Consider the following 55,917-nt stretch of genomic DNA (forward strand, 5'->3'; position numbering starts at 1 on the left):
GCCCTAGGAAGTACGTCCTGGGTGCCGGTGGAGCTGGTCCGTGCCCCGCCGGCGATGCCAGCCTGCCCGGCCCGGACGTCGGGCGCCGAAAGTTGTCCACAGGCTGGGGGTATTCGTCGTACGAATCAAACGCTCGGTGGTGGATCTACACCGAACCGTCCCAGGGGCGGGACTTCCCGCGTGTGCAGAGGGTAACGTCGTGGCGTGCCCGCCGACCCACTGCACAGCGCCGGAAAACCACAGCGCCGTACGACGAGCCAGCCGCCAAGCGGCTCGGGGGCGAGCGCGATCGAGGTCCGCAGGAGTGCGCGTCGGCGCAGAACGGTCTCCGCGTACCGCGAGGGCGATCGCACCGTCGTGCTCATCCCCGCCCGGATGTCCGAGGCGGAGGAGAAGCGCTGGGTCACCGTCATGCTCGACAAGCTGGCCGCCCAGGAAAGCAAACGCGTGCTCGGTGACACAGAGCTGGCCGAGCGCGCCGAGCGCCTGTCGGCCCAGTACTTCGACGGCCGCGCCCGGCCCACCTCGGTGCGCTGGGTCACCAACCAGAACACGCGCTGGGGCTCCTGCACGCCCTCCGAGGGCAGCATCCGCCTCTCCCACCGGCTGCAGGGGATGCCCGAGTACGTCGTCGACTACGTCCTGCTGCACGAACTCGCGCATCTCCTGGTGCCCGGACACGGTCCGCGTTTCTGGCGCCTCCTGGAGGCCTATCCGCGCACCGAGCGGGCCAAGGGGTACCTCGAAGGGGTGGTCGCGGCCGAGCGGCTGCCCCATCCGCCGAGCACCCGCGACGAGTGACGGCCCTCTGCGGGGGTTTGTGTACCGGGTCTGTACCGACTTCCTCCGGTGTCAGAGATTGCCGTTAGCCTGACGCGACGCACTCGCATCGGGATGGGGGACGGTCGTTACGCATGGCCAGGGAATTCCAACGCGGCCACAAGGCCAAGATCAGTGACCTCACCGCGGGCACCGATCTGTACGTAGGCGTGCAGATCACCGGCCCCGGACTGACGTTCGACATCAGCTGCTTCGGTCTCGACGCCGAGGAGCGGCTCTCGGACGACCGGTACTTCGTGTTCTTCAACCAGCCGAAGTCCCCGGAGGAGTCCATTCAGCTCCTGGGTGCCCAGGCGGGCGACTCGGAGTCCTTCCGGGTCACCCTCGACAGGATCCCGCCGCAGATCCACAAGCTCGCGTTCACGGCCACGCTCGACGGCGCCGGGCAGATGTCGCAGATCGCCCCCGGGTACGTCCGTATCGTCGCGGGCGGCGAGGAGGTGGCCCGCTACTCGTTCAACGGTTCGGAGTTCACCACCGAGCGCGCGGTGATGCTGGGTGACCTGTACCTGAAGGACGTCTGGCGGTTCGCCGCCGTCGGCCAGGGCTTCGACGGCGGCCTCGAAGCGCTCCTGAAGAACTTCGGCGGCGAGGTCATGGAGGAGGAGGCGCCCGCGGCGCCGCAGCCGCAGTCCGGAGCCGTCCCGGGATTCGCCCCGCCCCCGCAGACCTCCGCGCCGCCCGCGTTCGGCGCCCCGTCCGCCCCGGCACCCGTCCCGGCCCCGCAGCCCGCCCCGCAGGGCTTCGTGCCCCCGCCGGCCCCGGCGCCCGCACCCTCCGTGCACGCCGCGCCGACGATCATCGCGCCGATGACCCCGCCCGTCGGCGGAACGGTGCCGCCCCCGGCACCCGCCCCCGCGCCCTACGGCCAGCCGCCGCAGCCGTACGGACAGCAGGCGCCCGGCCAGACCGCGCCGCTGCCGCCGGGCTACGGCCAGCCCCCGGCCCCTCCCGGTTACGGCCAGCCCACCCCGCCCCCGGGCTACGGCCAGCAGCCTCCCGCGCCGCCCGGATACGGGCAGGTCCCGGGCCAGGCGGCCGGCTACGGAGTGCCCTCGGGCGCTCCCCAGGGCGCCGGTGTGTCGGCCGCGCTGGAGAAGTTCAAGGAGACGCCCACCGGGCAGCGCTGGACGCAGCAGAACAAGAAGCTCGTCCGTGTCGACCTCGGGATCGGCGGCCAGCCCGTGCTGGCGCGTCAGGGCAGCATGGTGCTCTACCAGGGCAAGGTCGACTTCGGCTACAAGGGCGCCGGGTTCGCCGGCCGGATCGTCGGCAACGCGACCGGCCAGGAGATGCAGCTGATGCGCTGCACCGGCCAGGGCCAGGTGTTCCTCGCCGAGAACTCCACCAACCTGCACCCCGTCGAGCTCCAGGGGGACGCGATCTGCGTCTCCGCCGAGAACGTCCTCGCCTTCGACGAGAGCCTCCAGCACGAGGTCAGACGCATCGAGGGACACGGCATCCCCGGGGGCGCGCTGTTCACGATGCAGTTCCAGGGGACCGGCACCATCGTCGTGAAGACCCACGGCGAGCCCGTCGTGCTGCCGGTCACGCCGACCACGTTCGCCGACTGCAACGCGGTCGTCGCCTGGTCGGCGGCGGCCCAGGTGATCGTCTCCAGCCAGGTCCGGATGCGCCGCAACGCCTACCCGGGCGACACCGGAGAGAGCGTCAACCTGCAGTTCCGGGCCGCCCCCGGCAATTTCGTCGTCGTCCAGCCGTACGAGGTCTGAGGGAGCCCGTCATGAACCAGCCGCTCGCGGGCTACGCCCCCGCACCCGTCACCGCCCGCATGGAGAACCACGGCAACAACATGCTGAAGGTCGCCATGCAGACCGGAAGCGACCTCTTCGCGCGCGTGGGCTCGATGATCGCCTACGAAGGCTTCATCCAGTACGAGCCCAACCCGCCGGCCGTGCGCCAGATCGCGCGCGACTGGATGACCGGCGAGGGCGCGCCCCTCATGAAGTGCTCCGGGGACGGACTGCTCTACCTCGCCGACTACGGCGCGGACGTCGTGGTGATCAACCTCAACGGCGACGGGATCTCCGTCAACGCCACCAACCTGCTCGCCTTCGACTCCCACCTCACCTGGGGCGTGGAGCGGGTCAAGGGGCTGGCGAAGTTCGCAGGCCAGGGCCTGTGGAACACCAAGATCACCGGCCAGGGCTGGGTCGCGCTGACCTCCCGGGGCAAGCCGATCGTCGTCGACTGCGGAGGCGGCGAGGACGAGACGTACGTCGACCCTGACGCGCTCGTCGCCTGGTCCCCGAACCTCAAGGTGAAGGGCAAGCGCAGCTTCAAGGCGCAGTCGCTGATCGGCCGCGGCAGCGGCGAGGCCTACCAGATGGCCTTCTCCGGGCAGGGCATCGTCGTCGTCCAGCCCAGCGAGGACAGCACCGACCGCATCCGGCTCCGGGGCTGAGGGGAGAACACGACACCATGCAGAGCCCGCTTTTCGCGTTCAACGACTCGCAGTCCCAGGACCGCTACAGCCTCCAGAACAAGCAGATGCTGCGCATCGTCTTGGAGGGCCACGACGACATCCTCGCCCGCAAGGGCACCATGGTCGCCTACCAGGGGCTCGTCGAGTTCGACGCCGAGTACCAGAGCAACCAGCAGGGACGCGCGCGTGCCTACACCGGCGAGGGCCTCAGCCTGATGCGCTGCCACGGGCAGGGCACCCTCTTCCTCGCCAACCTCGCCCAGCACATCCACGTAGTGGATGTGGAACAGGACGGCCTCACCGTCGACAGAAGCTACGTCCTCGCGATGGACTCCTCGCTGCACCATGAGGTCATCGCCGTGGACAGCCTGTACGGAATCTCCGGCTCCGGGAAGTACCAGCTCAACATCACCGGCCGCGGCAAGGTCGCCCTGATGACCTCGGGCGCGCCCCTGATGATGCAGGTCACGCCCGACAAGTACGTCAACTGCGACGCCGACGCGATCGTCGCCTGGTCCACCGGCCTGCGGGTCCAGATGCAGGCCCAGACGCACTCCTCCGGGGTGTGGCGGCGTCGCGGCAACACCGGCGAGGGCTGGGAGCTGAGCTTCATGGGCAGCGGCTACGCGCTCGTCCAGCCCAGCGAACTCCTGCCCCCGCAGAACGCCGCGATCGGCCAGGGCCTCGCCGCGCAGTACGGCATGGGCCAGCACGGCGCGCACGCGCAGAACCAGGGCAACGTCTGGAGCTGAGCGTCCAGTAGCCGAACGTAAGGGGCGTCCGCACTTGCGGGCGCCCCTTACACGTTCACAGCCTGGCGCGCGTCGCCTCCAGCAGCCGCACGACCGACTCGTCGGCTACGGCGGCCACCTCGTCGTAGGGGAACCAGCGCAGGTCGAGGGACTCGTCGCTGATCTCCTGGACGGCGCCGGGGGGCGCCGCGACCGCGTACTGGACGTCGTAGTGGAAGTGGCACGGTGCCGGGATGGGATGGAGGTCGAGGCGGGCAGGGCCGCCCGGCAGCAGGGTGAGTCCGGTGATGCCGGACTCCTCCGTGGCCTCCCGCAGGGCCGCCGACTCCAGGGAGGTGTCCTCCGGCTCGCAGTGGCCGCCCATCTGGAGCCACATCCGCAGCTTCTTGTGCAGGGTCAGGAGAACGCGACCCTGCACAGGGTCGATCACCAGCGCGCTCGCCGTGACATGGCCTGCGTGGCAGGACTTCCACATGCCGTCCGGGTGGGCGGCCAGGTGGTCCAGGTAGGCCTGGCGCAGGTCCGTCTGGTCCTCGTAGCTCTTCAGTACGAGGACCGCGTCGTCGTGCAGGCTCACTCGGTGTCGTCGTCCTTCTTCAGGTCGGGCTTCTCGGCCGCCTCGCCGAGCATCTTGTCCAGCTCGGAGAAGTCCAGCTGCTCGCGGTGCACGAAGCCGTCCGGGTCGTCCAGGTCGGATGCCGTCGGCAGCATGTCCGGGTGGGCCCACAGGCCGTCACGGCCGTCGACACCGCGCGCGTCCGTGAGCGAGGCCCACAGCCGGGAGGCGTCGCGCAGCCGGCGAGGGCGCAGCTCCAGGCCGATCAGCGTGGCGAACGTCTGCTCGGCGGGACCACCCGTCGCGCGGCGGCGCCGCAGGGTCTCGCGGAGCGCGTCGGCGGACGTCAGACGCGGCTTCGCGGCGGCGTGGACCACCGCGTCCACCCAGCCCTCGACAAGTGCCAGAGCCGTCTCCAGACGGGCCAGGGCGGCCTTCTGCTCCGGTGTGTCCTCCGGCTGGAACATCCCCTGCTGAAGGGCGTCCTGCAACTGCTCCGGGTTCTGCGGGTCGAACTGGCCGACCACGTCCTCCAGCTTGGCGGTGTCGACCTTGATCCCGCGCGCGTACCCGTCGACCGCGCCGTACAGGTGCGAGCGCAGCCACGGCACGTGCGCGAACAGGCGCTGGTGGGCGGCCTCGCGCAGGGCGAGGTAGAGCCGCACCTCCTCCTGCGGGATGCCGAGGTCCTTGCCGAAGGCCTCGATGTTCAGCGGCAGCAGCGCGGCCTTGCCGACCGGGCCGATCGGCAGACCGATGTCGGTCGAGCCGACGACCTCGCCCGCGAGCACGCCCACGGCCTGCCCGATCTGCGTGCCGAACATGGCGCCGCCCATGGAGCGCATCATGCCGATCAGCGGGCCCGCCATGGCCTGCATCTCCTCCGGCAGGACGTCACCCATGGCCGCGCCGACACGCTCGGCGACCGGGTCCACGAGTTCCTTCCAGGCCGGAAGGGTCGCCTCGACCCATTCCGCGCGGGACCACGCCACGGCGGAGCCGGCGCCGGACGGCAGCGAGGTCGCGTCGTCCAGCCACAGGTCGGCGAGGCGGACGGCCTCCTCGACCGCGGTGCGGTCGGCGGGGCCGATGCTCGCGTCCTTGACGCCGTCCTGGGTGCCCTGGGACACCGTCTGGCGGGCGATCTGCTTGGCCATGTCCCAGTTCACCGGGCCGCCCTCGTACGAGAGCATCTGGCCCAGCTGCTGGAACGCGGCGCCCAGGTCGGTGGGGTTCAGGGAGCCGAACATGGCTGCGAGCGGATTGTCCGCGCCGGGGCCGCCAAAGCCCCCGGCACCGGGCAGCCCGCCAAAACCGAACGGGTTGGCCGGTCCCTGACCACCACCGCTCTCCTGGTCCTTCTTCTTGCCCTCGTCGCCGTCTTCCGGCTCCTCCGGCGGAAGGCCGAATCCGAATGGGGTGTCACTCACGGGATTCCTCGGCTGCTAAGGCCGCCGGTTTGCTCCGACGGCACGACTGCCCTTCAACACCACCCAGCGTAGACACCGCGGGCCGTTCGGGCCTCGGTGCTTCGCCGAGACCTGGCCTGCGGCAGGATGGATGCCACCTGGTCCGGACGCGTCACGCGCGTCCGTACTGAAGACAACCGCTGGAGACGCCCGGTGAGTTCCCCAGATCCGCAGGTTCGCGCAGCGCGAAACCACTCAACCAGTCCCGCCGTGCGCGGGCCCGTCGTCGCGGTCACCGGCGCCGCGTCCGGGGTCGGGGCGCTGCTGACCGAGCGGCTCGCCGCCTCCGAGGAGATCAAGCAGGTCATCGCCATCGACGAGCGGCGCGGAGAGTGCGCGGCAGCCCAGTGGCACATCCTCGACGTACGGGATCCGGCCATCGCGGAGAAGCTGCGCGGCGCCGACGTCGTCGTCCATCTGGCGCTCGATCTCGACCTGGAGACCGACCCGGCCGCCCGTTCGGCGTACAACGTGCGGGGGACGCAGACCGTGCTGACCGCCGCGGCGGCGGCCGGTGTCCACCGGGTCGTGCTGTGCACCTCCGCGATGGTCTACGGAGCGCTGCCCGACAACGAACTGCCGCTCTCGGAGGACGCCGAACTGCGGGCCACCGCGGAGGCCACCGGTGTGGGCGACCTGCTGGAGGTCGAGCGCCTCGCGCGGCGCGCGCCCCGGGCGCATCCCGGGCTCAATGTCACCGTCGTCCGCCCCGGAGTGCTCGTCGGCGGCACCGACACCGCGCTGACCAGGTACTTCGAGTCACCCCGGCTGCTCGTGGTGGCCGGGTCGCGGCCCGCCTGGCAGTTCTGCCACGTCGAGGACCTGTGCAGCGCTCTGGAGTACGCCGTCCTGGAGAAGGTCGAGGGCGAGCTGGCCGTCGGCTGCGACGGATGGCTGGAGCAGGAGGAGGTCGAGGAACTCAGCGGCATCCGCCGCATGGAACTCCCGTCCGCGGTCGCGCTCGGCGCGGCGGCCCGGCTGCACCGGATCGGGCTCACCCCGTCCCCGGCCGGCGACCTCGCGTACACGATGTACCCCTGGGTGGTGAGTGGCAGCCGGCTCCACGACGCGGGCTGGCGGCCGCAGTGGACCAACGAGGAAGTGCTCGCGGAGCTGCTGGAGGAGGTCGCCGGGCGGCACACGGTCGTCGGACGACGGCTCGGCCGCAAGGACGCGACGGCGGCGGGTGCCGCGGGCGCGACGGTCGCGCTGCTCGGCGCGGCGGCGGTCGTACGGCGGGCACGGAAGGCCCGGCGGCGGATCTGAGAAAGCGGGCTCCCTAGGACGCGGATCTGAGAAAGCGGGCTCCCTAGGACCACGTGCGGGAAACGTGCTCCTGTAGGACGCTCCAAACGGGCACGCACGCGTGCCTGGTGAACGTGCTATTCCGTGCTGTCCGCGGGGTGCGGCACGATGGAGGCATGGCACCCACGATCGACCATCCCGGTGAGCAGGCAGCGCAGGATCCCATCAAGCTGATCGGGATCCGGGAGACGCCGCTCTCCGTGGACGAGGTCCTCAAGGCCGTCGGGGACGACGCGGCCGGTGGGACGGCACTGTTCGTCGGGACGGTGCGGAACCACGACGGCGGCGCCGATGTCGACGCGCTGGGGTACTCCTGCCACCCCAGTGCCGAGGCCGAGATGCGGCGCGTCGCCGAGAAGGTGGTCGCGGAGTATCCGGTGCGGGCGCTGGCCGCCGTCCACCGGGTGGGGGATCTCGGGATCGGGGATCTGGCGGTCGTCGTCGGCGTGTCGTGTCCGCACCGGGGTGAGGCCTTCGAGGCCTGCCGGAAGCTGATCGACGATCTCAAGCACGAGGTGCCGATCTGGAAGCACCAGAAGTTCTCCGACGGCACCGAGGAGTGGGTCGGCGCCTGTTGACGCCCGGCCGGCGCGCCTGCTGACGCCGACGCAGCGCGCTCGCTGGTGCCCGCTCACCGCGTCTGTCCACGGCCGCTCACCGACTTCTCACCCGACCCCGATCGACTTCTCACCGGCCCTCCGGTTGCGTAACCGCCCCCCTGGCATGAGCGTTGTCAGTGGGGCTGGCTAATCTGCTGATCAGTCAGTTGAGGTCACTCATGTGGGGTTGGGAGGTCGGCATGGCGGCACTCGCCTGGTTGTTGATTCCGCTGGTGGCTGCGATAGGTGCCGGTCTGTGGGGCAGTTGGGCCAACAGAACCCGCAAGGTACGCAGCGACGGTCCGGAACTGGACGGCTATGCCCGCTTCCGCGAGGCCATGGAGAAGTCCCACTCCGGCACGTGAACAGAAGCGCGAACAGAAGCGCGAACGGAAGCGCGATCGGAAGGCGGCCCTGACGGTGCGCTGACAGAAGCGTCCCGTACTGTCGTGCCATGCCACGCCGCACCGCGACGATGCTCGCCTCCACCCTGATGCTGATCGCGCTCCTGTGCGCGGGAGTCTTCATCAAAGTCCCGTATTCGGAGATGTCGCCGGGCCCCACGGTGAACACGCTCGGGGACCACGACGGCGAGCCGGTACTGCAGATCACCGGGCGCAAGACCTACCCGACGACCGGTCACCTGAACATGACGACGGTCCGGGTCACCAGCGCCGACTACAACATGAACCTCGTCGAGGCCGTGTACGGCTGGCTCGCCCACGACGACAAGGTCGTCCCGCACGACACGCTGTACCCGGACGGCAAGACGGAGCAGCAGTCGACCCAGGAGAACGCCGAGGAGTTCAGCCAGTCCCAGGAGAGCGCCAAGGTAGCCGCCCTGGAGCAGCTGGGCGTCCCGGTGAAGTCCTGGGTGATCGTCTCGACGGTCGTCAAGGGCTCCCCGGCCGAGGGCAAGCTGCACGCCGGTGATGTGATCAAGGCCGTGGACGGTACGACGGTGAAGCAGCCCGACGACGTCGCGAAGCTGGTCACCAAGCACAAGCCAGGCGAGAACGTCGTGTTCACGATCGTCCCGGCCAAGGACCAGGCCGCCGCCGTGAAGGCGAACAAGACGGCGACCGCGACGAAGAGCATCACGATCACCACCGCGACCTCCGACGACAGCGGCGCCAAGCGCGCCATCGTCGGCATCTCGGCCGGAACCGATCACACGTTCCCGTTCACCATCGACATCAAGCTCGCCGACGTCGGCGGCCCGAGCGCCGGCCTGATGTTCGCGCTCGGCATCTACGACAAGCTCACCCCGGGCGACCTCACCGGCGGCAACTTCGTGGCCGGCACCGGCACGATCGACGACAACGGCAAGGTCGGCCCGATCGGCGGCATCTCGATGAAGACGGTCGGCGCGCGCAGCAAGGGTGCCCGGTACTTCCTGACGCCCTCCGACAACTGTGCGGAGGCCGCCAAGGACACCCCCGGTGGCCTCAGGCTCGTCAAGGTGAACACCATCAAGGACGCGATCAGCTCCCTCAAGCTGATCAGCAGCGGCAAGACCGCCGACCTCCCGAAGTGCACCACCAAGGGCTGAACAAGCCTCTTCTTAAGACCTCGTGTACGACTCCGGGGGCGCCCTGAGACCAAAGGGCGCCCCCGGAGTCGTACGAGAAGAACCGGAGCCGTGGGGGAGGACGTCAGTCCTCGAAGGTCGCCGACAGGGCCTCGGCGAGGCCCGGGACCAGGGCGCCGCCGGTGAGGACCTCCCTGGGGGAGTCCTTCTCGCGCAGGCGCAGGGCGGAGTCGCGGGTGCCGTCGCGCAGGACCGCGACCGTCATGCGGACCTCCTGGCGGTCCGGGTGCTGGGCGACCCACTGGGTGAGCTTCTTCCCGCTCAGCCCCTCCGGGACGGAGGCCTCGGCGGACGGAGGCAGCATCAGGCGCTCGACGGTGAGCGCGCAGCCGGCCACCGCGTCGGGCCAGGCGATCGTGCCGAGGAACTCGTCCAGCGGCTTTCCGGCCGGGATCTCCTCCTGCTCGATCGGGGTGAGACCGGTGGTCTCGGGCTCGTCCCGCAGGCCGAGTTGGGCCGCGAGGCCGGGTTCCTGGGCCCGCAGCCGCGCGGTGTCTACGAGGGCGAAGAGGCGAGCGGGCTGGTCCCAGCCGAGGCCGGAGGCGTACTCGTCGATCTCGAGTACGGCCCGGGTGAGGGGGTTCGCTGCCATGGGAGTGTTGGACATGGTCACAATCCTGCCTCGTTCATGGCCGGAATCGGGAACCGAGTAAACGGTGAGTAAGTTGCATAGGTGTGGGCCCGCGATCACGCGGGGCTACGGAAGGTCCGCGAACCCGGGGACCTGACGCAACGACAGCGACCAACAGCGAACTTCGAGGTGCGCACCTTGGCTTTCCAGATGCCGGACCGCGGCGGAGGCCCGCAAGGGCCGCGGATCAGAGTGGGCCGCCCGTCCCGGCGGGTCCGGACTTTGCTCATGACACTGGGCGTCCTTGCCGTACTCGGCATGGCGTTCACGATGTTCGCGGGCTTCTGGACTGACTGGCTCTGGTACCGGTCGGTGCATTACTCGTCCGTGTTCACCACCACCCTGTCGACCAAAATCGGGCTCTTCTTTGTCTTCGGCCTCCTGATGGCGGCGGCGGTCGGTGTGAACATCTGGCTGGCGCACCGCTTGCGCCCGCCACTGAGCGCCATGTCGATGGAGCAGCAGAGTCTCGACCGCTACCGGATGGGCATCGCGCCGTACAAGAGGTGGCTGCTTCTCGCGATCACGGCTCTCGTCGGGCTGATCGCGGGTGCCTCCGCGTCCAGTCAGTGGCGGGTCTGGCTCATGTGGGTCAACGGCGTGCCCTTCCACCAGAAGGACCCGCAGTTCCACCTCGACGTCTCCTTCTACGCCTTCGACCTGCCCTGGTTCCGCTTCCTGCTCGGCTTCGGCTTCGCCGCAGCGATCCTCTCGCTGCTGGCCGCCGCGCTGACGCACTACCTGTACGGCGGCCTGCGGATCACCAGCCCGGGCGCGCGCGCCACGGCCGCGGCCACCGGGCATCTGTCGGTACTGCTCGGCATCTTCGTCGCGCTCAAGGCGGTCGCCTACTGGCTCGACCGGTACGGACTCGCGGTCAAGTCCAGCGACTTCAAGGCGACGGGCGACTGGACGGGCCTTCGGTACGTCGACGCGAACGCCTATCTGCCGGCCAAGACGATCCTGTTCTGCATCGCCGTCATCTGCGCCCTGCTGTTCTTCGCCACCCTGTGGCGGCGCACCTGGCAGCTGCCCGTCATCGGCTTCGGCCTGATGGTGCTCTCCGCGATCCTCATCGGCGGCCTGTACCCGGCGATCGTCCAGAAGTTCACGGTCCAGCCGAACGAGCAGGCCAAGGAAGCCCCGTACGTCCAGAAGAACCTCAAGGCGACGCGCGAGGCCTACGGCATCGACGACACCAAGGTCACGGAGTACTCGGGGACGAGCACCACCAAGGACAAGACCAAGCTGCGCGCCGACGTCGACTCCACGGCGAGCATCCGCATCGTGGACCCGAACATCGTCTCGCCCACCTTCCAGCAGCTCCAGCAGATCAGGAACTACTACGCGTTCCCGACCAACCTGGATGTCGACCGCTACAGCAAGGACGGCAAGGACCAGGACACGGTCATCGGTCTGCGTGAGCTGAACCTCAACGGCATTCCGAAGAACAACTGGATCAACGACCACTTCCGCTACACCCACGGCTACGGCGTGGTCGCCGCCAAGGGCACCGAGGCCGACTCCGAGGGCCGCCCGGTCTTCACCGAGTCCGATCTGCCGTCCACGGGTGACCTCGGGACGTACGAGCAGCAGATCTACTACGGCGAGAAGACCACCACGTACTCGATCGTCGGCGGTCCCCAGAAGGAGATCGACTACTCCGACGACAGCGGCGAGAAGACCACCAGCTACAAGGGCAAGAGCGGGGTCAGCCTCTCCAACCCGCTCAACCGGGCCGCGTACGCGGTGGCGTTCAACGAGCCGCAGATGCTCTACTCCGGTGCGATCGGCGAGGGTTCGCGGATCCTGTACAACCGCACACCCAAGGAACGCGTCGAGGCGGTGGCGCCCTGGCTGACCATCGACGGCGACGCGTACCCGGCGGTCGTGGACGGCCGTATCCAGTGGATCGTCGACGCGTACACGACGAGCAACGGATACCCGTACGCCTCGCGGACGACCCTCGGGGACACCACGGCCGACTCGCTGACCGCCTCCAACAACAACCGCGCGGTGGTGGCCCAGCAGAACCAGGTCAACTACATCCGCAACTCGGTGAAGGCGACCGTCGACGCGTACACCGGCGAGGTCAAGCTCTACCAGTGGGACACCGAGGACCCGGTCCTGAAGACCTGGATGAAGGCGTTCCCGGGCACGGTCAAGGCCAAGGCCGACATCTCGTCCTCGCTGATGGCCCATCTCCGGTACCCGCAGGACCTGTTCAAGGTCCAGCGGGAGCTGCTCACCCGCTACCACGTGACGGACGCGCAGACGTTCCTCAGCGGCAGCGAGGTGTGGCAGGTGCCGGACGACCCGACCAACAAGTCGGGCAGCGCGGTGCCGCCGTACTACCTGAGCATGAAGATGCCGGACCAGACCGCGCAGGCGTTCTCCCTGACGACGACGTTCACGCCGAACGGGAGAGACAACCTCAGCGCCTTCATGGCCGTCGACTCCGAGGCGGGCACGGCTGACTACGGCAAGATCAGAATCCTGAAGCTGCCGACCAGTACGACCGTCGGCGGACCCAAACAGGTGCAGAGTGCCTTCAACTCCGAACAGGACATCGCCGAGTCCATCAAGCTCCTCAAGGGCGGCGACTCGGACATCGAGTACGGCAACCTGCTGACGGTGCCGCTCGACGGAGGGCTGCTGTACGTGGAGCCCGTCTACGTACGCGGTGGTGGACTCAAGTACCCGCTCCTGCGCAAGGTGTTGGTGGCCTACGGAGGCAAGACCGCCTTCGAGGACACGCTGGACGAGGGGCTCAACAAGGTATTCGGGGCGGAGAGCGGTACGACCACGCCACCGGATACGGGCACCACCAGTCCACCGACATCCAGTAATCCAACGGTCCAACAGGCCCTGACCGACGCCCAGAAGGCCTTCGACGCGGGCCAACAGGCCCTGAAGAAGGGCGACTGGCAGGCCTACGGGCAGGCGCAGAAGGATCTCCAGGCCGCGCTGAAGCGGGCCGAGGCGGCGCAGGCCGCGGCCGGGAAGTCCGGCGGCAGCGGCAAGAGCAGCGCGAGTCCCGGCAGTAGTGCGAGTCCCAGCGCCAGCCCGAGCTCCAGTAGTAGTCCGAGTGCTTCGAGCAGTCCGAGCAGTGCGAGTGGTTAGCGCAGCTCAGGCGGCAGTTGATCACTAGGTCAAAGGCCCACCCCGCACCGTGGTACGGTTGCAACACAACGGCGCGGGGTGGAGCAGCTCGGTAGCTCGCTGGGCTCATAACCCAGAGGTCGCAGGTTCAAATCCTGTCCCCGCTACTGATCGCGAAGGCCCGGATCCTTTCAAGGATCCGGGCCTTCGCGCTGTGCGAACGCATGTGCCGACGAGGGTGACGGCCGTGCCGCCGGGGGGACTTGGTGAAACCGTGTTTCGCTTGTCTCTCTGTGGGCATGTCGACAAAACGCTGTAGAGACCTCACTGGCTGCGGTATACCAGGTGTACCCAGGTTGCAGGTGGTGCGACGATGGACGTTATGGGGGACAAGGCAACTCTGTTGGATACAGGGCGTTTTGTGCAGCCTTCCGACCGGGACGAGACCGGTGAGGCGGAGGCTGTCGACGAGGCACGTACACGGCTCGCCGCACAGGCCGGCGACGTCGAGGCGACGAGTGTCCTCGGAGCGATGCTGCTGCGCCGCGGTGATCTCGACGGAGCCGAGCCGCTGCTGCGTGCCGCCACCGCCGAGGGCGACCGGGCCGCGGCCAACAACCTGGGTGTCCTCCTGCACCAGCGCGGATACACCGACGAGGCCGCCGGATGGTGGCGGATCGCCGCCGTGGCCGGGTCCGCCGCCGCCGCGCACGCGCTGGGCCGGTACCACCGCGAGCGCGGCGACGAGCCCGCCGCCGAGTACTGGCTGCGCCAGTCCGCCGAACAGGGCCACGCGCTGGGCGCCTACGCGCTCGCCGATCTGCTGGAGCACCGGGGGGACGCCCTGGCCGAGCAGTGGATGCGGTCCGCCGCCGAGCGCGGGCACCGCGAGGCCGCGTACCGGCTGGCGCGCGCGCTTGATCGACAGGCGCCGCACGAGGACGAGGGCGGGGCTGACAACGGTGTCGAACCGGCCGCCGGGAGCGAGGCCGAGCAGTGGTACCGGCAGGCCGCCGCGCGCGGGCACCAGCGGGCCGCGCTGCATCTCGGGGCGATCCTGGAGAAGCGGGGCGAGCTCAAGGAGGCCGGGCGCTGGTATCTGACGTCCGCGAAGGACGGGGAGGCCCGCGCCGCCTGCGCGCTCGGGTTCCTGCTGCGCGACGCCGGCGACACCGAGAGCGCCGCCGTGTGGTGGCTCCGGGCCGCCCAGGACGGCGACGGCAACGCGGCCAACGCGCTGGGCGCGCTGCACGCCGAGCGCGGCGAGACGCAGACCGCCGAGCGGTGGTACCGGGCCGCGATGGACGCCGGTGACGTGAACGGCGCGTACAACCTCGGGCTGCTCTGCGCCGAGCAGGCGCGTACCGCGCAGGCCGAGCAGTGGTACCGGCGGGCGGCCTACGCCGGGCACCGCGAGGCGGCGAACGCGCTGGCCGTGCTGCTGCTCCAGGGCGGCGACGCGACCGGGGCCGAGCCGTGGTTCTCCAAGGCCGCGGAGGCCGGGAGCGTGGATGCGGCGTTCAACCTCGGGATCCTCTTCGCCGGGCGTGGCGAGGAGGCCGTAGCGCTGCCCTGGTACGAGCGGGCGGCTGCCGCCGGGCACACCGAGGCGGCGTTGCAGGTCGGGATCGCCCGGCTGCGGGACGGCGACGAGCGGGAGGCCGAGCGGCATCTGCGGTGCGCCGCCGGCGGGGGGAGCGCGGAGGCGGCGTACCGGCTGGCCTCGGTGCTCGACGCGCGGCGACCGCCCGCGCCCGCGCACGAGTTGGGCGAGCAGGTGCACGAGAAGACCGAGTGCGAGGAGTGGTACGAGCGGGCGGCGTCTCAGGGGCATCGGCGGGCGCAGGTGCGGGTGGGGATGCTTGCCGCCGCGCGCGGCGATGTCGTCGAGGCGGCTCGGTGGTATCGGGAGGCGGCCGAGGCCGGGTCCCGCAACGGGGCTTTCAATCTTGGGCTGTTGTTGGCTCGGGAGGGCAGTGAGCCGGAGGCTGCGGTGTGGTGGGCGCGGGCCGCTGACGCGGGGCATGGGCGGGCGGCGTTGCGGCTGGCCCTGGTTTACGCGCGTCGAGGGGAGCTTGCCGAGGGGCAGCGGTGGGCGGATCGGGCCGTGTCCTTGGGGCCGTCGGAGGTGTCCGAGCGGGCGGCTCGGTTGCGGGATGCGTTGCGGCAGGAGCTGACGGCGTAGCGGTGGTGTGTTTCGCCCCCGCCGCCCCTACCCGTCCCGTCCCTGGGGGCTGCCGCCCCCAGACCCCCGCTACGGCCCTGAAGGGGCCTCGTCCTCAAACGCCGGACGGGCTGAGTTGTGGCGGCCTGCGGTGGAAAGCTAGCGCCGGACCGGCTGAGTCGTGCCGGCCTGCGGTGGAAAGCTAGCGCCGGACGGGCTGAGTTGTGTTGGCCTGCGGTGGAGAGCGAGCGCCGGGCGGGTTGGGCTTTGGTGACCTGGGTGAATAAGCGATTTGCTTCTTTCCGCCCGCCTGACGTAACGTTGCATTCATCGACGCGGGGTGGAGCAGCTCGGTAGCTCGCTGGGCTCATAACCCAGAGGTCGCAGGTTCAAATCCTGTCCCCGCTACTGAAGGCCGAGGGCCGGAATCCGAAAGGGTTCCGGCCCTCGGTGTTTCTAGGGCGGCCCCTTTGATACGCCCGCCGCCTGGTACGCCGCTTGCTTCAGGAGTTTCGCGAGGTACGTGACGAAGCTCGGGTCGCTCTTGTATTGTCGTCGACCTTGCGCGAGTCCGGAGCCGCCCGCATCGCGTCGATGTCCCCCTTGGCCGGCAGCGGCAACGTGTCCGGGGGTCGGCAGTACCTTGAGGGTGACGTTCAGCCCCTCTGCCTTGAACTCGCCCTTGTCCAGGGCGACTTCGAGCGGCGCGACGCATTCCGTGCTCAGCGTTCCCGTCGCGATCGTCACCTTGCGCGTCTTGGGGAGGGCTGCGCGGAAAGGGCAAGCGGCCGGCAGCGGGCCGGGACGCGGGTGGGGGTGGGGGTGGCGCACGACGATATGACGGACTGACTGTCAGATTCGGGAAGCCCGTCGACGTCATGAGCCTGTACGCGGCACAGAGCCCCGGCGTCCACCTGATGAGGCGGTGCCGGGGCTCGTGGAGGACTTGCTACGCGCTCGCGCAGTTCGGGCACAGGCCGCGGTACGTCACCTCGACGTCCGAGACCGTGAAGCCGAAGCGCTCCGAGTCGGGGAGGTCGGCGAGGGGATTGCCGCCCGGGTGGACGTCGCGGATCTGGCCGCAGTTGGCGCAGACCAGGTGGTGGTGCGGGCGGTGTGCGTTCGGGTCGTAGCGCTTGGCGCGCTTGTCGGTGGAGACTTCGAGGACCTCGCCGAGTGAGACCAGCTCGCCCAGCGTGTTGTAGACCGTCGCCCGGGAGATCTCGGGCAGCTTGGCCACGGCGCGGGAGTGGACCTCGTCGGCGGTCAGGTGGACGTGGTCGCCGTTGAGCACTTCGGCCACGACGCGCCGCTGTGCGGTCATCCGCCATCCGCGTCCGCGCAGCCGCTCCAGTAGGTCACTCATGCAGGCCAGCTTAACAGCAGGGTGACCAGTTCCCGAATAGGTGTGACTTTGGAGAGGTGCTGGACTTGGACTCAGTCCAACCGCTCCTCAGGCCGGGACCTGCTGTCGTACGGGTGCCCAGCAGCGGATGATGTCGCGGACCGAGACGATGCCGGCGGGTTCGTCGCGGTCCAGGACGATCAGGTGGCGGAAGCCGCCGTGGGCCATGGCGCTGGCCGCCTGCTCCAGGGTCCAGGCCGGGGTGGCGAAGACGACGTCGGTGGTGGTGTGGGCGTGGGCGCGCTCGGTGTCCGGGTTCTGGCCGCGGCCGAGCGAGTTGAGGATGTCGCGTTCGGTGAGGATGCCGATGCCGCCGGCGTCCGGATCGAGGACCACGGCCGCGCCGACATGCCGCGACGACATCAGGGCGGCTGCCTGGCGGAGGGTGTGGGCGGGGCCGATGGTGAGAACCACCGTGCTCATGGCGTCGCGGACCAGCGGGGGATGCGACGTGGGATGCAGCATGGGATGAGCCACCTCCTAGTGGAATCCGCGTGGTTCACGGACCTTGGGTCCGTTAGTTACCGGATTCACAAGTTCACAAGTGGGGGGACTCTCAGAGTCGCAGGTAAAGCACGGGTCAACAAGAGGGCGCGTGCGGCCGGTTGGGGGCGTGTGCGGGCGTCTCGTGCTGCTCAGTAGCGCATGTTGAGATACCCCAGGAACTCGTCGTGCAGGATGCCGTTCGACGCGGCGGCGTTGCCGCTGTGCGGGCCCGGGCGGCCGTCGAGGCCTGTGAAGGTGCCGCCTGCCTCGGTGACGATGATCGCGGTGGCGGCCATGTCCCACAGGGAGAGTTCGGGTTCGGCGCAGATGTCGACCGAGCCCTCGGCGACCATCATGTAGGGCCAGAAGTCGCCGTACGCGCGCGTGCGCCACACCTCTCGGGTCAGGTCCAGGAAGCCGCCGAGACGGCCCTGGTCCTCCCAGCCGGTGAGTGAGGAGTACGCGAAGGACGCGTCCGTCAGCTTGGAGACCTGGGAGACGCGCAGCCGGGACGCGGAGGAGAGGCTGCGGCCGGTGTAGGCGCCGTGGCCCTTTGCTGCCCACCAGCGGCGGCCCAGCGCGGGCGCGGAGACCAGGCCGACGACGGGCTGGAAGCCGCCCTCCGCCGCCTCCATCAGGGAGATCAGCGTGGCCCAGACGGGGACGCCGCGTACGTAGTTCTTGGTGCCGTCGATCGGGTCGATCACCCAGCGGCGGGGACCGGTGCCCTCGATGCCGTACTCCTCGCCGAGGACCGCGTCGCGCGGGCGGGCGCGCTGCAGATGGCCGCGGATCAGTTCCTCGGCGGCCTTGTCCGCCTCGGTCACCGGAGTCATGTCCGGCTTGGTCTCGACCTTGAGATCGAGCGCCTTGAACCGGGCGGTCGTCGCGGCGTCGGCGGCGTCCGCGAGGACGTGGGCGAGGCGCAGGTCATCGTGATAGTCGGCCATGCGTGAACCGTATCTTCAGGGGTCGCGCCGGGGCTACAGGGTCCGGTGGGCGAAACGGGAGGTGGGGCACCGTCGCGTCCCTCCCTGAGCGGAACTCTCCCGTCAACTCCCGCGCGCGATGGCCGAAGTGCGCCCCCCGGCACCGCCGCGAACCCTTGACAGTGCTCGCGTGCGCGTCAAATCTGGGCGCAGAGCCGCTCGTCCCCGGGAGGCGAATGATGCCTGCAGCGCGGGAATCCCTGCTGGACGCCGCCTATACGGCGCTGGCACGCCGGTCGTGGTCCACCGTACGGATGGTGGACGTGGCCGCAGCCGCCGGAGTGTCCCGGCAGACGCTGTACAACGAGTTCGGGAGCAAGGAGGGGCTCGCGCGGGCGCTGGTCAGAAGGGAGGCCGACGGGTATCTCGTCGGCGTCGACCGGGCCCTCGGCGCCCATGCCGACGCCCGTGAGCGGCTGACCGCGACCGCCGAGTGGACCACGTCCGCGGCCCGCGAGAACGCGCTGGTACGGGCGATGCTCACCGGCTGCTGGAGCGAGCGGCTGCCCTCGCCGACCCTGTCCGCGGTGCCGTCCTCCTCCGCCGTACCGGCACAGCGCCGGGCCGACGGACCGCTGCCCTCGCCCGGCGACTTCGTGGCCGTCGTCCGCGACCGTGCCGTGGCCGCGCTCGTCGGTCCCGGGGTGGCCAAGCCGGACACCGCCGACCTGGCCCGCTCCTGCGAACTCGTCGTACGGCTCGCCCTGTCCTGCGTGGCGGCACCGCCGGGCGAAGGGGGCGTCGGTGAACTCGTGCGCAGCGCGCTGGGCCCGGCCAAATAACGTGCTGGGCCCAGCCAAGACATCGCTCGGCCCGGCCAAATGAATTCAGTGCGCGGAACCGGACAGTTGCAGTCCGATCACCCCGACGATGACGAAGCTGATCGACACGAGCTTCAGGGTCGACACCAGGTCGCCCAGGAAGGCCATGCCGTAGATCGCGGTGCCGGCCGCGCCGATGCCGGTCCACACGGCGTACGCGGGGCCCACGTCGAGTTTCTTCAGGGCGAGGGTGAGCAGGCCGAAGCTGCCCAGGGCGAAGGTGCAGAAGGCGACCGTCGGCCACAGGCGCGTGAAGCCGTGGGACAGCTTCAGGCAGACGGCGAACCCGGTCTCCAGAATTCCGGCCACGACAACCAGCAGCCACGCCATGTGCTGTCCTCCCGTTTGTCCGGCTCGGTGCGATTATGCACTTACCGAACTTGAGACCCCACAAACACGCGGTGGTCAGTCGCCGTCGGTTCGCTCACGGGTGGCCAGCAGGCGACGCAGGGAGTAGAGCCGCTGGGGGTCGGCGTGACAGTCGGCCACCCACTGGTCCAGCGCGCAGTCCGGCTCGTCGTGGCTGCACGCGCGCGGGCAGTTCTCCGTACCCGGCTCCAGGTCGGGGAACGCCTTGATCACCCGGGACGGGTCCACGTGGTGCAGGCCGAAGGAACGGACACCCGGGGTGTCGACGACCCAGCCGGAGTCGTCGGGCAGCGGGATCGCGCGTGCCGAGGTCGTGGTGTGCCGGCCGCGTCCGGTGACGGCGTTGACGATGCCGGTGCTGCGCCGCCGCTCCAGCGAGACCAGCGCGTTGACGAGGGTCGTCTTGCCGACACCGGAGTGCCCGACGAACGCGGTGATCTTGCCGTCCAGTTGCTTGCGGACGCGCTCCACCGCCGTGCCGTTCTCCAGCTCCTCGCGGCTCGTCACGACGTACGGGACGCCCAACGCGCCGTACAGCTCCAGGAGTTCCTCGGGTGACGCCAGGTCCGACTTGGTCAGGACGAGCAGCGGGTCGAGGCCGCCGTCGTAGGCCGCGACCAGGCAGCGGTCGATGAGGCGCGGGCGTGGTTCGGGGTCGGCGAGGGCGGTGACGATGGCGAGCTGGTCGGCGTTGGCGACGACCACGCGCTCGTACGGGTCGTCGTCGTCGGCCGTGCGGCGCAGCACCGAGGTGCGCGGCTCGATGCGGACGATACGGGCGAGGGTGTCCTTGTCGCCGGACAGGTCGCCGATGATCGCGACCCGGTCGCCGACGACCGCGGCCTTCCGGCCCAGTTCGCGGGCCTTGATCGCCATCACGACCCGGTCCTCGACCAGGCAGGTCAGGCGGCCCCGGTCGACGGTGAGGACCATGCCCTCGACCGCTTCCTCGTGCTTGGGGCGGATGTTCGTACGCGGCCGGTTGCCCTTGCGGTTCGGGCGCTGGCGGATGTCGTCCTCGTCGGTGTTCTTGCCGTAGCGACGCATGGCGTGAGTCCCCTACGCCCCGTCGCTCCCGAGCATCCCGGCCCACAGGTCGGGGAAGTCCGGCAAGGTCTTCGCGGTCGTCGCCACGTTCTCGATCTGCACGCCCTCGACCGCGAGGCCGATGATCGCGCCTGCGGTGGCCATGCGGTGGTCCTCGTAGGTGTGGAAGATCCCGCCGTGCAGGCGGCGCGGGCGGATGTGCAGACCGTCGGCGGTCTCGGTCACATCGCCGCCCAGCTCGTTGATCTCCTTGGTGAGCGCGGCCAGCCGGTCCGTCTCGTGCAGGCGCAGGTGGGAGACGCCCCGGAGCGTGGACGGGGAGTCCGCGAGGGCGGCGACCGCCGCGATGCCGGGGGTCAGTTCGCCGACCTCGCTCAGGTCCACATCGATACCGTGGATCGCACCCGAACCGGTGAACTCCAGCCCGTACTCGGTCAGTTCGCAGGAACCACCCATCTCGGTGAAGATCTCCCGCAGCCGGTCACCGGGCTGCGTCGTCCGCGCCGGCCAGTCCGGTACGACGACCTTGCCGCCGGCCACCAGCGCCGCCGCGAGGAACGGCTGCGCGTTCGACAGATCCGGCTCGATGGTCAGGTCCCGGCCCAGCAGGGCGCCCGGAGTCACCCGCCAGACGTCGGGCTCGCCGCCCGACTCCGGGGTGTCCACCTGGGCGCCGACCGCGCGCAGCATGTCGACCGTCATCCGGATGTGGGGCATCGAGGGGAGGGAGGAGCCGATGTGGCGGACCTCTACGCCCTGGTTGAAGCGCGGGCCGGAGAGGAGCAGGGCGCTCACGAACTGGGACGACGACGAGGCGTCGATCTCCACCGGGCCGCCGTCCAGCGCGCCCCCGCCCTGCACGGTCAATGGCAGCGCGCCCCGGCCGTCGTCGTCGATCCGGGCGCCGAGGACGCGCAGGGCGTCGATCACGCCGTTCAGGGGGCGTTCGTACGACCTCGGGTCGCCGTCGAAGCGGATGGGGCCGTCGGCCAGGGCGGCGACGGGGGGGAGGAAGCGCATCACGGTGCCCGCGTTGCCGACGTCCACCGTGGCCGGGCCGTGCAGGCCGGACGGGATGACCCGCCAGAACTCTCCGGAGCCCTTCTCTGTGCCTACGCCTTCCTCGATGCCTACGCCCATGGCGCGCAGGGCGGCTGCCATCAGGAGGGTGTCCCGGGAGCGGAGGGGGCGGCGGAGCCAGCCCGGTTCGCTGGCGAGGGAGGCGAGGACGAGGGCGCGGTTGGTGACGGACTTGGACCCCGGGACGTGGACCGTCGCGTCGACGGCTCCGCGCGCGGTGGGGGCGGGCCAAAGGGCGGTTTCGTTCGGGGCCATGGGCCCCACTGTATAAGTACGTCGTCTTTCGGGTGCTGCGCCGTTGGGGCTGGTCGCGCCCGCACGGCGGAGCCGCAAATTAGATACAGCCCCGCGCCCCTGACGCCTGCCCCTTCGGGGCTTGTCACAGCTCCAACAACCACCTGCCGCCGCCTATCAGCGAGCAGAGTGACACCAAGTGGAACAGGAACAGCCACAAGCCTGCCGGTACGTGCGTCAGGCGGGCCAGTTGGTCCGCGTCCGAGTCTCCCGCTCCGCCCCTTGACCTCTTGGCCTGGAGTTCGAACGCGGGGCGTACGCCACCCAGCAACAGGAACCACACCACCGCGTACGCGAACGCCGCCTGTACCTGTGGACCCGTCAGCCAGGACACCAGGAGGAAGGCCGCGCCGCTGAGGATGACCGTGAGGGCGCCGTAGGCGTTGCGGATCATCACCAGCATGGCTATCAGCAGCAGGGTGGACAGCCACAACAAGAGCGTGATGTGGCCGGCGCCCAGGAGGGCGGCGCCGCCGAGGCCCAGGAGTGGGGGAGCGGTGTAGCCGGCCGCCGCGGTGAGGATCATGCCGAGGCCGTGCGGCTTGCCGCGGCTGACGGTGAGGCCGCTGGTGTCGGAGTGCAGGCGGATGCCGGTGAGGGTGCGGCCGGTGAGCAGGGCCACCAGGCCGTGGCCGCCCTCGTGGGCGATGGTGATGGCGTTGCGGGAGACGCGCCACGGGCCGTGCGGGACGACCACGGCCAGCGCGGCGACCATGGTGGCGATCACCACCCACAGATCCGGGTCGGGCTGGCTGCCGAAGACCTCGTCCCAGAGGGCGGGTATCGAGGCGATTGCGGTGCTTTCCATTGGCGGCGGAGGCTCCCGTGGGTGTCGTCGAATCTGGCAGTCTGGCACGTATGTGCGGACGGTATGCAGCGAGTCGTGGGCCCGAGGATCTCGCAGGAGTCTTTGAGATCGAGAAGTGGGAGCCCGAGGAGGTTCTGGCCCCCGACTACAACGTGGCCCCGACCAAAGAGGTCTATGCAGTCCTCGACCGTCCACTTAAGGACGCCGACAGTCCTGCGCCGGTTCGCCAGCTGCGGAAGCTGAAGTGGGGACTGGTGCCGAGCTGGTCGAAGACCCCCGAGGGCGCCGCCCGGATGATCAACGCCCGTGCGGAGACCGTGCACGAGAAACCGTCGTACCGTCGCGCCTTCTCGACCCGGCGCTGCATCATCCCCGCCGACGGCTACTACGAGTGGGTCACCGCCAAGGACGAGCGGGAGCTGGAGGTCGAGGGCAAGAAGAAGCGGCAGCGCAAGCAGCCCTACTTCGTGCTTCCCGCCGACGGGTCGGTCTTCGCGATGGCCGGGCTGTACGAGTTCTGGCGGGACCGGACCCTGCCCGACGACCATCCGCTGGCCTGGTGGGTCACCTGCTCGGTGATCACCACCGAGGCGGAGACGACCCCGCTGGCGGTCGCCCCGGCCGAGGGGCCGCACGCGCTGGCCGACATCCATCCCCGGATGCCCCTGATGCTCACCCCGGACCGCTGGGACTCCTGGCTCGACCCCTCCCGCACCGACCCCGACGACCTGCGCGAGCTGCTCGCCCCGCCGCCCGCCGGGCTGATGCGCGCGTACCCGGTGTCCACGGCCGTCAGCAACGTCCGCAACAACGGACCGGAGCTGCTGAAGGAGCTGGAGGGGCCCGAGGAGGGCACACTCTTCTGATGTGACTTCCAGTGCGACTTCCGATGTGACCTCCAGCGAGATCATCGAGACCGACGCGGGGGACGCCCGCATCACTTGGTGCAAGGCAAAGAAGGCGCGGCTCGTCCTCGCCGTCAGTCATGGCGCCGGCGGTGGTATCGAGGCGCGGGATCTCCAGGCCCTCGCCGCTGTCCTCCCCGCGCACGGCGTCACCGTCGCGCTGGTCGAGCAGCCCTGGCGGGTCGCCGGGAAGAAGGTGGCGCCCGCGCCGAAGACGCTCGACGTGGGGTGGCGGGGGATCTGGGCGGCCGTCGCGAAGCCGGGTCTGCCGGTGGTCTCCGGGGGCCGTAGCGCCGGAGCGCGCGTGGCCTGTCGTACGGCCACGGAGCTGGGCGCCGCCGCCGTCCTCGCCCTGAGTTTCCCGCTGCACCCGCCCGGCAGGCCGGAGAGGTCACGGGCCGACGAGCTGCTCGGGTCCGGGGTGCCCACGCTTGTCGTGCAGGGCGGGAACGACCCCTTCGGGAAACCGGCGGAGTTCCCGGAGGGCGACTTCGAACTGGTCGAGGTGCCGTACGGCGATCATGGGTTCGCGGTGCCGAAGCGGGCGGAGACCGGTCAGGACCGGGCCCTGGAGATCATCACGGGGCACGTGGTGGAGTGGACTCGAACACTCGGGTAAGGGCGGGAATGCCGGGCCCCTTACCACTGTTGTGGCGGGTGTAGACAGTCGTAGAAAGGAAGTCCGCCGCATGGGTTCGACCTTCTGCCCACCCGTCTCCCGCCACCACCCCGTGGACGGGCTGCGCCCGGCAGAGTCTGATGGGGCCCGCAGCAGCCGCTCCGATCTGGAGTGGTCGGTGCTGCATGCGGCCAAGGCCACCCCTATTGGGGCGGCGGGCGGACCGGATCGTCGTCTATCCTCCGATTCTGGTGGTACCGGCTTCGGTGCTGCCCGGAATCTTGAGGAGGTGGGTCCGGTTCCCGGTACCGACGCAGGGACCGAACACGGCCAGGCGGAGCAGCCCGAGGGCCAGGGCACGAGCACGGAGTCCACGGCGGAGCGCAGTGCGCGCTTCGAGCGGGACGCGCTCGAATTCCTCGACCAGATGTACTCGGCCGCGCTGCGCATGACCCGTAATCCGGCCGACGCCGAGGACCTGGTGCAGGAGACGTACGCCAAGGCGTACGCGTCCTTCCACCAGTTCCGTGAGGGCACCAACCTCAAGGCGTGGCTGTACCGGATTCTCACCAACACGTTCATCAACTCGTACCGCAAGAAGCAGCGTGAACCCCAGCGCTCCGCGGCCGAGGAGATCGAGGACTGGCAGCTCGCGCGTGCCGAGTCGCACATGTCGACCGGTCTGCGCTCCGCCGAGTCGCAGGCGCTCGACCACCTGCCCGACTCGGACGTGAAGGAAGCGCTGCAGGCGATCCCCGAGGAATTCCGCATCGCCGTCTATCTCGCGGATGTAGAGGGCTTTGCGTACAAGGAGATCGCGGACATCATGGGGACACCCATCGGTACGGTGATGTCCCGGCTGCACCGGGGCCGCCGTCAACTGCGCGGCATGCTCGAGGACTACGCGCGTGACCGCGGACTGGTCCCGGCCGGTGCCGGAGAGTCGAACGAAGCGAAAGGCTCGGGCTCATGAGCTGCGGAGAGCCGCACGAAACGGACTGCAGTGAGGTCCTCGACCATCTCTACGAGTTCCTCGACAGAGAGATGCCGGACGCGGACTGCACCAAGTTCGAGGTGCACTTCGAGGAGTGCTCGCCCTGCCTGGAGAAGTACGGCCTGGAGCAGGCCGTGAAGAAGCTCGTCAAGCGGTGCTGCGGGCAGGACGACGTGCCCTCCGACCTGCGCTCCAAGGTCATGGGCCGGCTGGAGATGATCCGGTCGGGGCAGATCGTGCCCGAGCATGATGTGACGGCCTCTCCGCAGGAGTCCTGAACGCGGATTCCCTTGGGGGAACGGGCTGTCGTCACTCGAACGTGCTAATCCGCGGGTGATACGCCCGCGTGCCTCCCCTGATCGCCCTAGGCTCCTCGGCCTGGACAGGCATGGTCGGGGGAAGGGCGTCAGCCATGGAGGCGACACCGGCACGGGCACGTGCGTACGTGGTCTGTGCCGTCCTCGGCGCCCTGTTCTGTCTGCGCCCGCTGCCGACCGTCCACGCACCCTGGTGGGCGGTCGCGCTGTTGGCCGCGCTCTACGCCGGCTGCGAGCAGATCGCCCGGCGCCGGTTCGCGGGCACCTTCTACCCGGTGCTGCTCGCCGCCGCCTTCCTCCTGCCACCGCCCGCCGCCGCGCTCGTACCGGTGCCGGGCGCGCTGTTCTCCCGGGTCGAACAGGGCTCGCCCTGGCTGCGGCGGAGCTGGCGGGCCGCGCAGCTCGCGCTGGGCGTCTGGGCGGCGGCACGCGTGCACTGGGCGCTGGGCGGGCGGAACGCCGTCGTCGCCTCCGACTTCCCGTACGCGCTGGTGCCCGCCCTGGCCGCCGTGCTCGCCTTCTGCCTGGTCCTCACCGTGCTCGACGGCGGGATCCTCGCGCTGGCCGAGCGGGTGCCGGTACGACGGGCCTGGCGAGGGCTGTTCCTACGGTCCCTGGCGCCGATCGGTGTGCACGGGCTCGCCGGGCTGATGATGGCCGTCCTGTGGCGCAGCCCCTATGGCCCCGTCGCCGCGCTGCTCGTGCTGTTGCCGATGGGGGTGTCCTGGTGGGTGTTCGCCCAGTACCACCGGGAGCGTGCCGCCCATCAGGCCACCATCCGCGCGCTCGTCCAGGCCGTCGACATCAAGGACGGGTACACCCGCGGGCACAGTGAGCGGGTCGGGCAGGCGTCGATGATGATCGCGCGGGAGCTGGGCATGGACGACTCGCGGGTCGAACTGCTCCGCTTCGCCGGGATCCTGCACGACGTCGGGAAGCTGGGCGTTCCCACGCGGTTGCTGCGCAAGGACGGGCCGCTCACTCCCGAGGAGCGGCGGGTGATCGAACTGCATCCCGAGTACGGGCACGAGATGGTGCGCGGCATCGGTTTTCTGGGGGAGGCCCGTGCGGCTGTCCTGCACCACCACGAACGGTTGGACGGGAGCGGGTATCCGTACGGGCTGTTGGGGAGTCAGATCCCGGAGTCCGCGCGGGTCGTCGCTGTGGCCGATGCCTTCGACGCGATGACGTCCACTCGGTCCTATCGACGGGCTCGGCCTGTGTCAGTGGCGCTGGAGGAACTGTCGCGCTGTGCCGGTACGCAGTTCGACCCCTTGATGGTTCGGGCGTTGGTGCGGGCCCTTGGGCGGTGTGGGTGGCATCCGGCGGTGACGGCTGACGAGGTCCAGTCGTCCATTGTCCTCCCACCCGCTCCGCCCGTTTCCAGTGTGTTGAGGGGTTGACGAAATGCCTTCCCCCCAAACCCCCTTCATCCTCACCCTCATCCACACCTCCGCCGCCCTCCTCGCCACCACCTCCCTCACCCTCACCCTCTGGACCGGCCTCGAAGAACGCGGAGTCGCCCTCGCCTTCGGAGTCCTCGTCGCCGTAGGGGAGTTGAGCCGATGGAACGGGACGACCGGTCTCCGGGAGACCGCGCCGCTCGGCGCCGCCGCAGCCCTCTCCTACGCCCTGCTCGGCGCCGACGCCGGGCAGCCCACCCACCACGGCGCCTTCCAGGTCGTCGCCGTCGTCCTCGCCGCCTCCCTCGTCGGCTGTGTGCCGCACATCGCGCGCGGCCAGAGCGGTACGCCGGACCACATGGCGCGCCGCGTCCTGACCGTCGGCTTCGCGGCCGTCTGCTTCCAACCCCTGTACAACCAGGGGGTGTTCCGGCACTGGGGCGGGCCCGCCTACGCTCTGCTCCTGCTCGCGCTGCTCTCCCTCACCGCGCTCTGCGACGCCGTGCTCGCCGCCGCGCTCGCGCACTCCCGTACGGGCTGGCCGTTCGGGCCGCTGCTGCGGGACGAGCTGCGGGGCATGCCCGGTATCGGGTCCGCGGTGTGCGCGACGGGCGCGGTGATGGCGCTAGCGGTGGCCGTCGTGGGGCTGTGGGCGCTGCCCGTGTTCTCCGTGCCACTGCTGCTGACCCAGCTGTCGTTCCGGCGGTACGCGGCCGTACGGACCACCTACCGGCAGACCATCGCCTCCCTCGCCCGCTCCACCGAGATAGCCGGTTACACCCCGGTCGGGCACGCCCGCCGGGTCGCCGCGCTCTGTCAGGCGGTCGGGCGGGACCTGGGGCTGTCCGAGCCCGACCTGACCGTCCTGGAGTACGCGGCCCTGATGCACGACATCGGCCAGCTCAGCCTCGTCGACCCGGTACCGGCCGGGGCCACCTCCGTACTCCCGGCGGAGGAGCAGCGGCGGATAGCGCTGCTCGGCGGGGCCGTCGTACGGCAGACCGGGGTGAGTCCTCAGGTGGCGGCCGTCGTGGAGCGGCAGGCCGACCCGTGCCGGGAACAGCCGGTTTCCGCGCGGATCGTCCGGGCCGTGAACGCGTACGAGGAGAAAACCCGGGCAGGCGGCCCCGGCGGGCCGCTGCGGGCGCTGGAGGAGCTGCGCCTCGGGACCGCCGGGGACTACGCTCCCGAGGTCGTGGAAGCGCTGGCCCGGGTACTGTCCCGGGACTGTCTGACCTTGCCTTCGGCTGGGTAACCCATGGGTAATGAGCGCCCTCCCAGCCGCACGTGGTTGGATGCGAAGAAGAGGGTGTCCGGGGGCAGAGCCAGCCCACTGAACGGAACTGGCAGGCGGGAATCGTGAGGATCTTCGGCAAGGGACGGCACCGGCCCTCCGCCTCCTGGCGGCAGGCCACAGACCGCGCGTTCACGCTGATCGGCGACGGTCGGTACGAGGACGCGGGCGCGCTGCTGACACGGGCCGCCGATCTGGAGCCCTGGCTGTCCGAGTCCTGGTTCAATCTCGCCCTCCTCCACAAGTTCCGGCACGACTGGGAGCAGGCCCGTGCGGCCGGGCTCCGTGCCGTGGCGCTGCTCGACCGGGAGGCCGGCGCACCTGACTGGTGGAACGTGGGCATCGCGGCCACCGCCCTCCAGGACTGGCCGCTGGCCCGGCGGGCCTGGCAGGCGTACGGGCTGCGGGTGCCCGGCGGGGTCACCGCGGCGGGTGAGCCGGCCGGCATGGACCTCGGCAGCGCGGCCGTGCGGCTGTCGCCGGAGGGCGAGGCCGAGGTGGTGTGGGGGCGGCGGCTGGATCCGGCGCGGATCGAGGTGCTGTCGATTCCGCTTCCCTCGTCCGGGCGACGCTGGGGCGAGGTCGTGCTGCACGACGGGGTGCCGCACGGGGAGCGGACCACGGCGGCCGGGCATTCGTACCCCGTCTTCGACGAGATCGAGTTGTGGGCGCCGTCCCCTGTGCCGACGTGGGTGGTGCTGCTGGAGGCTGCCGCCGAGGCCGACCGGGATGCGCTGGAGCAGTTGGCGGCGGATGCGGGGTTCGCGGCGGAGGACTGGTCTTCCTCGGTACGGTTGCTGTGCCGGATGTGTTCTGAGTCCCGGATGCCTTCCGATGAGGGGGACGGGGAGCATCTTGATCCGCACGATCACAGTGAGCCGGGGCATCCTGGGCCTTTGGGGCATCGGACGGACGGGATGTTGTGGGTGCCGGAGCGGGAGTGTGGGCTTGCGGCGCCGGCGTCGCTGGTGCGGGGGTTGTTGGACGGGTGGGTTGCCGACAGCCCTGATTCCCGGGACTGGCGGGATCTGGAAGAGGTCTGCTGAGGCCGGTGGTCGGGTGCGGGTCCGTCGTGGCTGGTCGCGCAGTTCCCCGCGCCCCTAAAAGCATCCACGTACCCTGTACGTGCAACATCTCCCCCCGTTTTACCTAGGAAGGCTTACGTCCGTCATGGCGCAGCAGGACACCGATCAGCAGCACGTGGGCGTGCTCCCCGTGGATGACGAGGGCTTTGTCGTCGACACCTCGGAGACCGAGGAGCGTGAGGCGGCCTGGCGGGAGCGGGGGGTCTCGCGGGCGATCACGGTCGTGGGGAATCCGGTGCTGCACAAGGAGTGCGCGGACGTCACCGAGTTCGGTGCGGACCTGGAGACGCTGGTGGCGGACATGTTCGCCTCGCAGCGCACCGCCGAGGGGGTCGGCCTCGCCGCCAACCAGATCGGCGTCGGCCTGAAGGTCTTCGTCTACGACTGCCAGGACGACGAGGGCAAGCGGCACGTCGGTGTCGTCTGCAACCCGAAGCCGGTCGACCTGCCCGCCGACAAGCGGCATCTGGACGAGAGCAACGAGGGGTGTCTGTCCGTGCCGACCGCGTACGCGCCGCTCGCCCGGCCCGACTACGCCGAGGTGACCGGGCAGGACGAGCGGGGCAACCCGATCAAGGTGCGCGGCACCGGCTACTTCGCACGGTGTCTTCAGCACGAGACCGACCACCTCTACGGCTACCTCTACATCGACCGGCTCTCCAAGCGCGACCGCAAGGACGCGCTGCGGCAGATGGCGGAGAACGAGCCGCGCTACCCCGTGGTCGCCAACGACTGACCCGGCCGGGGCCGTTCAGGCCGCTTCCGGGCCCCTGAACGTGCGCCGGTAGGCGTTCGGGGTGGTGCCGAGGGCGCGGACGAACTGGTGGCGCAGGGCGGGCGCGGTGCCGAAGCCGGTGCGCCAGGCGATCGCGTCCATCGTCTCGTCCGTCGCCTCCAGCAACTGCTGCGCCAACAGCACCCGTTGACGCAGGATCCAGCGGTACGGCGTGGTCCCGGTCTCCTGCTGGAAGCGGCGGGCGAAGGTGCGCGGTGACATCAGGGCGCGGGCGGCGAGCTGTTCGACGGTGACCTCCTGGTCGAGGTGCTCCGCCATCCACACCAGCACCTCGCCGACCGTGTCGCACTGCGAGCGCGGCAACGGCCGCTCGATGTACTGGGCCTGGCCGCCGTCGCGGTGCGGCGGTACGACCATGCGCCGGGCGATGGCGTTGGCGACCTCCGGCCCCTGCTCCTTGCGCACGATGTGCAGACAGGCGTCGATGCCGGCGGCGGTACCGGCGGAGGTGATCACCGGGTCCGCGTCGACGTACAGCACGTCCGGTTCTACGACGATCTTCGGATACCGGCGGGCCAGCAGCTCCGCGTGATGCCAGTGCACCGCGCACCGCCGCCCGTCCAGCAGCCCGGCGGCGGCCAGCACGAACACGCCCGAGCAGACGCTGAGCACCCGGGCACCCCGGTCGACGGCCCGCCGTAGCGCGTCGAGCAGTTCCTCCGGGTACTCCCGGGCCGCGTAGGTCGCACCGGCCGGTACGGCGATCAGGTCCGCGCTCTCCAGCCGCTCCAGGCCGTGTTCGACGGCCAGCGAGAAGCCCGCGTGGGTGGAGAGCGTCGGCCCCTCCGCCGAGGCGACCGCGAAGTCGTAGACCGGCAGGCCCTCGTCGCTGCGGTCGAGGCCGAACACCTCGCAGACCACACCGAGTTCGAAGGGGTGCACACCGTTGAGCAGGACTACGGCCACGTTCCTGAGCATGCTGCCAGTGTGCGCCACGACTGGCAGGAAATCGAGGGTGTGCGGCAGTACTGCCACTCACGGTAAGGAGCGTAACGCGCGACAGTGGTGTCTATGAACACAGCCATGGACAACCTCATCGCCCTTCTGACCGTCCTCGGCATCTTCGCGGCCGTGGCCTTCCCGTCGCTGCTCGGCATCGCGCACGAGCGGCGCGTCGACCGTCAGATCCGGACCGCCCACCGGGTCATGCCGTCGTCACCACGACGGTGACCGACCACTCCTGAATGCCCTTGCAGGAGATCTTGTGCGGGGCGGTCGCGCACAGCGGCCGGGACGAGGTGAGCTTCACGGTCCCGGCCGATACCGCCTTGAACGCGTTGCTCGCGTCGCCGGGCCGGATCAGGATCCCGCTGTTGGTGGCCTCCAGGCCGCTGCCGGCGGTCTTGACCGGCGTCCAGGGCCGGGTGGCCGTACCGTCCAGCAGGATCCGCACGGTGTTGCCCGTCGTCAGGCAGAACGTGCCGTTGGTGTCGGTGGCGGCGAGGGTCTCCTTCGCCGTGCAGGCCGACCGGCTCTTGCCCGGCGTGGGGGACGAGGACGGCGACACGCTGCCGCTGCCGGTGTCGGACTTCGTGCCGCCGCAGCCCGTGAGGGCGAGCGCCAGGGTGGCGACGGCGAGGGACGGACCGAGAATCGATCGACGCATGAGGGGCCTCCTTTGCCCCTTTGACGTGTCACGGACGCATCCGGATCCCCTGTGAACTGTGAAGTATTCGTGGACATGACAGAGCGGCATGGCAGAGCGGCATGGCAGGGCGACATGACAGAGCCCCGGCCGCTGCGAGACGGCCGGGGCTCAGCTCATGAGGAGGTCAGCTGGTCGTGACGGCGGTGTCGTCGACGACGAAGCTGGTCTGGAGCGAGGAGTCCTCGACTCCGCTGAACTTCAGGGTGACGGTGGTGCCGGCGAAGGCCGACAGGCTGAAGGACTTCGCGACGTAACCGCTCGCCGCGTTGAGGTTGGAGTAGGTGGCCAGGGTGGTGGATCCGGCGGTGACCGTCAGCTTGTCGTAAGCCGTGCTGGTGCTGGTCTCGGCCGTGTCGATGTGCAGGTAGAAGGTGAAGGTCGTGCCCGTGCAGCCGGACGGGATCGTCACCGACTGGGACAGCGTGTCGGTGTGGGTCGAGCCGTAGCCGTCGAGCCAGGCGTAGTACGAGCCCGCGTGCGCCGACTCACTGCTGGAGTTGGTGATGACCCCGCTGCTCGCGGTCCAGGTCGTGTTGCCCGACTCGAAGCCCGCGTTGCCCAGGAGCTGGGACGAGGTGCAGGTGCCGGTGCCGGAGGTGCTGACCGTCCAGGTGAAGGAGGCCGAACCGGAGGCGCCGGTGGAGTCGGTCGCGGTCACCGTGACGGCGTAGGTGCCGGCGGTGGACGCGGTGCCGGAGATCAGACCGGTCGAGCTGCTGATCGACAGGCCGGTCGGCAGCCCGCTCGCGCTGTAGGTGAGGGTCGCGCTCGCGCTGTCGGTGGCCGAGATCTGCAGGCTGGCCGTGGCGCCGGTCACGGTGGACTGGCTGCCCGGGTTGGTGACGGTGACCGTGTTGCCGGTGCTGGTGCTTGAGGCGAAGGCGGTCGTGCCGTCGGGGGTGCCCCAGCCGGTCGGGCCGTCGTAGCCGGTGCCCGCGGTGCAGAAGTACGAGGTCGAGCAGGAGCCGTTGCTGCCGCTGGTGACGTCGTACAGGTTGCTGGTGTGGGAGTAGGGGTACTTCGCCGGGTAGTCGCTGGTGCCCGGGGTGCCCGCGAGGGCGTAGACGCCGGCGATGATCGGGGACGAGGCGCTGGTGCCGCCGTAGACCGCCCAGCCGGAACCGCCGTAGGTGTCGTAGACGGCCACGCCGGTGGCGGGGTCGGCGACGGCGGAGACGTCTGCCTCCATACGCTTGGTGCAGCCGGTGTCGGTCTGCCAGCTGGGCTTGGAGTCGTACGAGGAGCAGCCGGAGCCGGTGCCCTCGGTGCTGCTGGTGTTCCACACGGACTCGGTCCAGCCGCGGGTGCTGGACGACGTCGACAGGGCGGTGCCGCCGACGGCGGTCACGTACTGCGAGGTCGCCGGGTACTCGGCGCCGTAGCCGGAGTCACCCGCGGAGACGGTGATCGCGACACCCGGGTGCTTGAAGTACGAGGTGTCCTCGGAGGTCTGCGAGGAGGACTCGGAGCCGCCCCAGCTGTTGGAGACGAACTTCGCGCCCAGGGCCACGGCCTCGTTCTCGGCGGTGCCGAGGTCCGAGTCGGTCGCCGAACTGGCCTCGACCAGGATGATGTTGCAGTTCGGGCAGACCGCGCTGACCATGTCGATGTCGAGCGCTTCCTCGCCCGCCCAGCCACTGTCGTTCGTCGGCAGGGATGTGGTCGAGCCGGTCTGGCTGACCTGCTTGAAGCAGCCGCTGGCCACGGTGCAGGCCGACAGGCCGAAGTTGGAGCGGTAAGTGGCCAGGTCCGAGGCCGCGTTGGGGTCGTTGTACGCGTCGACCACCGCGACCGTGAGGCCGGAACCGCCGGTCGAGGGAAGCGCGTACGCGCTGTGCAGGTTGGCCGGGCTCAGGCCGGAGACGGCCGCGGCGGCGTCCGGGTGCACGGCGGCGGCCAGCTTCTGCTTGATGTCGGTGCGCCGCTGGGCGAAGCAGGACGCGTGACCGGGAGCCGCGGTCGCGCACAGGTGCTCGGTCGGCACCTTCTGCCCGGCCTTGCCGGTCGAGTGGACGGCCTGGGCCGCGGGGGCGGTCAGGGCCTTCGCGTTCTGGGTGACCTTGGAGACCTGGGCGGACTGGGTGGCGGCGTGGGGGGCCGTCTGCGCACCGGCCGGCGACGCGGCCACCAGGCCGAAGACGCTCAGGGCGAGGGCGGGGATGGCGGCTGTCAGCAGTCTTCGCAGACTCCGTTTTGGCGTTTCACGCATGGGGGTGCTGCCTCCGTCGTAGGAGAGGGGGGTTCCTCGGCGTTGGTGGCAGGCCTGTGACGCGCGTAGCGGCGGCGTTGAACGTCGTCATGGGCATGACACTTTGAACGTTCCGTGACGCTGTTGTGCGTGACATGACACAACGGCCAGAAGCTATCCGGGGCCGACGAGACCGGAACAGGTACGCCTCAAGAACTTTGCCGCTCCATAGGAGGTCCATGGACGGCCCATGGAGGCTCCATGGGCCGTCCGCGAAATAAGCGGCAGATAAAGGGGGCTCGGACGTCTTCCGGGGAGGCCTAGAAGTCCTCGTCGAGGTCGACCGTGCCCTCCACGGCGACCTGGTACGCCGACGGGCGGCGCTCGAAGAAGTTCGTCAGCTCCTGCACGCCCTGCAACTCCATGAAGGAGAAGGGGTTTTCGGAGCCGTAGACCGGGGCGAAGCCCAGCCGCTGGAGGCGCTGGTCCGCGACGCACTCCAGGTACTGGCGCATCGAGTCGGTGTTCATGCCCGGCAGACCCTCACCGCACAGGTCGCGCCCGAACTGCAGCTCCGCCTCCACTGCCTCCTTCAGCATGTCCGTGACCTGCTGCTGGAGTTGGTCGTCGAAGAGTTCCGGCTCCTCCTTGCGGACGGTGTCGACCACCTCGAAGGCGAAGCTCATGTGCATGGTCTCGTCGCGGAACACCCAGTTGGTGCCGGTCGCCAGACCGTGCAGGAGACCCCGGCTGCGGAACCAGTAGACGTACGCGAACGCCCCGTAGAAGAACAGCCCCTCGATGCACGCGGCGAAGCAGATCAGGTTGAGGAGGAAGCGGCGGCGGTCGGCCTGGGTCTGGAGGCTCTCCAGCTTCTCGACCTCGTTGATCCACTTGAAGCAGAACTCGGCCTTCTCGCGGATGGAGGGGATGTTCTCCACCGCGTCGAACGCCGCCGCCCTGTCCTCGGGGTTGGGGAGGTAGGTGTCCAGGAGCGTCAGGTAGAACTGGACGTGCACGGCCTCCTCGAAGAGCTGGCGGCTCAAGTAGAGCCTCGCCTCGGGGGAGTTGATGTGCTTGTACAGCGTCAGCACGAGGTTGTTCGCCACGATCGAGTCGCCCGTCGCGAAGAACGCGACCAGCCGGCCGATCATGTGCTGCTCGCCCGGCGTCAGCTTCGCGAGGTCGGCGACGTCCGAGTGGAGGTCGACCTCCTCGACGGTCCAGGTGTTCTTGATCGCGTCCCGGTAGCGCTCGTAGAAGTCGGGGTAGCGCATGGGGCGGAGGGTCAGCTCGAAACCCGGGTCGAGCAGGTTCTTAGGAGTCACAGCCTTGGCTTCGGTGGTCATTACTGGCAGGCCTCGCAGGACTCGGGGTTTTCCAGGGAGCAGGCGACCGCGTCTTCGTCGGGCGTCAACTGCTGTACGGGGATGGGGGTTTGGGTCTGTGCCTGGGCCGCGCGGGCGATCCTCGTCGCCGGGCGCGAGCGCAGGTAGTACGTCGTCTTCAGGCCCTGCTTCCAGGCGTACGCGTACATCGAGGAGAGCTTGCCGATCGTCGGCGTCTCCAGGAACAGGTTCAGGGACTGGGACTGGTCCAGGAACGGGGTGCGGGCGGCGGCCATGTCGATCAGGCCGCGCTGCGGGATCTCCCACGCGGTGCGGTACAACGCCTTTACGTCGGCCGGGATCCAAGTGAAGGCCTGCACCGAGCCGTTGGCGTCGCGCAGTGCCTCGCGGGTACGGGCGTCCCAGACGCCGAGCTGCTTCAACTCGTCGACCAGGTAGGAGTTGACCTGGAGGAACTCACCGGAGAGCGTCTCACGCTTGAACAGGTTGGAGACCTGCGGCTCGATGCACTCGTACACGCCCGCGATGGACGCGATGGTGGCGGTGGGGGCGATGGCCAGCAACAGGCTGTTGCGCATGCCGACTTGGGCGATACGTTCCCGCAGGGCCGTCCAGCGCTCGGGCCAGGTGAGTTCGACGTCGTAGTGGTCGGGGTGCAGGACGCCCCGGGTGGTACGGGTCTTCTCCCAGGCGGGGAGCGGGCCGTTGCGCTCGGCGAGGTCGGCGGAGGCCTCGTACGCGGCGAGCATGATGCGCTCGGCGATGCGCGTGGAAAGGGCCTTGGCCTGCGGGGAGTCGAAGGGGACGCGGAGTTTGAAGAAGACGTCCTGGAGGCCCATCGCGCCGAGGCCCACCGGGCGCCAGCGGGAGTTGGAGCGGCCCGCCTGCTCGGTCGGGTAGAAGTTGATGTCCACGACACGGTCGAGGAAGGTGACGGCGGTGCGGACCGTCTCGTCCAGCCGCTCCCAGTCGAGGTCACCGGTCGCCGTATTGACGAACGCGCCCAGGTTCACCGAACCCAGGTTGCAGACCGCCGTCTCGCCGTCGTTCGTGACCTCCAGGATCTCTGTGCAGAGGTTCGAGGAGTGGACGGTGTGGCCCGGCTCGGCCGTCTGGTTGGCGGTGCGGTTGGCCGCGTCCTTGAAGGTCATCCAGCCGTTGCCGGTCTGCGCGAGGGTGCGCATCATGCGGCCGTAGAGGTCACGGGCCGGGATGGTCTTCTTGGCCAGGCCCTGCGCCTCCGCCTTGCGGTAGGCCGCGTCGAACTCCGTACCCCACAGGTCGACCAGCTCGGGCACGTCGGCGGGGGAGAAGAGCGACCAGGTGCCGTCCTCGTTCACCCGGCGCATGAACTCGTCCGGGATCCAGTGCGCCAGGTTCAGGTTGTGCGTACGGCGGGCGTCCTCACCGGTGTTGTCCCGCAGCTCCAGGAACTCCTCGATGTCGGAGTGCCAGGTCTCCAGGTAGACCGCGGCGGCACCCTTGCGCCGGCCGCCCTGGTTCACCGCGGCGACCGAGGCGTCCAGCGTCTTCAGGAACGGGACGATGCCGTTGGAGTGCCCGTTCGTGCCGCGGATCAGCGAACCGCGGCTGCGGATGCGGGAGTACGAGAGTCCGATGCCACCGGCGTGCTTCGAGAGGCGGGCGACCTGGTGGTAGCGGTCGTAGATGGAGTCCAGCTCGTCCAGCGGGGAGTCGAGGAGGTAGCAGGACGACATCTGGGGGTGCCGGGTGCCGGAGTTGAAGAGGGTGGGGGAGGAGGGGAGGTAGTCGAGGCGGCTCATCAGGCGGTAGAGCGCGGCTACTTCGCCGAGCGCGCGGGTGCTGTCGTCCTCCGCCAGACCGGACGCCACGCGCAGCATGAAGTGCTGGGGGGTCTCGATCACCTTGCGGGTGATCGGGTGGCGCAGGAGGTAGCGGCTGTGCAGGGTGCGCAGGCCGAAGTAGCCGAAGCGGTCGTCGGCACCCTCATCGAAGGAGGCGGCGATCAGCGCGTCGAGGCGGGCCGCGTGCAGCGTCACGAACTCGGCGGTGCGGTCGGCGACGAGGCCCTCGCGGTGGCCCACGGCGACGGACTCGGTGAACGTCGTGACGCCCTGGGAGGCGGCCTCGGCGGCGATGCTGATCGTCAGCAGGCGGGCGGCGAGGCGGGAGTAGGCGGGGTCCTCGGAGATGAGGCCGGCCGCCGCCTCCGTGGCCAGTTCGCGCAGTTCCGTCACGTCCGCGTGCGCGGACCGGCCGCGCAACGTGGCGGCGGCGACCCGGCCGGGGTCGGCGTCGGGGAGGTCGGCGGTCAGCTCGGTCAGGGTCCGCAGGATCGCGGTACCGGGGCCGTCGGCGTCCTGAACGGCCGTTCCGGGAACGGTGGTTCCGAGAGCGTCGGTTCCGGTCGCGGTGTCCTCGGTCGCCTGGGTCGCTGATGCCGGCTCTGCTGGCGCGATGGTCACGGTGGGGCTCTCCCTCGCTCGGCACGGGGCCTTGCGGAGGGCAGGCGGCAGCTCGCGAGCACGGGGCGTCGCGTCCACCGGCCCACTCCACGAGGCCCGGACGTCATGCGCCCTGGCCGGGTGGCCGGGCGCGCCGTCGGCAGGTCCTCGGACTGGCCAGGCGTGCGTATGCACGCAAGTACACCGTTGCGGGACAGTTCCGGATTCGCACCGGATTCCCCTGCGGCGACAGCGAGCATGAGCATACATCTTGTGCCGGGCTGTCGTGGCACCCCCAGATGTTGTGTCGCGGCTGTTTCAGAGCGTCAACTCATAGGTGAGGAGAGTGATGTCGTCGAGCTCCGGGAGGGGTTTCCAGTCGCGGTCCGGGGTGCGGGTGAAACCGAGGCGTTCGTAGATGCGGTGGGCCGCGTGCATGGTGTGCTGGGTCGACAGGACGATGGCTGTGCAGGCTTCTGTGGCTCGGGCACGGTCGACGCAGGCGCGGACCAGGGCCTCGCCGGCGCCCTTGCCGCGGGCGTCGCGGGCGACCGCCAGCATCCGGATCTCGGCTTCGCCGGGGTGTGCGATGTCGGCCATGGGGCCGCCGGACGGGACGAAGGTCACTCCGCCGAGGAGGTGGTCGTCGTCGATTGCTACGAGGACGTCGGCTGCGGCGGCTCGTTTTGCTACGGCTCTCAACTCGCCGAGGTATTCGTCGCTTTCGCCGAAGTCCAGGAGGCCGTCTTGGAGGTAGGCCTGGGCGGTGATTTCGCCCAGGGGTTCGTATTCGGTGGGGTCTGCTCGGCGGATGAGGATGTTCATGTAGGTGAGTGTGTACGAAAAGCGGGCCGCCGAGGGGGTGCTCTCGGTGGCCCGCTGCGGGTCGTGTGTGGCTGGTCGCGCAGTTCCCCGCGCCCCTTAGGCGGGATCAGTGACCGGCGATCACAGGTGGCTCCTCCTTTACTCCCGGGTCGCCCGCGTCCGCCGTGTAGTCCCCGGGGCTTGTCTCGTCCACGCCCTCCGGGGCCTTGAACGCCTTCAACGCGAACGTGAGCACCACCGTCACCGCGACATTGAGCACGAACGCCGTCAGGCCGATGTAGCCGATCTCGCCGATGCCCGGGATCTCCTTCGCGGAGCCGCCGAAGTGGGACTGGGTCGGGGAGGCCACGCCGTAGGCCGCCAGGGTGCCGTAGATCATGCCGACCGCCCAGCCGGCGAGGAGGGCCCAGCGGTGGAACCAGCGGGTGAAGAGGCCGCCTACCAGGGACGGGAAGGTCTGGAGGATCCAGATGCCGCCGAGCAACTGGAAGTTGATCGCCACCGTCTTGTCCATCGTCAGGACGAAGGCCAGGGCGCCGACCTTCACCAGGAGGGAGACCAGCTTGGAGACCTTGGTCTCCTGGGCCGGGGTCGCGTCCGGGTTGATGAAGTCCTTGTAGATGTTGCGGGTGAAGAGGTTCGCCGCCGCGATGGACATGATCGCCGCCGGGACGAGCGCGCCGATGCCGATCGCCGCGAAGGCCACGCCCGCGAACCAGTCCGGGAACATGTCCTCGAACAGCTGCGGGATCGCCAACTGCCCGTTGGTGACCTTGACTCCGGCCGCGATCGCCATGAAGCCGAGCAGCGCGAGCAGGCCCAGCATCAGTGAATACAGCGGCAGGATCGTGGTGTTGCGGCGGATCACGTTGCGGCTTTTGGAGGAGAGCGTCGCCGTGATCGAGTGGGGGTACATGAAGAGCGCCAGTGCCGAGCCCAACGCCAGTGTGGCGTACGTCCATTGGCCCGCCGGTGCGGGGACGAGTCCGCCTGCCCCGGCCGCCTTGAACTTGGCGCCCGCCGCGCTGAAGATGTCGTCGAAGCCGCCGAGCTTGATCGGGATGTAGATGATCGCCACCGCGATGACGAGGTAGATCAGCCCGTCCTTCACGAACGCGATCAGCGCGGGGGCGCGCAGGCCGGACGAGTAGGTGTACGCGGCCAGCACACCGAACGCGATCAGCAGCGGCAGGTCCTTCACGAACCAGTTGGAGTTCGCGCTGCCGCCCACGCCCATGACGTCCAACACGGCCTGGATGCCCACCAGTTGGAGTGCGATGTAAGGCATGGTCGCCAGGATGCCGGTGACCGCCACCGCCAGCGACAGGCTCTTCGAGCCGAAGCGGCCCCGCACGAAGTCGGACGTGGTCACGTATCCGTGCTTGTGCGACACCGACCAGAGGCGGGGCAGGAACGTGAAGATCAAGGGGTAGACCAGGATCGTGTACGGCACCGCGAAGAAGCCGGCCGCGCCCGCCGCGTAGACCGCCGCCGGGACCGCCACGAACGTATACGCCGTGTAGAGGTCGCCGCCGAGCAGGAACCAGGTGACCCAGGTGCCGAACGACCGTCCGCCCAGGCCCCATTCGTCGAGGCTGTGCTCGTTGTCGGCCCGGCGCCAGCGCGCGGCGAGGAAGCCGAGGACCGTGACGGCCAGGAAGAAGAAGATGAAGACGCCGAGGGCGACGCCGTTCACGCCGTCGTTCACCGGTTACCTCCGTGGCGGGCCCGCTGGTCGCGCTGCCACAGCTTGTAGGCGGTCATCGTCAGTGCCGTGGAGATCAGCACCCACAGCATCTGGTACCAGTAGAAGAACGGGATGCCGATGAACGCCGGGTCCGTCTTGGCGTAGGAGCCGACCCAGAGCATCGCCACGAAGGGTGCGAGCAGGCAGACGGCGATGACGACGCGGACCGGTGTCACCACCGGCGCCGCCGCTTCGGGCGGAACTTCGGGTACCTCTGACATTTCGCGGCTCCGTCCCCTCACTGATCACCTGTGTAACGCGCAGGCAATGTAGGTCACGGAATCATCGCGGCGAAAGACCCCGTCCGCATATCGGTATGTCGATTTAGTGAAGGCCTGACATCGGTGTCAAAAGCAGGGGCAGGCAAGGGGCAGGTAGAGGTCGGGCGAGGGTCAGCAGCAGCGGAAGTCCCGCCTCGGGTCGGCCTCCTGGCGGTCCGTCCGCATCCGTTCGAAGGTGCGGCGGTCCGGGACGTCCGTGTCCGGGTGGTGCCGGCGTACGTGCGCGACATACCGCTCGTACGCCGACTCGTCCGTCAACTCCCGGACATACCAGCGCACTCCACCGGCCACTCCGCTAACCGCCCGTCCGAACGCCGACCACATCGCGCGCCGCCGCCTCCTGTTCCTTCTCCTCCCGGGTCGGGATCAGCCCGGCCGGTGCCACGATCCTCGACTCGACGTACGGCGTCTCGCTCAGCGAGGAGAGCGCCGGGCGGCGGACGTGTCGAACGCAGACGCGGAGGGCGTCCGTGATGACGACCACGACCAGCACGGCGAGAATGGCCGAAAGTACGCCGTCCACCGTGGAGTTGGTGACGACGGTGTGCATGTCGTCCATGCTCTTGGCGGGCGGCAGGACCTTGCCCGCGTCGATCGCGTCCTGGAACACGGACCGTTGCTTGAAGAAGCCGACCTTCGGGTCGCTGGAGAACACCTTCTGCCAGCTCGCGGTCAGGGTGACCGTCGCGTCCCAGACGAGCGGAATCCCCGTGATCCAGGCCCACTTGAGGCGGCCGGACTTCACCAGGAGGGTGGTGCAGACGGCCAGGGCGACGGCGGCCAGCAGCTGGTTGGAGATGCCGAAGATCGGGAAGAGCTGGTTGATCCCGCCGAGGGGTTCGTGGACGCCGACCCAGAGGAAGTAGCCCCACAGGGCGCACACGATCGCGCTCGTCAGTGCCAGGCCCGGCTTCCAACTCACCTTCCTGAAGGGGCGGTAGAGGTTGCCCAGCATGTCCTGGAGCATGAACCGGCCGACGCGCGTGCCCGCGTCCAGCGCGGTCAGGATGAACAGCGCCTCGAACATGATCGCGAAGTGGTACCAGAAGGCGCGCAGACTCCCGCCGGTGACCTTGGAGAAGATCTCCGAGACGCCGACCGCGAGGGTGGGCGCGCCGCCGGTGCGGGACAGCAGGCTGGCCTCGTCGACGTTCTTCGCGGCCTGCGCGAGGTCGGCGGGGGAGACGTGGTAACCCCAACTGCTCACCACCTGCGAGGCGTTCTGCACGGTCGTGCCGATCGCGCCCGAGGGGGCGTTCATCGCGAAGTACAGACCCGGGTCGATGATGCTCGCGGCGACCAGTGCCATGACGGCGACGGACGACTCCATCAGCATCGCGCCGTAGCCGATCACGCGGATCTGGGTTTCCTTCTGGATCATCTTCGGTGTCGTACCGCTGGAGATGAGCGAGTGGAAGCCGGACAGGGCGCCGCAGGCGATCGTGATGAAGACGAACGGGAAGAGGGAGCCGGCGAACACCGGGCCGTTGCCGTGCTTCGCGAAGTCGGTGACGGCTGGCATCTTCAGGGCGGGCAGGGCGACCACGACACCGATCGCGAGCAGGGCGATGGTGCCGATCTTCATGAAGGTGGAGAGGTAGTCGCGCGGGGCGAGCAGGGTCCAGACGGGGAGGATCGAGGCGACGAAGCCGTACGCCACCAGCCACACGACCAGGGTCGAGGGCGCGAGCGTGAACGCGCCGGCCCAGGACGACTCGGCGACCCAGCGGCCCGCGACCAGGGCGAGCAGCAGCAGGGCCACGCCGATGAGGGAGACCTCGGAGACGCGGCCGGGGCGGAGTACCCGTAGATAGAAGCCCATCAGCAGGGCGATCGGGATGGTCATGCCGATGGAGAAGGTGCCCCAGGGGGAGGAGGCCAGCGCGTTCACGACGACCAGGGCCAGCACGCCGAGCAGGATGATCATGATGGCGAAGGTGGCGAGGAGCGCGGCGGCGCCGCCGAAGGGGCCGATCTCCTCGCGGGCCATCTGGCCAAGTGACCTGCCGTCGCGCCGGGTTGAGAAGAACAGCACCACCATGTCCTGGACCGCGCCCGCGAAGACGACGCCCGCGATGATCCAGATCGTGCCGGGCAAGTAGCCCATCTGCGCGGCCAGTACGGGTCCGACGAGCGGTCCGGCGCCGGCGATCGCGGCGAAGTGGTGGCCCAGCAGGACGCGGCGGTCGGTGGGGTGGAAGTCGATGCCGTTGTCGAGGCGTTCGGCCGGGGTGGCCCGGGTGCCGTCGACCTTCAGAACCTTGTACGCGATGAACTTGGCGTAGAAGCGGTAGGCGATGGCGTACGAGCCGAGCGCGGCGGCGACCATCCAGGCCGCCGACACGTTCTCGCCCCGCGCCAGCGCGAGGACGGACCAGCCCGCCGCGGCGACGAGCGCGACGAGGGTCCAGACGACGATGGTTCGGACGTTCGCGGTACGCACCGGGGAGTCCTCCCGTCCATGCGGCGACGGGAGGAACGTAGAGCAACCCCGGTAACTCCGTAAGTCCCCTAGTCCTGTGGGCGCTTGAGTCGCGCCACGAACTTGTACCGGTCCCCCCGGTACACCGACCGCACCCACTCCACCGGCTTGCCCTCCTTGTCGAGGGAGTGGCGGGAGAGCATCAGCATGGGCAGGCCGACGTCGGTGCTGAGGAGGCCGGCCTCGCGCGGGGTGGCCAGGGAGGTCTCGATGGTCTCCTCGGCCTCGGCGAGATGGACGTCGTAGACCTCGGCCAACGCGGTGTACAGGGACGTGTACTTGACCAACGACCTGCGCAGGGCGGGGAAGCGCTTCGCGCTGAGGTGGGTCGTCTCGATGGCCATCGGTTCGGCGTTGGCCATGCGGAGGCGCTCGATGCGCAGGACCCGGCCGCCGGCGGTGATGTCGAGCAGGTCGGCGAGGGTGTCGTCGGCGGTGATGTAGCCGATGTCCAGGAGCTGAGAGGTGGGTTCGAGGCCCTGGGCGCGCATGTCCTCGGTGTACGAGGTGAGTTGGAGGGCCTGCGAGACCTTCGGCTTGGCGACGAACGTGCCCTTGCCCTGGATGCGCTCCAGGCGGCCCTCGACGACCAGTTCCTGAAGGGCCTGGCGGACGGTCGTGCGCGAGGTGTCGAACTCCGCGGCCAGGGTGCGCTCGGGCGGGACCGGCGTGCCGGGCGCCAGCGTTTCCGTCATGTCGAGCAGGTGTTTCTTCAGGCGGTAGTACTTCGGCACACGCGCGGTGCGGACGGTGGCCCCACCCTCGTTCTCCGCACTGCTGACCTCGGTGCTCATGCTCTGCCTTCCCGGCTCCGGACAAGGGTCACTTCGTGATCCCTTCTGTATACCGTCGCCGTCTCTTTTGGTCTAGTCCACAACGCCAAGTGGTCTAGCGGAAGAGAGTACTCCGGCGCGGTTGTTTTCGCTGCCTTCTTACTTAAAGGTTCCTGCATATGTAGGTCGCATAACGGCTGGTCAGAGGCGTTTCGTGAACTCTTGACAGGTCCTGTGGTCTGGTCCAAGCTCCCTCTACTGGTCTACACCATTGGTTCAGGTCCCGGCCCATGGGCGGGAGGTGTGGCAGGCATCCCTGAGGAGGGTGGCGTGAAGCGCAAGCTCATAGCCGCGATCGGTATCGCGGGCATGATGGTCTCCATCGCGGCGTGCGGGGGCAACGGCGACAAAGGCTCTTCGAACAGCGGCGCCGACGCCAAGGAGCTGACCGTCTGGCTCACCGTCGACGCGCAGAACAACTGGCCCCAGCTGGTGAAGGCGGCCGACGCGGCCGTGCAGAAGGCGCACCCCGGCGTCAAGATCAAGCACGAGTACTACGGCTGGCCGGACAAGAACACCAAGCTCGACGCGGTCCTCGCCACCGACAAGGCCCCCGACGTGGTCGAGATGGGCAACACCGAGATGCTGGGCTACATGGTCAAGGGCGCCTTCGCCCCCGTGGACCCGGCCAAGTTCACCAACTCCTCCGCCTGGCTCGACGGCCTCAAGGCCTCCGTGACCTACGACGGCAAGACCTACGGCGTCCCCTACTACGCCGGTGGCCGCGTCGCCAACTGGCGCAAGGACATCGCCGCTTCGGTCGGCATCAAGACGCCCCCGACGACGTACACCGAGCTGACCGCCGACCTGGACAAGATCCAGAAGAAGGAAGGCAGCAAGTTCAGCGCCTGGTACCAGCCCACCCGTGACTGGTACGCGGCCATGTCCTTCGTCTACGACGCCGGCGGCGCCATCGCCACCCAGTCCGGCAGCGAGTGGAAGGCCAGTCTCTCCTCGCCCGAGTCCGTCAAGGGGCTCAACGAGTGGAAGTCGGTCATCGACAAGTACATGCACGGCGACAAGACCAAGGACGAGTCCGACCGTTACATCGTCTACGGCCAGGGCAAGGCGTCCATGATCTTCGCCGCCGCGTGGGAGGGCGCGACCGCCGCCGACCCGAAGAACGACAAGACCGGCGGCAAGCTGAAGACCGGCCTCGTCAACTTCGTGATGCCCGGCCCGTCCGGCAAGAACATGCCCGTGTTCCTGGGCGGTTCGGACCTGGCCATCCCGGTCAAGTCCAAGGCGCAGGCCCTCGCCGCCGAGTGGATCAACGCTTTCACCGGTCCCTCCGGCCAGAAGGGCCTGATGGCCAAGGGCAACCTGCCGAACAACAAGACCGACCTCGCGACGCTGAAGAGCGACCCCGCGACGGCGGTCCCGGCCACCGCGGCCGAGTCCAACTGGTTCGTCCCGATGGCACCGGGCTGGGGCCAGGTCGAGAAGGCCCAGATCCTGCAGACCATGCTGCAGGACATCGGCACCGGCAAGCAGTCGGTCGAGGACGCCGCGAAGACCGCGGACACCGCGATCGACAAGGTCATCAACACCAAGTGAGCTGAGTGCAGGGCCCTGTTGGACCCGAGGTTTCCTCGGGTCGGGGCCCTGCCTCACGTACGGCCGTACGACCTGAGGGATCGCTGAGGAGCGCGCGATGAGTGCCGACACGACCACCCCCGCCAAGGTGCCGCCACAGCGGCAGGCGCCGCCACCGCGCGTCCCCGACGCGGCCCGCAGAAACCGGACGTCGAGAGCGGCCGGGATCCCCTGGCTGCTGCTCGCGCCCTGTCTGCTCATCCTCGCCCTGGTCATGGGCTATCCGCTGGTCCGCCTGGTCACGCTGTCCTTCCAGTCCTTCGGGCAGTCCCAGCTGTGGGGCTTCAAGCCCGCCGAGTGGGTCGGCTTCGACAACTTCTCCGGGGTCCTCGGCGACGGCGAGTTCTGGGGCGTCGTCGTCCGCACGATCGTCTTCGCGGCCGGCTCGGTCGTCTTCACGATGGTCGCCGGCATGGCACTCGCCCTGCTCCAGCAGAAGGTCTCCGGCTGGATGAAGACCCTCATCAACATTGTCCTGGTGGCCAGTTGGGGCATGCCGGTCATCGTCGCGACCACTGTCTTCAAGTGGCTCTTCGACTCCGACTACGGCATCTTCAACGCCCTGCTCAGCAGGCTGCCCGGCGTCGACATGATCGGCCACAACTGGTTCGCGAGCGGAACGCAGGGCCTCCTCGTCATCATGCTGCTGGTGGTGTGGGGCGCGGTGCCCTTCGTGGTGATCACCCTCAGCGCCGGACTCACCCAGGTCCCCCAGGAGTTGGAGGAGGCCGCTCGCCTCGACGGCGCCGGCGCGTGGGGCGTCTTCCGGTACGTCACCCTGCCCATCCTCAAGCCGATCATCGTGATGCTCACGACCCTGTCGGTGATCTGGGACATGGGCGTCTTCCCCCAGGTGTTCGTGATGCGCGGCGGCCACCCCGAGGCCGACTTCCAACTGCTGAGCACCTACTCGTACGACCGCGCGTTCGTCGTCAACGACTACGGGCAGGGCTCGGCGATCGCCCTGGTCACCGTGGTGCTGCTGCTCGGTGTCGTCGCCGTCTACATGCGCCAGATGCTTCAGATCGGAGAGGTCGAATGAGCGCGCTCACGACCGATGCGCCCCGGAGGACGAGCGGTGGGCGCCGGAAGTCCAAGCTCGGCTGGAACCTCGTCGGCCTGCTCGTCTTCGTCGTCGTCGGCTTCCCGCTCTACTGGATGCTCGACACGGCGTTCAAGCCGGCGCGGGACGCCATCGACCCGGACCCGAGCCTGCTGCCCACCGGCATCACACTCGACAACTTCCGCCGGGCGCTGGACATCGCCGACTTCTGGGGCCCGGTCGGCCGCAGCCTCATCGTGTCCCTGTCGGTGGTCGTGATCGGCGTGATCGTCGGCCTGCTGGCCGCGCTCGCCATCTCCCGCTTCGCCTTCCGGGGCCGCAAGATCGTGATCGTCGGCATCCTCGCGGTCCAGATGGTCCCGCTGGTCTCGATGATCATCCCAGTCTTCCTGCTCCTGAACGACCTCGACCAGTACGACAAGCTCTCCGGCCTGGTCATCACGTACCTGACCTTCATCCTCCCGTTCACGGTGTGGACCCTGCGCGGCTTCATCGTCAACATCCCGAAGGAGCTGGAGGAGGCGGCCATGGTCGACGGCTGCTCCCGCACCGGCGCCTTCATCCGCGTGGTCTTCCCCCTCCTGGCCCCCGGCATGGTGGCGACTTCGGTCTACGGCTTCATCCAGGCCTGGAACGAGTACCTCTACGCCCTCATGCTGCTCAGCCAGGAGCACCAGACGGCGACCGTCTGGCTCGGCAACTTCACCACCAAGCACGGCACCGAGTACGCCCCGATGATGGCCGGCGCCACGATGATGGCCGTGCCGATCGTCGTCCTCTTCCTCATCGTCCAGCGCAAGATGGCCGCGGGGCTGACCGCCGGCGCTGTGAAGGGATAACGCCAACCGATGACGACATTCGCCAGCGGTACCGACACCTTGACGCGCGACGCCCTCACCGTCCTGCAGCCCGGCTTCCCCGGCACCACGGCCCCCGACTGGCTGCTGAGGCGCCTCGGCGAAGGCCTGGCCTCGGTCGGCCTGTTCGGCCGCAACATCGCGTCACCCGAGCAACTCTCCGCTCTGACCGCCCAGTTGCGGTCCGAACGGGACGACGTACTGGTCGCGATCGACGAGGAGGGCGGAGACGTCACGCGCCTTGAGGTGCGGACGGGCTCGTCCTTCCCGGGCAACCACGCGCTGGGCGCGGTGGACGACGTGGACCTGACGCGGGCGGTGGCCCACGAACTGGGCCGCAGACTCGCCGCCTGCGGAGTGAACCTGAACTGGGCCCCCTCCGCCGACGTCAACTCCAACCCCTCCAACCCGGTCATCGGCGTCCGCTCCTTCGGCTCCGACCCGGAACTGGTCGCCCGGCACACGGCCGCCTACGTCACCGGCCTCCAGTCGGCGGGCGTCGCCGCCTGCACGAAACACTTCCCGGGCCACGGCGACACGGCCGTCGACTCCCACCACGCGCTGCCGCGCATCGACGCGGAGTCCTCGGTCCTGGACCGGCGCGAACTGCTCCCGTTCCGCGCGGCCATCACCGCCGGCACCCGCGCGGTGATGAGCGCCCACATCCTGGTCCCCACCCTGGACCCGGACCGCCCGGCCACCCTCTCCCTCCGCATCCTGACCGACCTCCTCCGCGGCCGACTCGGCTACGACGGTCTCATCGTCACCGACGGCATGGAAATGCAGGCCATCGCCGCCACCTACGGCATCGAACGCGGCAGCGTCCTGGCGATCGCCGCCGGCGCCGACGCGATCTGCGTGGGCGGAGGCCTCGCGGACGACGAGACGGTACGACGGCTGCGGGACGCGCTGGTGGGAGCGGTGCGCGCGGGCGACCTCCCGGAGGAACGCCTGGCCGAAGCGGCCGAGCGGGTACGGGCGTTGGCCCGGTGGACGGCTTCGGCGCCGGCGCCGGCCGCGGAGGAGGCCTCCGCCCCCGCACCGGACGTGACGCGCGTCGACATCGGTCTGGTGGCCGCCCGCCGGGCCCGCACGGCCACCGGCGCCGAAGGCTTCACCCCCCTCACCGAACCGCCGTACGTCGCCCTTCTCACCCCCGTCGCCAACATCGCCGTCGGCGACGAGACACCCTGGGGTGTGGGTGTCGAGCTGGCCAGGAGGCTGCCCGGTACGGAGACGGGGAACTTCGCCGGCGAGGACGCGGGGGCCGCGGTGCTGGCGGCGGCCGGGACGCGGCGCATCGTGGCCGTGGTCCGGGACGAACACCGGCATCCGTGGATGGCGGCGACCCTCGACACCGTGCTGGCGGCCCGGCCCGACACCGTCGTGGTCGAGATGGGCGTACCGCAGGCCGCTCCCCGAGGCGCCCTCCACATCGCCACCCACGGCGCGGCCCGCGTCTGCGGACAGGCGGCGGCGGAGGTCATCGCGGGGGCGTGACCACGAGCCGGGGGAGCGACCCCGACCGGGGGAACACCCCCGAACACACCGGTGCCGGGCCCTCCACGAGGGGGCCCGGCACCGGCGTACAACCACGGAACCCGCGCCTCAGATCCCCTGCCAGTCGGGCTTGTTGACGAACGTGTGCCGGAAATAGTCCGCGAGCTTCAGCTTGGACGCGGCGCCCTCGTCGACCACGACCGTCGCATGCCGGTGCAACTGCAGTGCCGACGCCGGGCACACCGCGGCCACCGGTCCCTCCACGGTCGCGGCGACCGCGTCCGCCTTGCCCTCGCCGGTCGCGAGCAGCACCAGGTGCCGGGCCTCCAGGATCGTGCCGATGCCCTGCGTGATGACGTGGTGCGGGACCTGCTCGATGTCACCGTCGAAGAACCGCGCGTTGTCCACCCGCGTCTGCTCGGTCAGCGTCTTGATCCGCGTCCGCGAGGCCAGCGACGAACACGGCTCGTTGAACCCGATGTGCCCGTCGGTCCCGATCCCCAGCACCTGGAGATCCACCCCGCCGGCCTCGCCCAGCGCCCGGTCGTACGCCTCGCACGCCCCCTGCACGTCCTCGGCTGTCCCGTCCGGCCCGAGGAACGCGTCGGTCCCGACCCCGAGCGGCTCCAGCACCTCGCGCCGCAGCACCGAGCGGTACGACTCCGGATGCTCGGCGGGCAGCCCCACGTACTCGTCGAGCTGGGCTATCCGCGCCCGCGAGGTGTCCGCGACCCCGGCGCGGACCTTCGCCGCCAGCGCCTCGTAGATGGGCAGCGGCGTCGACCCGGTGGCCACGCCGAGAAGGGCGTCCGGCTTGCGCCGGAGCAGCTGTGCCATGGCCTCGGCGATCAGCTCGCCGCCCGACTTGGCGTCCGGAACGATGACAACTTCCACGCTGGGCCTGCCGTTCTGAAGAGAACCATGTGGTTTAGACCAATCGTGGGTCAATCTAACAGAATCGGTTCCGCCCTCCCAGGGTGATCCGTGTCCCACCACCCCGCACGGGCACCGCCGTGGAAGAAGGGGTGAAATGGACACCGCACCACAGCCGCGACCGACCTCCGGAGGACCCCGCATGACCGCCACGACCCCGGCTCCCCAGAACGAACTCCCCGGCCGGATCATGGCCGGCGAGATGGCCGAACAGCCCGCCGTCCTGCGCCGCATCCTGGACGAGGGCGCCCCGCGCATCCGGCAGGTCGCCCAGGAGGTGGCCGCCCGCAGGCCCCGCTTCGTGCTCCTCACCGCCCGCGGCACCTCCGACAACGCCGCCCTCTACGCCAAGTACCTCCTGGAGATCCGCCTCGGCCTGCCCTGCGGACTCACCTCGATGTCGACGACCACGGCCTACGGCGCCCGCCCCGACCTGACCGACGTCCTCGTCGTCACCGTCAGTCAGTCCGGCGGCTCCCCGGACCTGGTGGCCTCGACCCGCGCCGCCCGCGAGGCCGGCGCGATCACGGTCGCCGTGACCAACAACCCGGACTCGCCGCTGGCCGCCGTATCCGAGTACCACATCGACATCATGGCCGGACCGGAGAAGGCCCTCCCCGCGACCAAGACGTATACGGCCTCCCTCCTCGCGCTCTATCTCTTCGTCGAGGGTCTTCGCGGCGGCGACGGCGCGGCGGCCAAGGCACTGCCCGACCTCGCCGAGCAGCTCCTCGCCCGGCAGGACGAGATCCGCACCCTCGCCTCCCGCTACCGCTTCGCCGAACGCATGGTCATCACCTCCCGCGGCTACGGCTATCCCACGGCGAAGGAAGCCGCCCTCAAGCTGATGGAGACCAGCTACATCCCCGCCCTCGCCTACTCCGGCGCCGACCTCCTGCACGGCCCCCTCGCCATGGTCGACAACGTCTCCCCGGTCATCGCGGTCGTCACCGACGGCAAGGGCGGCACCGCCCTCCAGCCCGTGCTCGACCGGCTCCGCGGCCGGGGCGCCGACCTCGTCGTCATCGGCCCGGCCGGCCAGGTCGAACAGGCCTCGGCCGGCTTCGTCCTGCCCGTCGAGGGCGTCCCCGAGGAACTCCAGCCCGTCCTGGAGATCCTCCCGCTGCAACTCCTCGCCTACGAGGTCACCATCGCCCGCGGCCAGGACCCCGACGCGCCCCGCGCCCTTGCCAAGGTGACGGAGACCCGCTGAGTCCCCATGTGCCGGCCGTGGAAATTCCCATGACCAATCAGTCCCGCACAGGACCCGACACGGTTAGGCTTTCCCACAGCCTTCAAAGCATGGACACCGAATGTGGTCTAGTCCACAATGTGTCAGTGACGCAAGCCTCCGTCTTCCCCGCACAGGAAGACGGACCGAGGAACCGAGGCTCTCTGCCCTGACTGCCCCGGCTCCTCATCCATCGGCCGATCGGGACCGCACACCCCGTGGCCGTTGCTGCTCCGGGCTGCGGTGCCGGGAGGGTCGAGGGTCCCTCCCAGGCGCCGCGGCCCGCGGGTGTTTTTAGGACAGGTACAGACCGGCGGGTACGCTCGCACACGTGCCCTCCATGAACGAACTCGTACGCCAGCACACCGCACTCGACGACTCCGACCTCGAGTGGCTCCACCTGCTGGTCTCGGAGTGGCAGCTGCTCTCCGACCTCTCCTTCGCCGACCTGGTCCTGTGGGTCCCCACGCGCGACGGCACCCGCTATGTCTCCGTCGCCCAGATGCGGCCGAACACCGGCCCCACCTCCTACCAGGACGACATGGTCGGCCACCTCGTCCCCCGTGGCCGCCGCCCCATGCTGGACGCGGCCCTGGACGAGGGCCGGATCGTGCGCGAGGGCGACCCGGAGTGGCGCGAAGAGGTCCCGGTCCGTGTCGAGTCGATTCCGGTACGACGGGAGGGACGCGTCCTGGGTGTCATCGCGCGCAACACCAACCTGCTCACCGTGCGCACCCCGAGCCGCCTCGAACTCACCTACCTGCAGAGCGCGTCCGACCTCGCGCAGATGATCGCGGCCGGTTCCTTCCCGTTCCCGAACCAGCAGGTCGACATGGACGCCTCGCCGCGCGTCGGCGACGGACTGATCCGGCTCGACGGCGACGGCATCGTGCAGTACGCCTCGCCCAACGCCCTGTCGGCGTATCACCGGATGGGCCTCGCCACCGACCTCGTCGGCCAGCCGCTGGGCACGACCACCGCCGAACTCGCCCCCACCCGGGGCCCGGTGGACGAGGCGCTCGCCAAGCTCGCCAGCGGCTGGGCGCCGCGCGAGTTCGAGATCGAGGCGCGCGACGGGGTGATCCAGTTCCGGGCGATCCCGCTCAAACCCAAGGGCACCCGCATCGGTTCACTGGTGCTGCTCCGGGACGTCACCGAACTGCGGCGCCGCGAGCGGGAGTTGATCACCAAGGACGCGACCATCCGGGAGATCCACCACCGGGTGAAGAACAACCTCCAGACGGTCGCCGCCCTGTTGCGACTCCAGGCCCGCCGGATCGACTCCGAGCGCGGCCGGGAGGCGCTGGAGGAGGCCGTACGGCGGGTCGGTTCGATCGCGATCGTGCACGAGACGCTGTCCCAGAACCTGGACGAGCGTGTGGAGTTCGACGAGATCGCCGACCGGGTGCTCGCGATGGTCGCCGAGATCTCCCCGGGCAAGGTCACCGGCCGGCGCAGCGGACGCTTCGGAATACTGGACGCCGAGGTCGCGACCCCGCTCTCCATGGTGCTCACCGAGATCCTGCAGAACGCCCTGGAACACGGCTTCCGCGAGGGCGAGACCGGCACCGTCGAGGTCTCGGCCGTCCGCGGCGGCACTTCGAAGGACGCCCGCCTTCTCGTCACCGTGCAGGACGACGGCGTAGGACTCCCCGAAGGCTTCGACCCGCACCGCTCGGGCAATCTGGGTCTGCAGATCGTACGGACGCTGGTGGAAGGCGAGTTGGGCGGCACGTTCGACATGGTGGCGGGGCCGGAGCGGGGGACCCGGGTGATCCTGGACGTGCCGGTGCAGGCGCACAAGTGACGTACGCGCGCCTGTGATTGCAGCAAAGAGCCCCGGATCACTGGGTGATCCGGGGCCAGTCGCTCGTTGCTATGCGCAATCGGGGGTACTGCGCGCTGCGGCTCGGGGGCGGGAGATGCGTACGCGCTGTACGCGCCGCCAAGCTCAGGCTGTTAGCGGGGTGAACGTCAGGCGGAGGCCTGACGGGCACGGTTGCGAGCGGCGCGGCGCTTCATGGCGCGGCGCTCGTCCTCGCTGAGACCACCCCAGACGCCGGAGTCCTGGCCGGACTCGAGCGCCCACTGCAGACACTGATCCATAACGGGGCAGCGACGGCAGACGGCCTTGGCTTCCTCGATCTGCAGCAGCGCAGGACCGGTGTTGCCGATGGGGAAGAAGAGCTCGGGGTCTTCCTCGCGGCAAACGGCGTTGTGACGCCAGTCCATGGCTGCTACCTCTCCTTGGTATTACGTGCGGGTTGCTTGTGAATGTGAACGCTTTCACGAATCCCTCAACAAGTGAAGGGCCGAACGCCAGGTTCGCTGACGGGGTCCTGTGGATTGAAGAGGGGTTCCGGTGATCCGTGGAGGCCGGTGTTGCGGGCCGTCTCGATCGCCACGTAGAGACTCGCAAACCTCAGCGGCGGATACAACCCCTACCGGAAAGTTTTTTTTGATTCCTCGGTGTCGACTAGGTCACAGCCGTACTTCCATGGGGTGGACCCTGGTCTAAACGTTCGAGTGAAAGGACTTCAGCCCTTTCTGCTCACACAATCACACGCAGTGCACGGCGTACGCCTGTGAACGTCACGCTCGTACGCAGTCCGAGGTGGTCGCCGTCCATCTGGAGGGGCAACGGGACCTTCGAATGCAAGGTGAACTCACTCAGGTCGTGCAGAGCCGCAGCGTGCCTGCCGTGGGGTCCACGCTCGGGGGACGAAGTGAGCAACTGGGTGCCATACCGGGCAACCGCGGCGCTGGACAGACGGGTGAGACCGAGTACGTCGAGTCCTTTATCGAACGACGCCTTAGGTGACGTGTACATCGGGCGATTGCCCAGGTAAGTCCAGGGGGTCGTGTTCGAGACTATGGCCAGTACGAGATCGGTGACCGGGTCCTCGCCGGGCTGCTCCAGGGTGATCGTCCCGTGTCTGCGGTGCTGCTCACCGAGGAACTGCCGGACCACCTGGCGCACGTAGAGCGCGTGCGTGGACTTCTTGCCCTGCTCACGCTGCTGTTCGACCCGCCCGACCACCCCCGCGTCGAATCCGAGCCCCGCGTTGAAGGTGAACCAGCGGGACGGCACGGCCTCGTCCTCGGTGCCGGGCGTCCCGGAGGTCAGCCCGAGGCCGACCGTGCGCTCGCGGCCCTCGCGCAGGGCGTCCAGGATGGCGCCGGTGGCCTCCACGGCGTCGTTGGGCAGGCCCAGGGCGCGGGCGAAGACGTTGGTGGAGCCGCCGGGGACCACGGCGAGGCCGGGGAGGCGCTCCGGGTCGGGGCCGGTGTGCAGCAGGCCGTTGACCACCTCGTTGACGGTGCCGTCGCCGCCGAGGGCCACGACCAGGTCGACGTTCCCGCTCTCCACGGCCTGCCGGCCCAGGTCGCGGGCGTGGCCTCGGTACTCCGTGGTGACCGCCTCGAGTTTCATCTCGCTGGCGAGCGCGTGGAGCAGGACGTCGCGCGTACGTGCGCTTGTGGTGGTTGCCGCCGGATTGACCACGAGAAGTGCACGCATGAGTTGCAGCGTACCTACTGGGGGGTACTCGTCCCATACCGAGGTAGGCGTTGGGTAAGAGGAGACGGCGTGAGCCTGAACACCTGGGGCCCTTTCCCGAGGGCTACCCTTCTGGGGTGAGCGCTGAGCAGACCCCCGCCCCGGAGACCGACGGCCCCGACGGACCCCGTCCGCGCCGCCTGACCTACGCGGCGCTCCTCGTCGCGCTGGAGGGTCTGGCCCCGGCCGTCGCCGGGGTGTGGATGCTCGTCCTGGGTCTCACCGGCGAGCCGGACGACCGGCAGCAGGCCGTGACCGGTGGCGTGACCCTGGCGGTGCTCGCGCTGCTGCCGCTGCTCGCCGCGCGCGGGCTGCTCGGCCGGCGCGGCTGGAGCCGGGGCCCGGCCGTCATCACCCAGGTCATGGCGCTGCCCTTGGCCTACAACCTGCTCCAGGCCGACAGCGTGGCCATCCCGGCCGGTATCGCCCTCGCGGTGGTCGCGATCGCCTCGCTGGTGCTGCTGGTGAACCCGGCGACGACACAGGCCCTCGGAATCCGAGGGCCCGGTCGTACCGAGGAGCCGAAGAGCTGACCTCGGCGGAGGCCTATTCCTCGACGAGGAGCCTCTCCCGCAGCTGGGCCAGTGTCCGGGCCAGCAGCCGGGACACGTGCATCTGCGAGATGCCGACCTCCTGCGCGATCTGCGACTGCGTCATGTTGCCGAAGAACCGGAGCAGCAGAATCCGCTTCTCCCGGGGCGGCAGGTCCTCCAGGAGCGGCTTGAGCGACTCCCGGTACTCGACGCCCTCCAGAGCCTCGTCGTAGGCGCCCAGCGTGTCCGCGACCGCCGGGGACTCGTCGTCCGTGTCGGGGACGTCCAGGGACAGCGTGGAGTAGGCATTCGCCGACTCCAGGCCCTCCAGGACCTCCTCCTCGGAGATGCCCAGCTTCTCGGCCAGCTCGTGGACCGTGGGGGAACGGCCGTGCCGCTGCGAGAGCTCCGCCGTCGCCGTGGTCAGCGAGAGGCGCAGCTCCTGGAGCCTGCGCGGGACGCGCACCGCCCAGCCCTTGTCGCGGAAGTGCCGCTTGATCTCGCCGACGACCGTCGGGGTCGCGTACGTCGAGAACTCGACGCCGCGCTCCGGGTCGAAGCGGTCGACCGACTTGATCAGGCCGATGGTGGCGACCTGGGTCAGGTCGTCCAGCGGCTCGCCGCGGTTGCGGAAGCGGCGCGCGAGGTGCTCGACGAGCGGCAGGTGCATACGGACCAGCCGGTTGCGCAGCTCCGCGT

The 55,917-nt window shown here is 69.5% G+C and carries 53 protein-coding genes, 2 tRNA genes and 1 riboswitch (1 of these 56 only partly in view); of the genes, 29 read left to right on the top strand and 26 right to left on the bottom strand.

Going from position 1 to position 55,917, the window contains the following annotated elements; translation table 11 throughout:
- The first annotated feature begins 204 nt into the window (after positions 1 to 204).
- The 4 genes from ACIQBL_RS04115 to ACIQBL_RS04130 all read left to right on the top strand — a co-directional run bounded on the left by ACIQBL_RS04115 (position 205) and on the right by ACIQBL_RS04130 (position 4,038).
- On the top strand, positions 205 to 801 hold the full coding sequence (locus ACIQBL_RS04115) for a M48 family metallopeptidase (protein WP_401936499.1): 597 nt from the start codon (positions 205 to 207) through the stop codon (positions 799 to 801).
- A gap of 113 nt (positions 802 to 914) precedes the next feature.
- Entirely contained in the window at positions 915 to 2,573 is a 1,659-nt protein-coding gene (locus ACIQBL_RS04120) for a TerD family protein (RefSeq protein WP_401936501.1), read from the top strand.
- 11 nt (positions 2,574 to 2,584) lie between these two features.
- Positions 2,585 to 3,265: an AIM24 family protein gene (locus tag ACIQBL_RS04125; protein WP_401936503.1), complete on the top strand. Its 681-nt coding sequence runs from the start codon at positions 2,585 to 2,587 to the stop codon at positions 3,263 to 3,265.
- 17 nt (positions 3,266 to 3,282) lie between these two features.
- Entirely contained in the window at positions 3,283 to 4,038 is a 756-nt protein-coding gene (locus ACIQBL_RS04130; RefSeq protein WP_401936506.1) for an AIM24 family protein, read from the top strand.
- A 55-nt stretch (positions 4,039 to 4,093) separates the two neighbouring features.
- On the opposite strand, the gene ACIQBL_RS04135 is transcribed toward ACIQBL_RS04130, so the two are convergent.
- Both ACIQBL_RS04135 and ACIQBL_RS04140 read right to left on the bottom strand, forming a co-directional pair.
- On the bottom strand, positions 4,094 to 4,615 hold the full coding sequence (locus tag ACIQBL_RS04135) for an NUDIX hydrolase (protein ID WP_401936508.1): 522 nt from the start codon (positions 4,613 to 4,615) through the stop codon (positions 4,094 to 4,096).
- Positions 4,612 to 6,024, bottom strand: a complete 1,413-nt coding sequence (locus ACIQBL_RS04140; protein ID WP_401936511.1) for a zinc-dependent metalloprotease — start codon at positions 6,022 to 6,024, stop codon at positions 4,612 to 4,614. Before ACIQBL_RS04140 ends, ACIQBL_RS04135 begins: the two co-directional genes overlap by 4 nt.
- Positions 6,025 to 6,216: 192 nt before the next feature.
- Here ACIQBL_RS04140 and ACIQBL_RS04145 point away from each other — a divergent pair, with 192 nt between their 5' ends.
- The 4 genes from ACIQBL_RS04145 (at position 6,217) to ACIQBL_RS04160 (ending at position 9,519) form a co-directional block, all read left to right on the top strand.
- A complete protein-coding gene (locus tag ACIQBL_RS04145; protein ID WP_043674550.1) occupies positions 6,217 to 7,329 on the top strand; it encodes an SDR family oxidoreductase in 1,113 nt (370 codons plus the stop codon).
- A gap of 155 nt (positions 7,330 to 7,484) precedes the next feature.
- A complete protein-coding gene (locus ACIQBL_RS04150) occupies positions 7,485 to 7,946 on the top strand; it encodes a molybdenum cofactor biosynthesis protein MoaE (protein ID WP_401936514.1) in 462 nt (153 codons plus the stop codon).
- A gap of 158 nt (positions 7,947 to 8,104) precedes the next feature.
- Entirely contained in the window at positions 8,105 to 8,332 is a 228-nt protein-coding gene (locus tag ACIQBL_RS04155) for a hypothetical protein (protein ID WP_401937065.1), read from the top strand.
- An 89-nt stretch (positions 8,333 to 8,421) separates the two neighbouring features.
- Positions 8,422 to 9,519 carry a PDZ domain-containing protein gene (locus ACIQBL_RS04160; RefSeq protein WP_401936517.1) on the top strand — a complete coding sequence of 366 codons (1,098 nt, stop codon included), beginning with the start codon at positions 8,422 to 8,424 and terminating at the stop codon, positions 9,517 to 9,519.
- A gap of 103 nt (positions 9,520 to 9,622) precedes the next feature.
- Here the strand turns inward: ACIQBL_RS04160 and ACIQBL_RS04165 are convergent, their stop codons facing one another.
- The gene (locus tag ACIQBL_RS04165) at positions 9,623 to 10,165 is read right to left on the bottom strand and encodes a PPA1309 family protein (RefSeq protein ID WP_401936520.1); all 543 of its coding nucleotides are present in this window, start codon (positions 10,163 to 10,165) and stop codon (positions 9,623 to 9,625) included.
- A gap of 153 nt (positions 10,166 to 10,318) precedes the next feature.
- Here ACIQBL_RS04165 and ACIQBL_RS04170 point away from each other — a divergent pair, with 153 nt between their 5' ends.
- From ACIQBL_RS04170 to ACIQBL_RS04185, 4 genes are all read left to right on the top strand, one after another.
- Positions 10,319 to 13,312 carry a UPF0182 family protein gene (locus tag ACIQBL_RS04170; RefSeq protein ID WP_401936523.1) on the top strand — a complete coding sequence of 998 codons (2,994 nt, stop codon included), beginning with the start codon at positions 10,319 to 10,321 and terminating at the stop codon, positions 13,310 to 13,312.
- A 72-nt stretch (positions 13,313 to 13,384) separates the two neighbouring features.
- A tRNA-Met gene (locus ACIQBL_RS04175) sits at positions 13,385 to 13,458 on the top strand.
- 206 nt (positions 13,459 to 13,664) lie between these two features.
- Positions 13,665 to 15,476, top strand: coding sequence for a sel1 repeat family protein (locus ACIQBL_RS04180; protein WP_401936525.1), 1,812 nt, complete (start codon positions 13,665 to 13,667; stop codon positions 15,474 to 15,476).
- A 313-nt stretch (positions 15,477 to 15,789) separates the two neighbouring features.
- A tRNA-Met gene (locus tag ACIQBL_RS04185) sits at positions 15,790 to 15,863 on the top strand.
- A gap of 48 nt (positions 15,864 to 15,911) precedes the next feature.
- On the opposite strand, the gene ACIQBL_RS04190 is transcribed toward ACIQBL_RS04185, so the two are convergent.
- From ACIQBL_RS04190 to hisN, 4 genes are all read right to left on the bottom strand, one after another.
- Positions 15,912 to 16,202: a hypothetical protein gene (locus ACIQBL_RS04190; RefSeq protein ID WP_401936527.1), complete on the bottom strand. Its 291-nt coding sequence runs from the start codon at positions 16,200 to 16,202 to the stop codon at positions 15,912 to 15,914.
- Positions 16,203 to 16,404: 202 nt separating this feature from the next.
- Positions 16,405 to 16,821, bottom strand: a complete 417-nt coding sequence (locus tag ACIQBL_RS04195) for a Fur family transcriptional regulator (protein ID WP_401936529.1) — start codon at positions 16,819 to 16,821, stop codon at positions 16,405 to 16,407.
- A gap of 87 nt (positions 16,822 to 16,908) precedes the next feature.
- Entirely contained in the window at positions 16,909 to 17,325 is a 417-nt protein-coding gene (locus tag ACIQBL_RS04200; protein WP_401936531.1) for a cyclic nucleotide-binding/CBS domain-containing protein, read from the bottom strand.
- A 170-nt stretch (positions 17,326 to 17,495) separates the two neighbouring features.
- Positions 17,496 to 18,296, bottom strand: coding sequence for a histidinol-phosphatase (gene hisN / locus ACIQBL_RS04205; RefSeq protein WP_401936533.1), 801 nt, complete (start codon positions 18,294 to 18,296; stop codon positions 17,496 to 17,498).
- Positions 18,297 to 18,511: 215 nt separating this feature from the next.
- Between hisN and ACIQBL_RS04210 the strand changes: the two genes are divergently transcribed.
- Entirely contained in the window at positions 18,512 to 19,117 is a 606-nt protein-coding gene (locus ACIQBL_RS04210; RefSeq protein ID WP_401936536.1) for a TetR/AcrR family transcriptional regulator, read from the top strand.
- 45 nt (positions 19,118 to 19,162) lie between these two features.
- Here the strand turns inward: ACIQBL_RS04210 and ACIQBL_RS04215 are convergent, their stop codons facing one another.
- The 4 genes from ACIQBL_RS04215 to ACIQBL_RS04230 all read right to left on the bottom strand — a co-directional run bounded on the left by ACIQBL_RS04215 (position 19,163) and on the right by ACIQBL_RS04230 (position 22,754).
- Entirely contained in the window at positions 19,163 to 19,486 is a 324-nt protein-coding gene (locus ACIQBL_RS04215; RefSeq protein WP_401936539.1) for a DMT family transporter, read from the bottom strand.
- A 75-nt stretch (positions 19,487 to 19,561) separates the two neighbouring features.
- Positions 19,562 to 20,572, bottom strand: coding sequence for a ribosome small subunit-dependent GTPase A (gene rsgA, locus ACIQBL_RS04220; protein ID WP_401936542.1), 1,011 nt, complete (start codon positions 20,570 to 20,572; stop codon positions 19,562 to 19,564).
- Between the two features lie 12 nt (positions 20,573 to 20,584).
- Positions 20,585 to 21,907: a 3-phosphoshikimate 1-carboxyvinyltransferase gene (aroA, locus tag ACIQBL_RS04225; RefSeq protein WP_401936543.1), complete on the bottom strand. Its 1,323-nt coding sequence runs from the start codon at positions 21,905 to 21,907 to the stop codon at positions 20,585 to 20,587.
- A 124-nt stretch (positions 21,908 to 22,031) separates the two neighbouring features.
- Entirely contained in the window at positions 22,032 to 22,754 is a 723-nt protein-coding gene (locus tag ACIQBL_RS04230; protein WP_401936546.1) for a M50 family metallopeptidase, read from the bottom strand.
- Between the two features lie 50 nt (positions 22,755 to 22,804).
- Between ACIQBL_RS04230 and ACIQBL_RS04235 the strand changes: the two genes are divergently transcribed.
- The 8 genes from ACIQBL_RS04235 (at position 22,805) to def (ending at position 30,107) form a co-directional block, all read left to right on the top strand.
- Positions 22,805 to 23,620 (top strand): SOS response-associated peptidase, encoded by an 816-nt coding sequence (locus ACIQBL_RS04235; RefSeq protein ID WP_401936548.1) that lies wholly within the window; start codon positions 22,805 to 22,807, stop codon positions 23,618 to 23,620.
- A gap of 1 nt (position 23,621) precedes the next feature.
- On the top strand, positions 23,622 to 24,278 hold the full coding sequence (locus ACIQBL_RS04240; protein ID WP_401936550.1) for an alpha/beta family hydrolase: 657 nt from the start codon (positions 23,622 to 23,624) through the stop codon (positions 24,276 to 24,278).
- Positions 24,279 to 24,567: 289 nt separating this feature from the next.
- The gene (gene sigR, locus ACIQBL_RS04245) at positions 24,568 to 25,251 is read left to right on the top strand and encodes an RNA polymerase sigma factor SigR (protein ID WP_019072149.1); all 684 of its coding nucleotides are present in this window, start codon (positions 24,568 to 24,570) and stop codon (positions 25,249 to 25,251) included.
- The gene (rsrA, locus tag ACIQBL_RS04250; protein ID WP_401936553.1) at positions 25,248 to 25,550 is read left to right on the top strand and encodes a mycothiol system anti-sigma-R factor; all 303 of its coding nucleotides are present in this window, start codon (positions 25,248 to 25,250) and stop codon (positions 25,548 to 25,550) included. The genes sigR and rsrA overlap by 4 nt, the downstream gene beginning before the upstream one ends.
- A gap of 134 nt (positions 25,551 to 25,684) precedes the next feature.
- On the top strand, positions 25,685 to 26,992 hold the full coding sequence (locus ACIQBL_RS04255; protein ID WP_401936555.1) for an HD-GYP domain-containing protein: 1,308 nt from the start codon (positions 25,685 to 25,687) through the stop codon (positions 26,990 to 26,992).
- A gap of 4 nt (positions 26,993 to 26,996) precedes the next feature.
- Complete coding sequence (locus ACIQBL_RS04260; RefSeq protein WP_401936558.1) at positions 26,997 to 28,247, top strand: HD-GYP domain-containing protein; 1,251 nt, start codon at positions 26,997 to 26,999, stop codon at positions 28,245 to 28,247.
- Positions 28,248 to 28,351: 104 nt separating this feature from the next.
- Entirely contained in the window at positions 28,352 to 29,332 is a 981-nt protein-coding gene (locus ACIQBL_RS04265) for a tetratricopeptide repeat protein (protein ID WP_401936560.1), read from the top strand.
- 124 nt (positions 29,333 to 29,456) lie between these two features.
- The gene (gene def, locus ACIQBL_RS04270) at positions 29,457 to 30,107 is read left to right on the top strand and encodes a peptide deformylase (protein WP_401936563.1); all 651 of its coding nucleotides are present in this window, start codon (positions 29,457 to 29,459) and stop codon (positions 30,105 to 30,107) included.
- Positions 30,108 to 30,122: 15 nt separating this feature from the next.
- Here the strand turns inward: def and ACIQBL_RS04275 are convergent, their stop codons facing one another.
- Complete coding sequence (locus tag ACIQBL_RS04275; protein ID WP_401936565.1) at positions 30,123 to 31,085, bottom strand: GlxA family transcriptional regulator; 963 nt, start codon at positions 31,083 to 31,085, stop codon at positions 30,123 to 30,125.
- Between the two features lie 93 nt (positions 31,086 to 31,178).
- Between ACIQBL_RS04275 and ACIQBL_RS04280 the strand changes: the two genes are divergently transcribed.
- Positions 31,179 to 31,337 (top strand): hypothetical protein, encoded by a 159-nt coding sequence (locus tag ACIQBL_RS04280; RefSeq protein WP_401936567.1) that lies wholly within the window; start codon positions 31,179 to 31,181, stop codon positions 31,335 to 31,337.
- Here ACIQBL_RS04280 and ACIQBL_RS04285 read toward each other — a convergent pair.
- The 10 genes from ACIQBL_RS04285 to ACIQBL_RS04330 all read right to left on the bottom strand — a co-directional run bounded on the left by ACIQBL_RS04285 (position 31,312) and on the right by ACIQBL_RS04330 (position 43,907).
- Positions 31,312 to 31,773, bottom strand: a complete 462-nt coding sequence (locus ACIQBL_RS04285; protein WP_401936570.1) for a hypothetical protein — start codon at positions 31,771 to 31,773, stop codon at positions 31,312 to 31,314. The two genes, ACIQBL_RS04280 and ACIQBL_RS04285, sit on opposite strands and share 26 nt — an antisense overlap.
- A gap of 166 nt (positions 31,774 to 31,939) precedes the next feature.
- Positions 31,940 to 34,024, bottom strand: a complete 2,085-nt coding sequence (locus ACIQBL_RS04290) for a putative Ig domain-containing protein (RefSeq protein ID WP_401936573.1) — start codon at positions 34,022 to 34,024, stop codon at positions 31,940 to 31,942.
- A 299-nt stretch (positions 34,025 to 34,323) separates the two neighbouring features.
- Positions 34,324 to 35,352, bottom strand: a complete 1,029-nt coding sequence (locus tag ACIQBL_RS04295) for a ribonucleotide-diphosphate reductase subunit beta (protein ID WP_401936575.1) — start codon at positions 35,350 to 35,352, stop codon at positions 34,324 to 34,326.
- Entirely contained in the window at positions 35,352 to 37,670 is a 2,319-nt protein-coding gene (locus ACIQBL_RS04300; protein ID WP_401937042.1) for a ribonucleoside-diphosphate reductase subunit alpha, read from the bottom strand. Before ACIQBL_RS04300 ends, ACIQBL_RS04295 begins: the two co-directional genes overlap by 1 nt.
- Positions 37,671 to 37,941: 271 nt before the next feature.
- Positions 37,942 to 38,019: riboswitch (cobalamin riboswitch) on the bottom strand.
- 77 nt (positions 38,020 to 38,096) lie between these two features.
- Positions 38,097 to 38,603: a GNAT family N-acetyltransferase gene (locus tag ACIQBL_RS04305; protein WP_401936578.1), complete on the bottom strand. Its 507-nt coding sequence runs from the start codon at positions 38,601 to 38,603 to the stop codon at positions 38,097 to 38,099.
- Positions 38,604 to 38,709: 106 nt separating this feature from the next.
- Positions 38,710 to 40,311 carry a monocarboxylate uptake permease MctP gene (gene mctP / locus ACIQBL_RS04310; RefSeq protein WP_401936580.1) on the bottom strand — a complete coding sequence of 534 codons (1,602 nt, stop codon included), beginning with the start codon at positions 40,309 to 40,311 and terminating at the stop codon, positions 38,710 to 38,712.
- The gene (locus ACIQBL_RS04315; RefSeq protein WP_401936581.1) at positions 40,308 to 40,571 is read right to left on the bottom strand and encodes a DUF3311 domain-containing protein; all 264 of its coding nucleotides are present in this window, start codon (positions 40,569 to 40,571) and stop codon (positions 40,308 to 40,310) included. The genes mctP and ACIQBL_RS04315 overlap by 4 nt, the downstream gene beginning before the upstream one ends.
- 171 nt (positions 40,572 to 40,742) lie before the next feature.
- On the bottom strand, positions 40,743 to 40,955 hold the full coding sequence (locus tag ACIQBL_RS04320) for a YbdD/YjiX family protein (RefSeq protein ID WP_401936583.1): 213 nt from the start codon (positions 40,953 to 40,955) through the stop codon (positions 40,743 to 40,745).
- Complete coding sequence (locus ACIQBL_RS04325; protein WP_401936585.1) at positions 40,927 to 43,074, bottom strand: carbon starvation CstA family protein; 2,148 nt, start codon at positions 43,072 to 43,074, stop codon at positions 40,927 to 40,929. Before ACIQBL_RS04325 ends, ACIQBL_RS04320 begins: the two co-directional genes overlap by 29 nt.
- Positions 43,075 to 43,142: 68 nt before the next feature.
- Positions 43,143 to 43,907: a GntR family transcriptional regulator gene (locus ACIQBL_RS04330; protein WP_043674441.1), complete on the bottom strand. Its 765-nt coding sequence runs from the start codon at positions 43,905 to 43,907 to the stop codon at positions 43,143 to 43,145.
- Positions 43,908 to 44,216: 309 nt separating this feature from the next.
- Here ACIQBL_RS04330 and ACIQBL_RS04335 point away from each other — a divergent pair, with 309 nt between their 5' ends.
- The 4 genes from ACIQBL_RS04335 (at position 44,217) to ACIQBL_RS04350 (ending at position 48,962) form a co-directional block, all read left to right on the top strand.
- Positions 44,217 to 45,503, top strand: coding sequence for an extracellular solute-binding protein (locus ACIQBL_RS04335; RefSeq protein WP_401936588.1), 1,287 nt, complete (start codon positions 44,217 to 44,219; stop codon positions 45,501 to 45,503).
- Between the two features lie 97 nt (positions 45,504 to 45,600).
- A complete protein-coding gene (locus ACIQBL_RS04340; RefSeq protein ID WP_401936591.1) occupies positions 45,601 to 46,584 on the top strand; it encodes a carbohydrate ABC transporter permease in 984 nt (327 codons plus the stop codon).
- Entirely contained in the window at positions 46,581 to 47,444 is an 864-nt protein-coding gene (locus tag ACIQBL_RS04345) for a carbohydrate ABC transporter permease (RefSeq protein ID WP_401936593.1), read from the top strand. Before ACIQBL_RS04340 ends, ACIQBL_RS04345 begins: the two co-directional genes overlap by 4 nt.
- A gap of 9 nt (positions 47,445 to 47,453) precedes the next feature.
- Positions 47,454 to 48,962 carry a glycoside hydrolase family 3 protein gene (locus ACIQBL_RS04350; protein ID WP_401936594.1) on the top strand — a complete coding sequence of 503 codons (1,509 nt, stop codon included), beginning with the start codon at positions 47,454 to 47,456 and terminating at the stop codon, positions 48,960 to 48,962.
- A 108-nt stretch (positions 48,963 to 49,070) separates the two neighbouring features.
- On the opposite strand, the gene nagB is transcribed toward ACIQBL_RS04350, so the two are convergent.
- Entirely contained in the window at positions 49,071 to 49,856 is a 786-nt protein-coding gene (gene nagB / locus ACIQBL_RS04355) for a glucosamine-6-phosphate deaminase (protein WP_401936597.1), read from the bottom strand.
- Between the two features lie 181 nt (positions 49,857 to 50,037).
- Between nagB and ACIQBL_RS04360 the strand changes: the two genes are divergently transcribed.
- Both ACIQBL_RS04360 and ACIQBL_RS04365 read left to right on the top strand, forming a co-directional pair.
- Positions 50,038 to 51,108 carry an SIS domain-containing protein gene (locus tag ACIQBL_RS04360; RefSeq protein ID WP_401936599.1) on the top strand — a complete coding sequence of 357 codons (1,071 nt, stop codon included), beginning with the start codon at positions 50,038 to 50,040 and terminating at the stop codon, positions 51,106 to 51,108.
- A 358-nt stretch (positions 51,109 to 51,466) separates the two neighbouring features.
- On the top strand, positions 51,467 to 52,933 hold the full coding sequence (locus ACIQBL_RS04365) for a sensor histidine kinase (protein ID WP_401937044.1): 1,467 nt from the start codon (positions 51,467 to 51,469) through the stop codon (positions 52,931 to 52,933).
- Positions 52,934 to 53,100: 167 nt separating this feature from the next.
- On the opposite strand, the gene ACIQBL_RS04370 is transcribed toward ACIQBL_RS04365, so the two are convergent.
- Both ACIQBL_RS04370 and ACIQBL_RS04375 read right to left on the bottom strand, forming a co-directional pair.
- Positions 53,101 to 53,358, bottom strand: a complete 258-nt coding sequence (locus tag ACIQBL_RS04370) for a WhiB family transcriptional regulator (RefSeq protein ID WP_006142322.1) — start codon at positions 53,356 to 53,358, stop codon at positions 53,101 to 53,103.
- 319 nt (positions 53,359 to 53,677) lie between these two features.
- A complete protein-coding gene (locus tag ACIQBL_RS04375) occupies positions 53,678 to 54,646 on the bottom strand; it encodes a diacylglycerol/lipid kinase family protein (protein WP_401936602.1) in 969 nt (322 codons plus the stop codon).
- Positions 54,647 to 54,762: 116 nt separating this feature from the next.
- Here ACIQBL_RS04375 and ACIQBL_RS04380 point away from each other — a divergent pair, with 116 nt between their 5' ends.
- Positions 54,763 to 55,218: a hypothetical protein gene (locus tag ACIQBL_RS04380; protein WP_401936604.1), complete on the top strand. Its 456-nt coding sequence runs from the start codon at positions 54,763 to 54,765 to the stop codon at positions 55,216 to 55,218.
- A 13-nt stretch (positions 55,219 to 55,231) separates the two neighbouring features.
- Here ACIQBL_RS04380 and ACIQBL_RS04385 read toward each other — a convergent pair whose 3' ends face one another.
- A protein-coding gene (locus ACIQBL_RS04385) for an RNA polymerase sigma factor SigF (protein WP_401936606.1) crosses the window boundary here: on the bottom strand, positions 55,232 to 55,917 show its 3' portion. It continues 430 nt past the right edge of the window; only the last 686 of its 1,116 coding nucleotides appear in the window; the start codon falls outside the window, past its right edge; it ends in the stop codon at positions 55,232 to 55,234.

This window comes from Streptomyces sp. NPDC088350 (assembly GCF_044753545.1).
Lineage (GTDB): Bacteria > Actinomycetota > Actinomycetes > Streptomycetales > Streptomycetaceae > Streptomyces.

Coding starts and splice junctions, on each gene's coding strand:
- ACIQBL_RS04120 (WP_401936501.1), top strand. CDS start 915: ATGGCCAGGGAATTCCAACGCGGCCACAAGGCCAAGATCAGTGACCTC.
- ACIQBL_RS04125 (WP_401936503.1), top strand. CDS start 2,585: ATGAACCAGCCGCTCGCGGGCTACGCCCCCGCACCCGTCACCGCCCGC.
- ACIQBL_RS04130 (WP_401936506.1), top strand. CDS start 3,283: ATGCAGAGCCCGCTTTTCGCGTTCAACGACTCGCAGTCCCAGGACCGC.
- ACIQBL_RS04150 (WP_401936514.1), top strand. CDS start 7,485: ATGGCACCCACGATCGACCATCCCGGTGAGCAGGCAGCGCAGGATCCC.
- ACIQBL_RS04160 (WP_401936517.1), top strand. CDS start 8,422: ATGCCACGCCGCACCGCGACGATGCTCGCCTCCACCCTGATGCTGATC.
- ACIQBL_RS04165 (WP_401936520.1), bottom strand. CDS start 10,165: ATGTCCAACACTCCCATGGCAGCGAACCCCCTCACCCGGGCCGTACTC.
- ACIQBL_RS04180 (WP_401936525.1), top strand. CDS start 13,665: ATGGACGTTATGGGGGACAAGGCAACTCTGTTGGATACAGGGCGTTTT.
- ACIQBL_RS04195 (WP_401936529.1), bottom strand. CDS start 16,821: ATGAGTGACCTACTGGAGCGGCTGCGCGGACGCGGATGGCGGATGACC.
- ACIQBL_RS04200 (WP_401936531.1), bottom strand. CDS start 17,325: ATGCTGCATCCCACGTCGCATCCCCCGCTGGTCCGCGACGCCATGAGC.
- hisN (WP_401936533.1), bottom strand. CDS start 18,296: ATGGCCGACTATCACGATGACCTGCGCCTCGCCCACGTCCTCGCGGAC.
- ACIQBL_RS04210 (WP_401936536.1), top strand. CDS start 18,512: ATGATGCCTGCAGCGCGGGAATCCCTGCTGGACGCCGCCTATACGGCG.
- ACIQBL_RS04215 (WP_401936539.1), bottom strand. CDS start 19,486: ATGGCGTGGCTGCTGGTTGTCGTGGCCGGAATTCTGGAGACCGGGTTC.
- rsgA (WP_401936542.1), bottom strand. CDS start 20,572: ATGCGTCGCTACGGCAAGAACACCGACGAGGACGACATCCGCCAGCGC.
- aroA (WP_401936543.1), bottom strand. CDS start 21,907: ATGGCCCCGAACGAAACCGCCCTTTGGCCCGCCCCCACCGCGCGCGGA.
- ACIQBL_RS04230 (WP_401936546.1), bottom strand. CDS start 22,754: ATGGAAAGCACCGCAATCGCCTCGATACCCGCCCTCTGGGACGAGGTC.
- ACIQBL_RS04235 (WP_401936548.1), top strand. CDS start 22,805: ATGTGCGGACGGTATGCAGCGAGTCGTGGGCCCGAGGATCTCGCAGGA.
- rsrA (WP_401936553.1), top strand. CDS start 25,248: ATGAGCTGCGGAGAGCCGCACGAAACGGACTGCAGTGAGGTCCTCGAC.
- ACIQBL_RS04255 (WP_401936555.1), top strand. CDS start 25,685: ATGGAGGCGACACCGGCACGGGCACGTGCGTACGTGGTCTGTGCCGTC.
- ACIQBL_RS04260 (WP_401936558.1), top strand. CDS start 26,997: ATGCCTTCCCCCCAAACCCCCTTCATCCTCACCCTCATCCACACCTCC.
- def (WP_401936563.1), top strand. CDS start 29,457: ATGGCGCAGCAGGACACCGATCAGCAGCACGTGGGCGTGCTCCCCGTG.
- ACIQBL_RS04275 (WP_401936565.1), bottom strand. CDS start 31,085: ATGCTCAGGAACGTGGCCGTAGTCCTGCTCAACGGTGTGCACCCCTTC.
- ACIQBL_RS04280 (WP_401936567.1), top strand. CDS start 31,179: ATGAACACAGCCATGGACAACCTCATCGCCCTTCTGACCGTCCTCGGC.
- ACIQBL_RS04285 (WP_401936570.1), bottom strand. CDS start 31,773: ATGCGTCGATCGATTCTCGGTCCGTCCCTCGCCGTCGCCACCCTGGCG.
- ACIQBL_RS04290 (WP_401936573.1), bottom strand. CDS start 34,024: ATGCGTGAAACGCCAAAACGGAGTCTGCGAAGACTGCTGACAGCCGCC.
- ACIQBL_RS04295 (WP_401936575.1), bottom strand. CDS start 35,352: ATGACCACCGAAGCCAAGGCTGTGACTCCTAAGAACCTGCTCGACCCG.
- ACIQBL_RS04305 (WP_401936578.1), bottom strand. CDS start 38,603: ATGAACATCCTCATCCGCCGAGCAGACCCCACCGAATACGAACCCCTG.
- ACIQBL_RS04315 (WP_401936581.1), bottom strand. CDS start 40,571: ATGTCAGAGGTACCCGAAGTTCCGCCCGAAGCGGCGGCGCCGGTGGTG.
- ACIQBL_RS04320 (WP_401936583.1), bottom strand. CDS start 40,955: ATGTGGTCGGCGTTCGGACGGGCGGTTAGCGGAGTGGCCGGTGGAGTG.
- ACIQBL_RS04330 (WP_043674441.1), bottom strand. CDS start 43,907: ATGAGCACCGAGGTCAGCAGTGCGGAGAACGAGGGTGGGGCCACCGTC.
- ACIQBL_RS04340 (WP_401936591.1), top strand. CDS start 45,601: ATGAGTGCCGACACGACCACCCCCGCCAAGGTGCCGCCACAGCGGCAG.
- ACIQBL_RS04345 (WP_401936593.1), top strand. CDS start 46,581: ATGAGCGCGCTCACGACCGATGCGCCCCGGAGGACGAGCGGTGGGCGC.
- ACIQBL_RS04350 (WP_401936594.1), top strand. CDS start 47,454: ATGACGACATTCGCCAGCGGTACCGACACCTTGACGCGCGACGCCCTC.
- ACIQBL_RS04360 (WP_401936599.1), top strand. CDS start 50,038: ATGACCGCCACGACCCCGGCTCCCCAGAACGAACTCCCCGGCCGGATC.
- ACIQBL_RS04365 (WP_401937044.1), top strand. CDS start 51,467: ATGAACGAACTCGTACGCCAGCACACCGCACTCGACGACTCCGACCTC.
- ACIQBL_RS04370 (WP_006142322.1), bottom strand. CDS start 53,358: ATGGACTGGCGTCACAACGCCGTTTGCCGCGAGGAAGACCCCGAGCTC.
- ACIQBL_RS04375 (WP_401936602.1), bottom strand. CDS start 54,646: ATGCGTGCACTTCTCGTGGTCAATCCGGCGGCAACCACCACAAGCGCA.